Origin of the sequence: Geobacillus sp. PK12 (assembly GCF_004123125.1) — a bacterium.
GTDB lineage: Bacteria > Bacillota > Bacilli > Bacillales > Anoxybacillaceae > Geobacillus > Geobacillus zalihae.
Window position 1 is genome coordinate 1 of sequence record NZ_SDKL01000001.1, and the last position, 57,465, is coordinate 57,465.

The following is a 57,465-nucleotide window of genomic DNA, read 5'->3' on the forward strand; positions in this document are numbered from 1 at the left end:
TATATGTTTTTCCATGAAAAAAATCCTTTCTAACGTGGAGTGTTCGTTAGAAAGGATACCATGTTTTTGTCGATGCACAAATACCAAAATTCTTAACTTGATGGGTATGGGGCGGGAGCCCCGCCTTCTCCCTTTACAGCGTGCCGCAGGCGCCCGGGCCGCCGGCGAACGCCAGCCCGCAGCTGCCTTGTTCCGCGTACAAGTCAGCGACTTCTTCGCGGTGCGATGCTGGAATGACGAACCGGTCTTCGTATTTGGCGATCGCGAGCAGGCGGTACATCTCTTCGATGTCTTCGCGGCTTAGGCCGAGCGATTCGACGAGGCGGATGTCCGGCTGTTTGTTCGTTTGTTTCGCCCGCATGTATGAGCGCATGGCCGCCATTTTTTTCAACGTCGTACGGATGTGCGCCGTATCGCCCGCCGTCAGCAAATTCGCCAAATACTCGATCGGAATGCGCATGTTGTCAATCGCGGGGAAAATGTCATTGGCGCTGGCGCTGCTTCCTTTTCCTTCGATTGTATTGATGATTGGGCTAAGCGGCGGAATGTACCATACCATCGGCAGTGTCCGGTATTCCGGATGGAGCGGCAAGGCGATTTTCCAGTCGACGATCATTTTGTAAATCGGCGAGCGCTGCGCGGCGGTGATCCATTCGTCCGGAATGCCGGCTTCTTTCGCGGCGGCGGCGACGGCTGGATCGTTTGGATCAAGGAAAATATCAAGCTGGGCGTGGTACAGCTGTTTCTCATCTTCGACGCTCGCTGCTTCTTTGACTTTATCCGCATCATACAGTATGACGCCGATGTAGCGAATGCGGCCGACGCACGTTTCCGAACAAATCGTCGGCATGCCGGCTTCGATGCGCGGGAAGCAGAGCGTGCATTTTTCCGCTTTGTTCGTTTGCCAGTTGAAATACACTTTTTTGTACGGGCAGCTTGTGACGCAATACCGCCAAGCGCGGCAGGCGTTTTGGTCGACGAGAACGATGCCGTCCTCGTCGCGTTTGTACATGGCGCCTGACGGGCAGCTTGAGACGCATGACGGATTGAGGCAATGCTCGCAAATGCGCGGCAAGTACATCATAAAGACGTTCTCGAATTCTGCCTGAATGGACTGCTCCATTTTGACGACGTTCGGGTCGCGCAACCCTGTGACGTGGGCGCCGGCCAGGTCGTCTTCCCAGTTCGGCCCCCATGACAGCTCCATCCATTCGCCGGTGATGCTGGATTTCGGCCGCGCCACTGGCTGGTATTGTTTTGACGGGCTGTTCGTCAACGTTTCATAGTCGTAATTCCACGGTTCGTAGTAATCGTCGATCGTAGGCTGGTACGGATTGTAGAACAAGTTGACGAGCCTCATCGCTTTCGAGCCGGATTTGAGCCGCAGTTCGCCGTTTTTCAACTCCCAGCCGCCTCTATACTTCTCTTGGTTTTCCCATTGTTTCGGATAGCCGATTCCGGGTTTCGTTTCAACGTTGTTAAAGTACATGTATTCAGCGCCGGGGCGGTTCGTCCATGTGTTTTTGCACGTGACGCTGCACGTATGGCAGCCGATGCATTTGTCCAAATTCATCACCATGCCGACTTGCGCTTTCATCTTCAAGCCAATCAACCTCCTCGAGTTTGCGGATGACGACGTACAGGTCGCGTTGGTTGCCCGTCGGTCCGTAATAGTTGAATCCGTAGCTTAACTGTGCATATCCGCCGATCATATGCGTCGGCTTTACGTGGATGCGCGTCGGGCTGTTGTGTGTGCCGCCGCGGTTGTTTGTCAGCTTCGTGCCCGGCACGTTAATATGGCGGTCTTGCGCGTGGTGCATAAACGCCATGCCGCGCGGCAGCCGGTGGGAGACGACGGCGCGGGCGACGACGACGCCGTTTTCGTTGAAACATTCGATCCAGTCGTTGTCGTTGATGCCGGCTTCGGCCGCATCATCTTTGTTCATCCACACGGTCGGCCCGCCGCGGAAAAGCGTCAACATCGGCAAGGAGTCGAAATACATGCTGTGGATCGACCATTTGTTATGCGGCGTCAAATAGTTCAAGATGACTTCCTTTCCGTTTTCTTTCGGGCGTTTGTTTGAAAACGGACGGTGCGGCAACACCGGCTTGAACGTCGCCATCGTTTCGCCGAACTCGTGCATCAGTTCATGATCGATGTAAAACGACTGCCGGCCGGTCAACGTCCGCCACGGGATGAGCCGTTCGACGTTCGTCGTAAACGGCGAGTAGCGCCGCCCGCCTTTTTCCGAGCCGCTGAACGCCGGCGAGGTGATGACCGTTTTCGGCTGGGCGGTGATTTGTTCAAACGTAAAGCATTCTTCCTCGCGTTCTTTCGCTAAATCGGCCAATTTCAAATCCGTCTTTTTCTCAAGCGCCTCCCACGCTTTGACCGCCATTTTTCCGTTTGTAGTCGATGACAGCGTCAAAATCGCTTCCGCCGCTTTTTTCGCTTCGCTGATATCCGGGCAGCCATCGGCGACCGAGGCGCGCCGGACAGTGCCAAGCCGGCGTTTCAGCTGTTCGTACTCGTCTTTCGCCGACCAGGCAATCCCTTTTGTGCCGATCGGCTGGCGGGCGACGTTCGGACCCAGGGCGGTCATTTGATCGTAAATGAGCGTATAGTCGCGCTCGATGACATGAATGTTCGGCATCGTTTTGCCCGGAATCGGTTCGGTTTCGCCTTTGCTCCAGTCTTTCACTTCACCGAACGGCTGCGCCAGCTCTTGCGCCGTATCGTGCAACAGCGGAGTGGCGACGACTTCTTTCATTGGCTTCAAGCCGGCTTGTTTCGCGACATCGGATACCGCTTTCGCGAGCGATTTGAAAATGTCCCAGTCCGAGCGCGCTTCCCAGAGCGGGGGCACCGCCGGGTTGAATGGGTGGACGAACGGGTGCATATCGGTGCTGCTTAAGTCATGTTTTTCATACCAGGTCGCCGCCGGCAGGACGACATCGGAGTAAAGAGCCGTTCCCGCCATGCGGAAGTCTAGGTTGACGAGCAAGTCGAGCTTGCCTTCCGGCGCTTCGTCGCGCCAGCGGATTTCTTCCGGGCGCAGGCTGTCTCGGTCATCGTTTAACAAGCCGTTCGTCGTGCCAAGCAAATGTTTTAAGAAATATTCGTGCCCTTTGCCGGAGCTTGAAATTAAGTTGGCGCGCCAGACGATCAAGTTGCGCGGGAAGTTGGCCTCATCGTCCGGGTCTTCAATGGCAAACTGCAGCTTTTTCTCTTTCAGCTGTTTCGCGACATAGGCGCCGATTTCTTCCGGTGTGCGGGCGCCGGCGTGAACGGCTTCGTTGTACAGCTCGATGCCGTTTTTGTTAAATGTCGGGTACGACGGCAGCCAGCCGAGCCGCGCGGCCAAGACGTTGTAATCGCCAGGATGCAAGTAGCGCGCTTTTTTGGCCAGCGGCGAGACGAGTTCGTCGACCGGCCGCTCTTCATAGCGCCATTGATCGGTCGCAAAGTAAAAGAACGACGTGCCGTTTTGCAATTTCGCCGGTCCGACCCAGTCGCGCGCCATGGCGATTGTCTGCCATCCTTCCGCTGGGCGCAGTTTTTCTTGCCCGACGTAATGCGCCCAGCCGCCGCCATTCACCCCTTGGGCGCCGACGAACAAGACAAGGTTCAAGACGGCGCGGTAAATCGTATCGGAGTTGAACCAATGGTTGATCCCGGCGCCGACGATGATCATGGACCGGCCGTTTGTGTCGATCGCGTTGTCGGCAAACTCGCGGGCGATTTTGACGACGAGATCCCGCTTGACACCGGTGATCGCTTCTTGCCATGCTGGCGTGAACGGCACCTCGTCGTCGTACGAGCGGGCGACTGTGCCGCCGATGCCGCGGTCAATGCCGTAGTTGGCCAAAACCAAGTCATAGACGGTCGTGACATACACGTCGCCCGCTTCGGTGTGCACTTTTTTCACCGGCACAGCACGCTCGATTGTTTTTCCACCGTCATCCGTGAAATATGGCAACTGAATCGGGAAGATTCCATCTTCGCTGCCTAAAAACGACAGGCGCGGTTCAATGGGCTGCCCCGTTTCCTCGTCGACGAGGCGCAAGTTCCATTTCCCCTTATCCTCCCAGCGGGCGCCGATCGTTCCATTCGGCACGACAAACGAGTCGGTGTTTTCATCATAGATGACCGGCTTCCATTCGGCATTGTTCGTTTGTTTGCCAAGGTCTTTCGCCAACAAGAAGCGGCCGGCCGTCCATGTGTCTCCCTCTTGTTTTAAAGTGACGACAAATGGAAAATCGGTATACGTTTTCGCATATTGTTCAAAATACGGGACGGTCCGTTTGACATAATATTCGTTTAAAATAACATGTCCCATCGCCATCGCCAAGGCGCCGTCCATTCCTTGTTTCACCGACAGCCAATCGTCGGCGAATTTTGTCGACTCGGCGTAATCCGGGCTGACGGAGACGACTTTCGTGCCGCGGTAGCGCACTTCGGCTAAAAAGTGAGCGTCCGGAGTCCGGGTGAGCGGGACGTTCGAGCCCCAGGTGATGATGTAGCCGGCGTTGTACCAGTCGCTTGACTCCGGCACGTCCGTTTGGTCGCCCCAAATTTGCGGCGAGGCTGGCGGCAAGTCGGCGTACCAGTCGTAAAAGCTTAACATCGGCCCGCCCATCAGCTGCATGAAGCGCGATCCGGCGGCATGGCTGACCATCGACATCGCCGGAATCGGCGAGAAGCCGATGTTGCGGTCCGGTCCGTATTTCACAACCGTATACAATAAGGAAGCGGCGACAAGCGTCAACGCTTCGTCCCAGCTGACGCGGACAAACCCGCCTTTTCCGCGCGCCTGTTTGTAGCGTTTTGCTTTTTCGCGGTCTTCGACGATGCTTTTCCACGCTTCAAGCGGATTGTTCGGATGAGCCGCGAGCGCCTCGCGCCACATGTCAAGCAAAACGCCGCGCACGTACGGGTATTTGACGCGCAACGGGCTGTACATGTACCATGAGAAGCTCGCGCCGCGCGGACAGCCGCGCGGTTCAAAATCCGGCATATCCGGCCCGGTTGACGGGTAGTCAAGCTGCTGCCCTTCCCACGTGACGATGCCGTTTTTGACATAAATGTTCCAGCTGCACGATCCTGTGCAGTTGACGCCGTGAGTCGAGCGGACGACTTTGTCGTGCTGCCAGCGGCGGCGGTAGGCGTCTTCCCAGGCGCGGTCGCCGTAAGTTGTTTCACTGTGGCCGTCGGCTTGGCGCTCAATCGGCCGAATATATTTGAAACGGTTGGCAAGCGGGGATCGTTTTCGTTTCATTTTGTTCAACTCCTTTACGCGTTCTGTACTTTTAACAATAACCATGATGCCAATAACACGATGTTAACTTTGTCACACTTCGCGGCATTGTCACAAATTCGTCAAAGAAACGAACAAATATTCTTTTCTGTGGTATAATGGGGAAAACGATAAAAGTTTGAGGGGATTTCGTTGCGATACTCCAGCCATGTCATTGCCACATTATGCCTCGGCGCGGCGGCGGCCGCGCATACAAAGCTGCCGTTTACCGCCGCCTATACGGCGGGGCTTGTCATCGGCAGCCTTCTTCCTGATATTGACGAGCCGTCGTCATACGTCGGCCGCCGTTCGTTCGGCGTCGCCGGCAAAGTGAAAGAAGCGTTCGGCCATCGCGGCATGACGCATTCGCTCATCGTCTGGGGGGTGCTTGCCGCCCTCGTCTGGCGAGATTCGGCGTCGCCGTTTGCCGCAGGGCTTGTGCTCGGCTACTTGTTTCACATTGTGGAAGATTTTTTTTCCGTCCAGGGAGTGCCGCTGTTTTGGCCATTTTCGTCCAAGCGGTGGAAAGTGCCGCTCTATCGGACGGGAAAAGGGGTGGAAAAAGCATTAGTTGGCGTTGCTTGGATCGGGTTCGTTTATTTTGGATTCAACGGCTTGTTTCACGAATGGTGGCGGTCATGGTTGTCGATGTGGTAACGGCGCCCGATAAAAAAAGATAAAAAAAAGGAAAAAAGAGGCGCGGCGGCGAATATGGTGAAAGAAACGAATTGACTAGATAAGGGGGAGAGGAAGATGAGCGAACAATACCCGGTGCTCCCTGGCGCCGAGCCGTTTTATGCCGAAAACGGGCCGGCCGGGGTGCTGCTCGTGCACGGGTTCACCGGCACGCCCCACAGCATGCGCCCGCTCGCTGAGGCGTATGCGAAAGCCGGCTACACGGTCTGCCTGCCGCGCTTAAAAGGGCACGGAACGCATTATGAAGACATGGAGCGGACGACGTTCCACGACTGGATCGCCTCGGTCGAAGAAGGATATGAATGGCTGAAAAAACGATGCCAAACCATTTTTGTCACCGGTCTGTCCATGGGTGGGACGCTGACGCTTTATATGGCGGAACGTTACCCGTCCATCCGCGGCATCGTCTTGATCAATGCGGCGATTGACATTCCGGCCATTCGCGCTGGGATGGCGGCCGGGGGTGAGCTGCCGAGGTATCTGGATTCGATCGGTTCGGATTTGAAAAATCCGGATGTGAAAGAGCTGGCGTACGAGAAAACGCCGACGGCTTCGCTTCTTCAGCTGGCTAGGCTGATGGAGCAAGTGAAAGGCGAACTGGAACGTGTGACATGCCCGATTTTAATTTTCGTCTCGAACGAAGACCATGTCGTGCCGCCTGAGAACGCGGACATCATTTTTCGCGGCGTCCACTCGTCAGACAAAGAGATCGTTCGGCTGAAAAACAGCTATCATGTTGCGACACTTGATTACGACCAAACGACGATTATCGAACGATCGCTGGAATTTTTCGCTAAGCATGCGGATTGAGTGCGTCTGTTCTGAGCCTTGTCCTGTCAAAACAGGGCAGGGCAATTTTTGTTGTCGTTATTTTTCTAAAAAAATAGGTGGCTGTTTTCGACGGCTTGTTCTAAACTAATGATAGTGAAAATGATAAAGGAGCTTTCAGTTGCATGATGATGGAACAAATTTCGTTGCTTATTCAAGAAAAGAGAATAATAGAGGCTCTAAACAAAGTAAAACCGTATTTGGAAAACGTAGGATTATTCGAGTGGCGGCCGCTCATGGCTTCGTGGGACGAGATCGAACCGTTTCGGACGCTCATCCGCCTGTTCGATTACGCGCTCATGTACCGGCATAGCGGGCTTGTCGCCCGGTACGCCCATCGGAAGTTCAACACGCTGCAGACGCTCGCTTGGGTGTGCGATGAGTGGCTCGAGAACCGCCGGCCGCTCGATGTGGAAGAGGCGCTCACCCCGCGTCTTACAGAAGCGCTCGAAGGCCGGGTGGAGGAGCCGAGGGAAGCGATCGCCCGGGCGGCGTTTGCGTTGGTGCGCGCTTTATTGGATATGCAGCGGATCGATGAGGCGCGGGAATGGATGGATGTGGTTGCCCGCTATGAGACGGTGCCGATGCATGACAAATGGGGCTATTTTTATATCGAAACCGGCGACCGGAAAAACGCGGAACAGGCGATTCGCGCCGGTCTCGACGACTCGGAGCGCGGCGATATGTGCTATTTGCTTCTTGCCGATTTGTACGCGCTTGACGGCCGCCACCACGAGGCGCTTGCCGTTCTGGAGGAAGGAGGGCAACGTTTTCCGCAAGTGCTGGCGTTTTACGCTGAGCGCGTGCGCCGCTTGCGCGATGTGCGTGCCTACCGCGAGGCGCTCGCGGCGATGGATGAACTTGACCGCCTGAATCCGCTTCATATGCATCGCCGTTATTTCGCCCATTTGCGCGCCGAACTGTATTACCAGCTTGACGAATGGGAGAAGCTTGAATCGCTTGTGAAAGCGGAGCCGCAGCTTGAAAAAACGCCGTACGCCCGCGCGCTTGGGCGGCAAGGGGAGCGGGCGGTTGCGCTGCCGCTTGTGCCGGTCGTGCAAAAGCATAACTATTGCGTGCCGGCGAGCCTGGAAATGATGCTTCGTTTGCTTGGCGCTCCGCGGACGCAAGATGAGGTGGCTCGGCATATTTTTGATGTGCGCGGCTCAAAGTTGTCGACGACGGTTCATTATTTGGAAGAGCTTGGCTTTGTTTGCCGCTTTTTCGTCGGCTCGCCGCTTCGTTGGAAGCGGCTGATTGATGAGGGCGTTCCGGTGCTGTTAAGCGTCGATTATGAACAGTCATCGCACGTGCAGGTGTTGTTTGGCTATGACGAGCGGCTTGGGGCGTTGTACGTGCAAGACCCGAATCTGTTTGATCCGTTTGTCGTTTCCGAGGACGAGCTTGCCAAATGGTATGCAGGGACGCATTATTTGTCGATTGTGGCGCTTCCCCGGGAAAAAGCGGCGCTCGCCGCCGAGCTCCCCGAAGAGGAAGACCGCTATTTCCGCGAATTGCATGCGTTGGCCGAAAAGATGGATGAGGACGAGCAGGCGCATTTCGCCGTGTTTGTCGCCTTTTTGCGCAAGCATGAGCACATCCCGTACACATGGCTGTATGTCATGAAGCATTTCGGCAGCGACGAGGCGAAGCCGCTTGTATTGGAGTATACGGAACGAGTCTTGAACGAGTATCCGGAACATAACGACTTGCTGCTGATGGCGGCGAAAGCGTACGTCTACACACAAGAAATGGAGAAGGCCGAAGACGTTCTCAAACGGGTGAAAGGAAAGGCGCAAAGCCCGCTCTACCATTATTTGCGCGGCCGCATTGCCTTTTTTGCCAGCCGCTACGAAGAGGCGGCCCGCTATTTTCGCACCTCGCTCCAGTTGGACCCAGATCAGCCGGAAGTGTGGAGCTATTTCGGGCTCGCCTCGGCGTACGCCGGTCATATCGAAAAAGGGCTCATCTCTTCGCGCGTGGCAGTCAGCCTGTATCCGGGCGATTTGTTTATCGAAACGAATCACGGTGTGCTGTTGTTCCATGCGAAGCGGTTCGCCGAAGCGCGCGACTGGTTTGACCGTCTTGTGCGCCGCGAGCGGCGGGATGCCCAGCTTTGGTATGAGCGGGCCCGCTGCGACATGGAGCTTGGCCGAAGGCGCAAGGCGGAACGCGGCTTTTGCGTCGCGAAAGCGCTCGACCCGCAGGAACCGCACCCGTATTTGATGTTGGCTGACTTGTATGATGACGACGGCGATCGAGAAAAAGCGAAAATGGTGCTGGAAGAGGGATTGGCGGCCGCCTGGCGGTTGGCGCCGCTTTACGTCCGCCTTGGCGATCTCTATATGGAGGAAGGAGAGGCGGAACAAGCGGTTTCGTGCTACAAAGAGGCGGTCCGTCATGACCGCGATGACGTGTTCGCCCATCTCGGCTTGGCGGCCGCCCTTGCAGAACGCGGGGATATGGATGAAGCGCGTCGATATGTGATCGAGCAGCGCGCCCGTTTTGCCAACAACAGCGAATATTGGCTCAATGCAGGCAAATGGCTCATCGCCCACGGTTTCGCTGATGAGGGGGAAGGACGCGAGACGGCGCTGTCGTGGTTGGAAGAAGGGTTGCGTCTGGCTGAGTTTGAGGCGGAAGAAGCGTACGAGTTTTACCTTGATCAGCTGGCAACGCCGTCTTTAGAGGAACGCGGCCGGGCGTTTTTAGAGCAGCTTGTCTCAGCTCGCCCGACACTCGTTTCGGCCCATTCCGCTCTCGGCGCCCTTTATGAACGGCAAGGACGGCCGTCGAAGGCTATGGATTTGTACCGCGAAGCTGCCGCCATGGGCCATGCGCTTTCCCGCTTTCGGCTCGCGGAGCTGTGCGCCTCACTTGGACGCCACGAAGAGGCGAAACAACAGTATGAGACGTGTCTCAAAGCCGATCCATCGTTTGTCCTTTGCCATTTTCGCTTAGCTGCGCTCTATGAGGCAGAAGGAAACGAAGAGCGGCAGCATACGCATTTGCTTCAGGCGGTGCGCTTGGCCCCGAAGCGTGTCGATATGGAGCAGCTTGCCGCGATTGCGGAGCCTTCCGCGCTTCTCCGCGCGCTGGCTGATGCCCGTCCGCATGCAGGGGAGGCGTGGTATTACGACAGTCTTGGATATGTTTATGGAGCGCTCGGACGCCGCGATCAAGAAAAGGCGGCGGTCGAGAAGGCGCTTGCTCTTGACCCGGACCATCCTGAAGTGCTCCGCCATTGGGCGATGGTGCTGATCGCGGAAGGAAGCCAAAAAGAGGCGGCGAAACTGCTCGAACAGTTGATGGTGCGCCATCCGGACGATGAATCGTTGTACCCGTTGTATGTGGCTCTCTTTCCGAAAACGATGCGCGGCTTAGGGAAGCTGCGCCATCGACTCGAGCGGCTGAAGGCAAGCCGCGAGGCGAAAAGCGTGATGTATCGGAACACCGCCTCGGCTCTTTTCCCGTATTTTGGCGAGGAGCAGGGGGAGCATGACGAACCGGTGCGATGGTGGACAAAAGCGAAAGAATGGGTCGGCACCGTTGTCTTGTTTTCGATTGTGACCGATTTCTACGACGAAGCGATTCGCCTCAACCGCAGCGATGCGGAAGCCTACAGGCGGCTCGCCCGCTTATATGCCGCGCTCGAATTGGACAGCGATGCCGTGAAAACGTGGCGCAAAGCGCTCGCCCGCGTTTGGGATCCGTCTTTGGCGCAAGAATTTGTGGAATATTTATTGGCCGCCGATGAGGAAAGAAAACGCGAGGAAGCGAAGCGCTGGCTGGAGCGGCTGCTGGCTGATGACCCGGATGATGTCGACCTGCGCGTGCTGCAGGCGGTCGTTTGGCTTCAAGAAGGACAGCGCGAGAAAGCCAAGCGGCAGCTCGAGGAGATTGTGGCGGAAGAACCGCTCGCCCGTGAGGCGCTCATGTTGCTTGGCGAGCATTATATGGAAACGGGCCGCTATCAAGAAGCGGCGGCGCTTTGGGAGCGCTATGCCGATTGGTATCCTGAGGATGAAGAGTTCCATATGCAGCTTGCGGCTGTTTATGAAGAAGCGGGGCGCATCGATCAAGCGCTCGCGGCCATCGAGCGGTGCGTCCATATGGCCAACGATGCCCGGCTTCGCTACGAACGAGCCCGCTATCTCGCGTTGCTTGGACGCTTCGATGAGGCGAAAGAAGAGCTTCGGGCGGCGCTGGCGGCCGATGAAAGCGGGGAGCTGGCCGTCTTGGCAGCCGACGAGCCGGCATTTCACCGCTTGGAGCGGATGTGATCAATTGTTGCTTTTCTTTCGGTTGAAAGTTTGCTATTGTATGGAAAGAGAACAATCGACAGGCGAAAGGGAGGTGGACGCATGGAAGCGCCTATTGATTTGCTTGTGTATATGTCGCTTGTCGGCGCGCTATGGATCATCATGAAAGGACATACGAGCGCGCGCCGGATGGCAGGTTCGCTGTTTTATGAACCGGCGTTGGCCGCGGTTCGCGAGCATGAAGCAGAGGGAGGCGCCGAACGGGCGGCGCTTCCATGGCGCCCGCTGTTTTTGCCGCAACGGCGGAAAATTCCCGTTCGGGAACGGACAAGCCGAACGGATGAGGATGGAAGGCCCTTTCCTTTATGTTGAAACGGCATGATTTTGCAACATGATATTGAAGGAGGGCTTTTCATGAAAAAATGGGTATTGGTGCTGCTTGGCGCCGTTTTGCTTCTTGCCGGCTGCAACCGCAACGAACCGATCGACGAACATAGCCAAGGCATTTGGAACCATTATTTTGTCTATCCAATGTCGAAGCTTCTTTTGACGCTTGGGCACTGGTTTGGCGACAATTACGGCATCGCCATTATCGTGCTGACGCTCATCGTCCGCTTTTGCTTGCTGCCGCTCATTTTGAAGCAGTTCCGCGCATCGATCGCCATGCAAAAACTGCGCCCGGAGCTTATGAAGCTGCAAGAAAAATATAAAAGCAAAGACCCGGAAACGCAGCGCAAGCTCCAGCAAGAAATGATGCAGCTGTATCAAAAGCACGGCGTCAACCCGGCGAGCGGCTGCCTGCCGGTGCTCATTCAAATGCCGATTTTTATGGCGCTTTATTACGCGATTTCGCGGACGCAAGAAATTAAAACGCATTCGTTCTTATGGGTCGAGCTCGGCCATCGCGATCCGTATTTCATTTTGCCCGTTTTAGCGGCGTTGACGACGTTCATCTCGCTCCGCCTGTCGCCGTCGATGGCTGAAGAACAAATGCCGCAAATGGCGATGATGTCGTACATCATGACGGTCATGATTTTTATCGGCGCCAGCTCCGTTCCATCGGCGCTGTCGCTCTATTGGGTCGTCGGCGGCTGCTTCTCGATCATCCAGTCGCTCATTTTGCGCAGTCAGCTGAAAGCGGCGAAAACGGCGGAAAACAGCTGAAACCACATCGACAATCCCCTGTCCGCTTCGAGCAGGCAGGGGATTTGTTGTCTTGTCTGCTGTCCATATTGCTATGGTATAATGGTAGAAAAGCCCAACAAGATGTAGGCGGGATGAAAAAACAGCAACCCGACCATGCAGGAAGAGGAAAAGGAGTGAACGGGAATGAACAAGGCGCTCATTAACATCGACTACACCGTCGATTTCATCGCCGATCATGGCGCGCTTACATGCGGGAAACCGGGGCAGGCGATTGAAAAAGAGCTCGTGCGGGTGACGAAACAGTTTATTGACAACGGTGATTTTGTCGTCTTTGCCATTGACAAGCATGTGGCGGGAGACGACTATCATCCGGAAACGAAGCTGTTTCCGCCGCATAACATTGAAGGGACGGAGGGGCGAAAGCTGTACGGGGAGCTCGAGGCGGTGTATCAGGGGAACAAGCATAAAAACAATGTGTATTGGATGGACAAAACGCGCTACAGCGCGTTCGCCGGGACCGATTTGGAGCTGAAATTGCGGGAAAGAGGCATCACGGAAGTGCATTTGGTCGGCTGCTGCACCGATATTTGCGTTCTTCATACGGCGGTCGATGCGTACAACAAAGGATTTCGCATCGTCGTCCACCGGCGGGCGGTGGCGAGCTTCGACGCGGCGGGACACGAATGGGCGCTCCGCCATTTTCGCCATACGCTAGGCGCGGAAATAGTGGAATAATGGAGAAAACGTGATAGAATAGACGATGAACATTGTTTTATTCGGCGGCGCCGTCATTCGTGTGTTGGAGGTAGCAATTCATGAAGACATATGCTGATGACAGTTTGATGCTTCATACGGACTTATATCAAATCAATATGGTCGAGACGTATTGGGAAGATCGTATGCATGAGCGCCGCGCTGTGTTTGAAGTGTTTTTCCGCAAGCTGCCGTTTGGCAACGGCTATGCGGTGTTCGCTGGGTTGGAGCGCGTCATTCAGTTTTTGCAGCAGTTCCGATTTTCTGACAGCGACATCGACTATTTGCGCCAAGAGCTTGGTTACCGCGACGATTTTTTAGACTATTTGCGGACGCTTCGCTTCACCGGCACGGTCCGTTCGATGCGCGAAGGGGAAGTGGTGTTTGCCAACGAGCCGATTATGCGCATTGAGGCGCCGCTTGCGGAGGCGCAGCTCATTGAAACCGCCATTTTAAACATCATCAATTTTCAGACGCTCATCGCCACGAAAGCGTCGCGCATTAAGCATATTCTCGGGGATGAGCCGGCCTTGGAGTTCGGCAGCCGGCGGGCGCAGGAGATGGATGCGGCGCTTTGGGGCGCGCGCGCAGCGTATATCGGCGGGATTGAGGCGACATCAAACGTGCGTGCCGGGAAGCTGTTTGGCATTCCGGTCGCCGGAACGCACGCCCATTCAATGATTCAAGCGTATCAGGATGAATACACGGCCTTTTTGAAGTATGCACGCCGCCATAAAGACTGTGTCTTTCTTGTCGATACGTACGATACGTTAAAGTCCGGGGTGCCAAACGCCATTCGCGTCGCGAAGGAGCTGGGCGACCAAATCAACTTTATCGGCATCCGCATCGACAGCGGCGATTTGGCCTATTTGTCGAAAGAAGCGCGGAAAATGCTCGATGAAGCCGGATTTCCGAACGCGAAAATTTTCGCCTCAAACGATTTGGACGAAGATACGATTTTAAACTTGAAGTCGCAAGGGGCGAAAATCGATGTGTGGGGGATCGGCACCAAACTCATTACGGCGTACGATCAGCCGGCGCTCGGCGCCGTGTACAAAATGGTGGCGATCGAAAACGAACGCGGTGAGATGGTCGATACGATCAAAATCAGCGGCAATCCGGAAAAAGTGACGACGCCGGGGCTGAAGCGGGTGTACCGCATCGTCAACAAAATCAACCATAAAGCGGAAGGCGACTACATCGCCTTAGAGAGCGAAAACCCGCAGCAAGAAGAGCGGCTGAAAATGTTCCATCCGGTGTACACGTTCATCAGCAAATTCGTCACCAATTTCGAAGCGCGTGATTTGCATGTGACGATCTTCGACAACGGCCGGCTGGTGTATACGTCGCCCCCGCTTCCGGACATTCAAGCGTACGCAAAAGAAAGCTTGCGCTTGTTTTGGGAGGAGTACAAACGGACGCTCAATCCCGAGCAATATCCCGTCGATTTGAGTCAAGCGTGTTGGGACAATAAGATGGAAAACATCCGCAAGGTGAAAGAAAAAATTGCCGGCGCATCTTTAAGTGAATAACCGTCTTGGCTGCGGGGCAAGCGCATGGTGTCGCTTTGTGCGCGATCGACCGCCTTAACCGGTCCCGCGCGTTGCAGCGCAAAGCGATATTCTTTTTTCCGCCGCAATAACAAAGGTGTCCCGAACGGCGCGGGACACCTCTTTCATGTAGACCGCTGACGGTTTTGGCTTGGCAGCTGTCGATCGAGTTCGTCAACGAGTTCGGCGAAATGACCTAAGACCCGCTCGATCGGTTCGGGGCTTGTCATATCCACTCCGGCTCGCTTGAGCAGACGGATCGGGTCATCGGATGCGCCGGAGCGCAAAAATTGTTTGTACCGCTTCACCGCCTTGCCGCTTGCATCGGTTTGAATGCCGCTCACAATGGCGTACGATGCGGCGAGCGAAGTGGCATATTTGTATACATAAAAGGCGTCATAAAAATGCGGAATGCGCAGCCAGCCGCGCGCGGCGCCGGGATCGGCGGCGTACGCCGGGCCGTAATACGTTTTGAGCAAGCCAAGCCAAAGCTGGTTCAGTTCGTCCGCTGTCAGGCTGCCGCCTTGGCGCACTTTGTCATGAATGATCCGCTCAAATTCGGAATACATCACTTGCGTGTACAACGTGCCGCGGATTTGCTCGATTTGTTCGACGAGCAGGCGGAGTTTTTCTTCTTTTGTTTTTGCCTGTTTGTATAAATAATCGAGCATGAGCCATTCGTTTGCGGTCGAGGCGACTTCGGCGGTGAAAATCGAATGGCCGGCATAATGGTACGGCTGCGCGCGGTTCGTGTAGACGGAATGCATGGCGTGCCCAAGCTCGTGGGCCATCGTCAATACGCCATCAAGCGAACCGTTGTAATTGAGCAAGATGAACGGATGGGTGTCATACGCTCCCGTGTTGTAGCCGCCGGTATATTTTTTCGGGCGCGGGAAGACATCAAGCCATCGCTCTTGAAACGCTCGGTGCACCTGTTTGATATAGTCGGCGCCGAGCGGCTTGAGCCCTTCGACAATGAACGTTTTCGCTGTTTCAACTGGGATCGATTTCGCCGTTTCGCCGACAAGCGGCACGTACAAATCATAGCTGTGAACGCGGTCAAGCCCGAGCGCGCGCCGCCGCAATTCGATATAGCGGTGCAGCGCCGGCAAATGGCGGCGGGTGGCGGCGATTAAGTTGTCGAACACTTCCTTCGGGACATCGTCGGCGGCCAGCGCGGCGGCCAGGCCGGATGGATAGCGGCGCACGTTCGCATACAATTCATCCGCTTTGACCGAGGCGTACAGCGTCGCCGCGGCGGTCTGCTCGAGCGCCTCATAGCTTTTCGCTTTCGCTTCAAACGCCGCCTTTCGATAGCGGCGGTCCGGGTGCTCGAGCATGGCGGCGTATTGGTCGTCGGTCAATGTCACTGTTTTTCCATTCGGCATCGTGACAGACGGCGGCTCGTAATCGCCGCGGGCGGCGTGGTCATAAATGTTCTCCGCCTCGCCGAGCGCCGGCGATAGTTTCGCGAGCAGTCGTTCTTCGCGTTTCGTAAGCGTATGCGGCTTTTGCTCGCGCAACTCATGGAAGTAATAGCGGTACGCTTTCAGTTCTTTGCTCGTTTGGAGCTTCTTGAGCGTCCGCTCGGGTAGGGCGAGCAGTTCTGGCTCGATGAACGCTGTTTTCGCCGCATATTGGGCGGCGAGCGCTTCCACTTTTGCCCCGAGCCGGGCCGCTGCCTCGTCTTCAATGTTCAGATCGCGTTTTAAATGGGTGTAAAGCGACAGTTTTTCGAGCTTGCGGGCCGTTTGTTCGTTGAGGGCGAACAGTTTGGCGATCGTCTTCGCATCGTCAAGCTTCCCTTCAAACGCCGCCAGTTTCGGCAAGGCGTTTTTCACCGCCTTGTAGTCGCGCATCCATTCGTGTTCGGATGGGTAAATGTCGGCCACATTCCATTCGTATGCAGTTTCGGCGGCTGATGTCGGCCATGGGGAGGCCAAAAGAAGCACGGCGGCGAGCCCAAGAAGCCAGCGCTTCATATCATCACGTCCTTTCCGTTTTTTCCTCTTGTTGGTAGTATGCGCAAGCGGAACGATTTTAGCCAAAACCAAAAAAAGAAAGGGAGACGATCAATGGAACGAATCCGTTTAGCGGACGATTTGACTTTTTCCCGCCTCATTCACGGCTGTTGGCGGCTTGCGGACTGGGGCTATTCGCCCGAGCAGCTGCTGTCGCTCATTGAATTTTGTCTTGAGCGCGGCATTACGACGTTTGACCATGCTGATATTTACGGCGACTACACGTGTGAATCGCGCTTTGGCGAAGCGCTGGCGTTAAAGCCAAGCTTGCGCGGTCAGATCGAGATTGTGACGAAATGCGGCATCAAGCGGCCGCCAAAATACGGGATGAAATTATATGATACAAGCAAAACCCATATCATCGCCTCGGTCGAGCAGTCGCTCGCCAATTTCCGCACGGATTATATCGATGTCTTGCTCATTCACCGTCCGGATCCGTTCATGAATCCAGAAGAGGTGGCCGAGGCGTTTTGCCAGCTGAAACAGGACGGAAAAGTGCGCTATTTCGGCGTCTCGAACTTTAAACGTTCGCAGTGGGAAATGCTTCAGTCGTATTTGCCGTTTCCGCTCGTGACCAACCAAATCGAAGTATCGGCGTATCGGTTGGAAAATCTTGAAGACGGCACAGTTGACCTTTGCCTTGAGAAGCGCGTTCCGCCAATGGTATGGTCGCCGCTCGCCGGTGGAGCGATTTTTTCCGCTGACGATGACCGGGCGGTGCGGCTGCGCGGGACGCTTGAACAAGTGCGAGGCGAAGTGGGCGCTGAGACGATCGACGAAGTGCTGTACGCGTGGCTCCTCGTTCATCCAGCGCGGATGATGCCGATTGTCGGCTCGGGGAAACAAGAACGCATCGAGCGGGCGGTGCGGGCGCTGTCTTTGTCGCTTTCCCGCGAGCAATGGTTCGCCATTTTGCAAAGCTCCATGGGGCATGATGTGCCGTAAGGGGAAAGGACGATGAAAGTCATTATCGCGGAAAAGCCGGACCAAGGGGCGACGCTCGCCTCGATTTTTCGGACGAAAAAACGGCAAGGCTATATCGAAATTTTGCCGAATGACTTGTTTCCCAACGGGGCGTATATGACATGGGCGATCGGGCATTTGTTCCAGCTCGCAGCTCCTGAGCGGTACCGCCCCGAGTGGAAACGGTGGACGCTCAACACGTTGCCGATCATCCCGGAACGGTTCGAGTATGAGATCGAAAAAGCGAAGGCGAAACAGTTTCAAGTGGTCAAGGAACTGTTGCGAAAGCCGGAAGTGACGGAAATCATCCATGCCGGCGACGCGGGGCGCGAAGGGGAGCTCATTGTGCGCAACATCATCCGCATGAGCGGCGTCAACAAGCCGATCAAGCGGCTTTGGCTGTCATCATTGACCCCGAAGGCGATTGAGGAAGGGTTCCGCCGTTTGCTTGATGAGCAGACGACGCGCCCGCTCTATGAGGAAGCGTACGCCCGCGCCTGCGCGGATTGGCTCGTCGGCATGAACGCCTCGCGCGTGTACAGCCTCTTGCTGAAGGAGCGCGGGATGAACGATGTGTTTTCCGTCGGGCGCGTGCAGACGCCGACATTGGCGCTGATCGTCCGGCGTGAGCGGGAAATTGAGCAGTTCCGCCCTGAACCGTTTTGGGAAGTCGTTGCCTCGTTTGTCATTGGCGACAAGCGTTATGAAGGAAAATGGACGGATAAAAACGGCCAAACGCGTCTTGGGGACGAGGAGATGGCGAAAAAGATCGCTGCCTTTTGCCAAGGAAAACGGGCGGAAGTCGCCGACGTCCACACGGAGCGGAAAACGTATCAGCCGCCGCTGTTGTTCAACTTATCGACGCTGCAAGCGACAGCGAACAAGTTGTATCGCTTCTCGCCGAAAAAGACGCTTGATGTGCTGCAGTCACTCTACCAAAAAGGGATCGTTTCGTATCCTCGTTCCGATTCGATGCATGTGACGAAAGGGGAAGCGGAAACGTTTCCCGCCATTTTGCAAAAGCTGTCCTCGTTTCCGGCGTACGCTTCGTATTTTCCGTTGCCGCAGCCATCGATTTTACAGAATAAACGTTATGTAAACGAGAAAAAGGTGACGGACCATTACGCCATTATCCCGACCGAGCAAGTGGTGGATCCCGAGAAGCTGTCAGCCGACGAACGGAAGGTGTACGATTTGGTCGTCCGCCGCCTAATTGCCGCCCACCATCAGGTGGCGGTCATCGATTATACGACCGTCACGACGCTCGTTGACGGCCGGGCCCGCTTTGTTTCGAAAGGAAGACAAGTCGTCGAGGAAGGATGGCGCGCGGTCATCCGCCCGCATGAGGAGGAGAAAGATGCTGCGCTGCCTCCCCTTGAGCGAGGGGAGGCGGGGAAAGCGGCCGCTGTAAAGGTGAAAGAAGGGAAGACCGAGCCGCCGAAACGGTATACAGAAGGCGAACTCATCACCTTGATGAAAACGGCGGGAAAATTTTTGGACGATGAGGAACTGGAAAAAGTGCTCGCCAAAACGGAAGGGCTTGGCACGGAAGCAACAAGGGCGGCGATCATTACCATGCTGAAAGAGCGGAAGTATATTGAAGTGAAAAAGAACCTCGTGTACGCGACCGACAAGGCGAAAGTGTTGATCGAGGCGCTTGGCGGCACGATCCTCGCCTCGCCGGAAATGACGGCGAAATGGGAGCAGCGCTTAAGCGAAATCGGCGAAGGGAGCGCCTCGCCCGCCGCCTTTATGGAACAGGTGAAAAAGTTGGCGCAAAAAGTGGTCACTGACGCCATCGCCGCCGCGCCGAATTGGAATTTCAGAGGGGTTGACGCCGCCTCGATCCAGCGGACAAGGAAGAAAAAAACGATGGGCGAGAAGCTTGGGCCGTGCCCGCTTTGCTGCGGGACCGTCATCGACAAAGGAACGTTGTACGGCTGCGACCAGTACGCGAAAACAAAATGCCCGTTTACGATCTCCAAACGCATTCTCGGCAAATCGATTTCGGCGGCCAATGTGAAAAAACTGCTTTCTCAAGGAAAAACGAATGTCATCAAAGGATTCAAAAAAGGCGAGAAAACGTTTGACGCCATACTCGTTTGGGATGAAAACGAGAAGAAATTATCGTTTCAGTTTCCGAAGCGATGACGAAAGCAACACGAGTGGGGGACGGGAGGTTTGGCGAAAAAGCGGACCGATGGCGGACCGCCGATCTGACCTCCTTTTTCTCAAATGATGAACCGAATCGGATCAAATGGGAACGATTTTCGTTTTTATTAACCGTAATAACATTATGTAAAGAATGAGTTCCCCCTGGCTCCCTGAAGGCGGGTCAATGACGGGGCAAACGACGGCAGGCGGCAATGCGGCCAGGGCGGTCTGGATAATCGGTGAACACACCGTCCACGCCCATGGCGCATAGGCGAGCGAGATCGTGTGGTTCATTGACGGTATAGACGTGAACCATGAGCCCGCGGCCATGGGCGGCGCGCACCCACTCTTCGGTGACGGCTGAGAGCGGCAAGCCGATGCCATCGGCATAGACGGCGATTTGTTGCAACAGCTCGTCGCGGCCACTTCGCGCTTCCTTTTCGCCGACCAATTGAATGAGCGGGACGCCGCGCGGGATGAGCGGGCGGAGCGCCTGCAAACTTTCTGGATGGAACGATTGAAACATGACGCTTCCGCGCTGGAGAACGCCGTGTTTTTGCAATAGGCGGGCGACCGCCCGTTCGATGCCGGGCTGTTTCGTTTCGACGTACAATGGAACGTTTACACGTTCCGCTTTCAGCATCCGAACCACCTCATCAAGCGTCGGAACGCATTCGCCGGCAAAGCGTGGATCGAACCACGATCCGGCATCCAATTTTTTGAGCTCACGCAATGAAAAATCGCTGACCCGCCATGGCGACCGGTGCGGGTAAACCGTTTCGACATTTGTCGTCCGGGCGAGCGTCGCATCATGCAGGACAACGAGCTTCCCGTCTTTCGTTGCGCGCACATCGACTTCGATATAATCGGCATTCATGAGGGCGGCGAGGCGGTAGGATGAGAGCGTATGCTCCGGCGCGTGTCCGGACGCGCCGCGGTGGGCGATGACGGCGGTTTTCGGCTGGCTGGGTGGCTGCCAGGCAGCCGCGGCCGCTAAGACGATCGGCAGCGATAACAAAAACAATGCGCAAAGATAGATGCGAAAAACCGTGATCCGGCGCATAGACATCTCTCCCCTTCCAGTATCATATCAGGAAAACAAGTGTTAGGGGAATAACGGGGTGATATAGTGGGGAAAGGGTGCTTGTACCGATAGTGTCGCACATCAAGCAAAAGAATATTCAGGTTGATGCATAACGTGCACCATCATGCCGCATACTGTAAACGACAACAAAACGTTGGGCTATAGCCAAGCGGTAAGGCAACGGACTTTGACTCCGTGATGCGCTGGTTCGAATCCAGCTAGCCCAGCTGAATCGCCGGACGGGGCTCGTTCGTCCCGGCGGCCAAAACGGCTTCCGCCATGTTGTGCGGGGCCGTTTTTTCGTTCGCCGGAAAGCGGGGACGAGAACATCTTTTTATCGTTTTCAGCGGCCCCGCAAGGACACGCATCCGATGCCCGAGCAGAAGCAGCGCCGCAAAAAAATGTGGTGTCGGCAGGATTTTGACGAATGGTGGCGAATGAAAAAAAACGAAAGGGGAGAGGATCATGAAAACAGCTGATTTATGCGATCAATGTTTAGATGAGTTGCAAGTGTGCGAACTTTCGTTTCAATCGTACGGCGGAAAACGGATGTTTTCCGGGCCGATCGCGACGGTCGACGTGTTTGAGGACAACGTCCTTGTCCGTGAAGCGCTCGAGACGGTGCCGCCGGGGACGGTGCTCGTGGTCGATGGAAAAGGCTCGCGCCGCGTGGCGCTATTAGGCGACCGGTTGGCGCAAATCGCCTGCGACCGGGGGCTTGCCGGCATCATCATCCACGGCTGCATTCGCGATTCGGCGGAAATCGGCCGCATGCCGCTTGGGGTCATGGCGATCGGCACGTGCCCAGTGAAAAGCAAAAAAGAAGGAAAAGGCGCCCGCGACGTTGTGCTCGAGTTCGGCGGCGTCCGCTGGGAGCCGGGCGCATACGTGTACGCCGATGCCGACGGCGTTGTCGTCGCCAACAAAGATTTGTTGGCGAAAAATGGTTGACGGCTGCGGTCGAGTCTCGTTCAATACAACGAACAGGTTGAGGCGATGGAGATGGAATGGCAGGAAGTGCGTTCATTGTATCCAAATCAATTTGTGAAATTACAAGTATTAAAGTCCCATTTAGAGGGAGATCAAGAAATCATTGAAGAGGTGGCTGTTATCGGAACGGTTTCGGACAAGGATGCAACTCGTGAGTTGCTGCAATCGAAAGGGAATCAGCTTGTTTATCATACTAGCCACAAGGAGATTGTTTTAAAAGTTCGGGGAGCGATTGGCCTGAGAGGGAAATTTCATCCTATTTCGCGCAGGAGACTCCCACTTCAACGACCAAANNGCAAGCCCCCACTTCAAGCGTTCGCGAAGTGGGGGTAGTTGACTATGCAGATTGAATATCGTGAAGGCTTGCTGTTTGCATCGATCGAAATCGTTTATCAAGGAAGGTCTAAGTTGATTCATAATATGGTGATTGATACTGGTGCGGCGAAAACAGTGATTTCTCAAAATGCAGTAGAAGATATTCATTTGCGGGTAGAGCCGGGCGATCGTATTGTGGCTTATTACGGAATCGGTGGGAAAGAGTACGCGTTTACAAAAAAATTAGACTGTATTCAGCTAGATTCTTTCCAGCTAAGAGAGTATGAAATTGATTTTAGCGGGATGGACTATGAGGGGATTAACGGTTTGTTAGGATTGGATATATTGCTGGGCGCTGGATTTGTCTTAGACCTGGACAAGTTGGAGATGTATCGTTCTGGTTGAAATGGAACGCCCGCTCGAAATGCCAAAAAGAAGGAAAAGGCGCCCGCGACGTTGCGCTCGAGTTTGGCGGCGTCCGCTGGGAGCCAGGGGCGTACGTGTACGCTGATGCGGACGGCGTTGTCGTCGCCAACAAAGATTTGTCGGCAAAAAACGGTTGACGGCAACGCATTGGTTGTACTACGATGAAAACGGATGCTTGTTCCATGACAGCGCATATATGGCGGTAAGACAAACAAGGTGCCTAAGCCTGCTTTAGGGTTTGGGTGAAAAGGGAAGCCCGGTGAAAATCCGGCACGGTGCCCGCCACTGTGATGGGGAGCTTTGCGGCAGCAAGTCACTGAAGGATGCTTCGGGAAGACGCCGTCAAGCGATGATCCTAAGTCAGGAGACCTGCCTTGTTTGGATCGGACGGATGCCTACGGGACTATAGGCAGACGTGCGGGAGAATGATGGCTACATTGGGCCTGTTTGGGCCGTTTACGGCTTTCGTATACATTTTTCTGCACCTCTGCTGTAGAGGTGCTTTTTCTTTTGCCGAAAACCTGCCCGTCTGTCTGCGTCTAAATTCTATCATTCTAGCCAAAAAGGGGGGGATTCGGTGGCGACATGGGATTTGCGGGGAATGAAGCATCATGTGCTCATTTGCAACGGAGGGACGTGCCTCCGCCATGGCGGGGATGATGTGACAACGGCGGTGCGCGAGGAGATCGCCCGTCTCGGGCTTGACGACGCTGTCCATACAACAAGGACGCGCTGCAACGGACGATGCCAAGACGCGTGCGTGATGATCGTCTATCCGCAAGGCATCTGGTATCGACAGATGACGCCGGAGCGGGCGAAGGAGGTTGTGCGCGCCCATTTGGGTGAGGGGGTTCCGATGCGGGAGTGGGCGACGTATGAATACGAAGGCGAATTGGTGTTGACGCCAGCCGGCGAACGGGAGGCGCCAAGCGGAAAACGGAAAACGGAACATGCTGCGAAAGGAGTGAAGGGATAAATGAAGAGAGCGGTTCGATGGAGCGGAATGGCGGCTTTGTTCGTTTCTTATTTTTTGTTGACGAATGAAAATGAAGCGTATGCCATGCACATTATGGAAGGATTTTTGCCTGTCAAATGGGCGCTGTTTTGGTGGCTGTTGTTTTTGCCGTTCTTTGTGTTCGGATTGCGGCGGCTTGTGCATACGCTGAAGCAGCACCCCGAACATAAGCTTCTGATGGCGTTAGCTGGCGCGTTTACATTTGTATTGTCGGCGTTGAAAATTCCATCCGTCACCGGCAGCAGCTCGCATCCGACCGGGATCGGCTTCGGCTCGGTTTTGTTTGGACCATGGGTGATGGTGGTGATCGGCACAGTCGTTCTTCTCTTTCAAGCGCTGCTTCTTGCCCACGGAGGAGTGACGACGCTTGGGGCCAATGCGATGTCGATGGCGATCGTCGGCCCGTTCGTCGCGTACGGAGTGTATCAACTGTGCCGAAAAGGGGCGGTATCCAATCGAGCGGCTTTGTTTCTTGCCGCTTGTTTGTCTGATTTGGCTACATATGTCATGACGTCCCTGCAGCTTGCCCTGGCGTTTCCGTCTCCTGATGGGGGAGTCACCGCCTCGTTTTTGAAATTCGCCGGCATTTTTGCCATTACTCAAGTGCCGTTGGCGGTGACGGAAGGCATCATAACGGTAATCGTCTGGAACTGGCTTTCCTCCTATCAAGCTTCTCCGCTGTTCCAAAAGGAAAAGGGGGCGTAATGCGATGAAGAAAAATGGCTTGCTCGTGTTGCTGGCTGCTTTGCTTGTCATCATTCCTCTTTGGTGGGCGCGCGGATCGGAATTCGGTGGAACGGACGATCAGGCGGAAAAAGCCATTCAAACGCTCAACCCGCATTACCGGCCGTGGTTTGAGTCGATCTTCACCCCTCCAGGCGGCGAAGTCGAAACGCTTCTGTTCTCGCTGCAAGCCGCGCTTGGCGCCGGCGTGATCGGCTACGTCGTCGGGTTGTACAAAGGGCGTTCGGAGCGGAAAAACAGCCATGATTCGCGAGTTTGACCGTTGGGCGTATGACAACCGGCTGCGGGCATGGCGGGCGGAGTGGAAGCTGATCGTGGCGTTTGTTATGCTTGCCGTTGTCATGATGGGCGGCTGGCGCGAACAATGGCTTGTGCTCATCGGAATGGCGTATTGGATTGTCGCTCGTGCACGAGTGCCGTTTTCCGTGTATGGAAAAGCGATGCTCGCCGCCTCCGTTTTTTTAGGGCTCAGCCTGCTGACGCTCGTTGTGTCCGTGTCGGTTCCTTTTCAAATAACTTTCATCGACAGCCAGCTGCAGCCGGCTGCAAAGCTCGCCGTCCGCTCCCTTGCCGCCTGGTCGTGCTTGTTTTTCCTTCTCATTACGACGCCGGCGCCGGACTTGATTGCGGTGCTGAGGCGAATGCGGCTGCCGGCGGCGCTCGTGGAACTTTGCTTTCTTATGTATCGCTTTATCTTTTTGCTCGAGCAGGCGGCCGCAGAGCTGATGCTAGCGTTGCGGGCCCGCAGCGGGGGAACGCATTGGCGGCATGGCGGGATGCTGATGTACCAACTATGGATGAAAACGTGGCAGTCGTATGAAGCGTTCAGCCGTTCGCTTGCGGCGCGTGGAGGCGTCGCGTCGGCTGGGCATACGCATCAGCGGGAAAAAGCGCATGTGCCTCTTGTCGATGTTGCGGCCGGCATCATCATGGCCTTGCTGCTTGGGTGGGCATGGCGGAAAGGGTGAAAACGTTGCTGCTGCGAATGGAACGAGTGAAATACGCTTATCAAGCAGAACGGTACGTGCTGAATGGGATTGATTGGGAAATTCCAGAGCGAAAAAAATGCGCCTTGATCGGGCCAAACGGCTGCGGCAAAACGACGTTGTTTCTTCATTTGAACGGGCTGCTGCGGGCGCAGGAAGGAGCGGTGTATTGGAAAGGGCGCAACATGTATGAACGCGGCGCTGATTGGACGCAATGGCGGCGTGAAGTCGGCATCGTCTTTCAAAACCCGGAGCATCAAATCCTCGCCCCGCTCGTGCGTGATGAATTGGCGATCAGCTTAGTCCATGCCGGAATCGATCGAGAAAAAATGGGGGAGGCGCTTGCCGCGATTACGGCGGAATACCACCTTCAATCTTGGCTGGACCGCCCGACCCATCAATTCAGTCTCGGACAGAAAAAATGGCTGACGCTCTGCTGTACGATGGCGGCCAAGCCGGACTTGCTCGTATTGGACGAACCGACCGCCTATTTGGATCAGCATCAGACAAAGCAGTTTCTCAAACAAATTGACGCCATTCACCAGGCGGGGACGACTGTGTTGATCGCCACCCATGACATGGATTTCGTCTGGCAGTGGGCGGATGTCGTCGCGGTCATGCACGAAGGACGGATCGTGATGCAAGGGGCACCCGAAGACGTATTCGCCGACCGCCAGCGGCTGTTGGACATTCGCTTGGATGTTCCGCTGTTCGTGCGGCTTTGGCAAGCATGGCGGCCAGAGGAAAAGATCGTCCCCCGATGTGTTGCGCCGTGAAAGGGACATGAGCGGCGAATGGAGTGTGAAAAATGGGTGCTAGTCGGCAAAAGGAGGGATCATGATGAGCGGCAAATTGCTCATTGTCGGCTTCGGCCCGGGAAGCGTCGACCATATGACGAAACGGGCTCGGGAAGCGATTGAAGAAAGCGACGTCATCATCGGCTACAAAACGTACATCGAACTTGTGCGCGATCTCATTGCTGGAAAAGAGATCATTAGCACGGGCATGACCGAAGAAGTGAGCCGCGCCCAAGCGGCGGTGAAGTGGGCCGAGCGCGGCAAAACGGTTGCCGTCATCTCCAGCGGCGACGCCGGGTTGTACGGCATGGCGGGGCTCGTGTATGAAGTGTTGATCGAAAAAGGGTGGACGAAAGCGAGTCCGATTGAAGTCGAAGTCATCCCCGGCATTTCCGCGATTCATTCGTGCGCGGCGCTGCTTGGCGCCCCGATTATGCACGATGCCTGTACGATCAGTTTGAGCGATCATTTGACGCCGTGGGAGCTGATTGAAAAGCGGATTGACGCCGCGGCGGCGGCCGATTTTGTCATTGCGTTGTACAATCCGAAAAGCGGGCGGCGCACTCGGCAGATTGTGGAGGCGCAGAGCATCCTGCTTCGCCACCGGTCTCCGGAGACCCCGGTCGGTCTGGTAAAAAGCGCGTATCGCGAGCGTCAGCATATCGTTCTCACCGACTTGGCGCATATGCTGGACCATGAGATCGGCATGTTGACGACGGTCATTATCGGCAACTCGACGACTTTTGTTTACGATGGGCTCATGATCACGCCGCGCGGCTACCAGCGCAAGTATCAACTAGCAGCCGCCGTCCAGCCGCTCAAACCGCATGAACGGCTGCGCAAAGAGGCAGAGCCATGGGCGCTCGACCAGACGAAGCCGCTGAGAGAGCCGGACGAAGAAAACGGAGAAGCGTTTCGGCCGTTTGTCGCGGCTGCCTCCGCTTTCGGGGACGAGAAAGACCGCGGTTTTGCCGCCGTAGCGGTTTTGCCGCCAGCTGTGGACGCGGCGGCGAAGGAAGCTGGATTGGCACCGGCAGCTTCCGCTTTTCCGCTGCCGGAGGAGCCATTCGCCCAAATGGAAAACCGGCCGTCATCCACTCTGTTGCATCGGGTGAGAGAAACAGCGGAGGACGCGCTTGCAGCATTGGAAAGAAGAACGACAAAGAAGGCGTCCGCCGTGCTGTTCGAAGCGGCAGTGAGCCCAGGGGTGGCCAATAAACAGTTCACCCCGGAACAGCTCATCGCGCTCGCCGAAGCGGTCGGACCGGACGGGAAAATGACGTACACGCCGGATCATTATATCAAAATCGAGCGGGTGACAGAGGATCCAAAAGGGCTTGTCGATCGGCTCGCTGCTGTCGGACTGATGGTGATGCCGGTTGGTGATGTGCTGACGGTGAAGGCATGTGATTTTTGCGATGGAGAGAAAAAAGACGCCATTCCATATGCCGAGGAATTGGCGCGGCGATTTGGGGGCATGGCGCTGCCGAAAGAGTTGAAGCTTGGCATCAACGGCTGCGGCATGGCATGCTACGGCGCGGTGCGCGAAGACATCGGGCTTGTGTACCGGAAAGGGAAATTTGACTTGTTTTTAGGCGGGAAAACGGTCGGCCGCAACGCCCATCCTGGCCAGCTCGTTGCGGAAGGCATCCCGCCGGAAGAGATGGTGGCCATTGTGGCGGACATCATTGAACAGTACAAAGAACATGCTCATCCGAACGAACGATTTCATAAGTTTTTTGCCCGCGTGAAACAAATCGGCCGCTTTTCGTATGAGGAGGCCAAGACAGCGGCGAAGATCGAAACGCCGGCATGCGGTGAGTAACCTCGGATGGAGCGATATAAGAGAGGAGAACGAACATGAGAGCCATTTTGTTTGTCGGCCATGGAAGCCGCGACCCGGAAGGAAATGAGCAAGTACAGCAGTTTGTCGACCGCCTGCGGCCGCGTCTTTCTGCTTCTTTCCATGTTGAAACGAGTTTTCTAGAGTTTGGCCGTCCGTCGATCAGCGAAGGAATCGCGCGGTGCGTTGAGGCCGGAGCGGCGGAAGTGGCGGTCATTCCGCTCATTTTATTGCCGGCTGGGCATTCGAAGCTGCACATCCCGGCGGAAATCGATGAGGCGAAAGCGCGCTATCCGCACATCATGTTTCGATATGGACGGCCGATCGGCGTTCATGAGCAGACGTTCGCGATTTTGCGCGAGCGTCTGCAAGAAATCGGCGAGCGGCCGGAGCAGCCTGATGACGGAACAGCGGTCATTTTGCTTGGCCGCGGCGGGAGCGATCCGGATGCGAACAGCGACTTGTATAAAATCGCCCGCCTCTTTTGGGAACAGACCGGCTATGCGCTCATCGAGCCGGCGTTTATGGGGGTGACGACGCCGTCGCTTGATGACGCCGTCCGCCGCTGTCTCATGCTCGGAGCTAGGCGGATCATTGTTCTTCCGTATTTTTTATTCACCGGCATCCTGATTAAGCGGCTTGAGCAGCAAGTGGCGCAATACCAAGCTGAGCACTCGCATATCTCGTTTGCGCTTGCCGGCTATTTTGGATTTCATCCGAAGCTTGAGGAGATCGTGCTTGACCGCCTCAACGAGGTGCTCGGCCAAACGGTGGCGATGAATTGCGATGTCTGTCAATACCGGCTGCACGTTTCTCACCATCATCATCACCATCATCACTAAAAAACAAAAAGGAGGAGCGCTGATGATTTTGATGTTGGCAGGGACGAGCGATGCCCGCGAATTGGCGGTGATGATCCAACAAGCTGGCTATTCGGTCACGGCGACGGTCGTCACCGATCACGCGGCCGAACAGCTTCGGTCATCCGGCATTCGCGCCTACGTCGGCCGCTTGGATGCGTCCCAGCTTGCCGAGCTGGCCAAAGCCGAGGGAGCCAAAGCGATTGTCGATGCGAGCCATCCATTTGCGGAGGAGGCGTCAAAAAACGCCATGCAAGCGGCAGCAGACGCCGGGTTGCCCTACATTCGCTACGAGCGGCAGGCGTCTTCGTTTTCATCCGAGAAGGTGACATTTGTCGACAGCTATGAAGAAGCGGCTGACTTGGCAGCGGAAAAAGGCGGCGTCGTGATGCTGACGACCGGCAGCAAAACGCTTGACATTTTCGCCTCCAAACTGCTCAATCGCCCAAACGTGAAGGTGATCGCCCGGATGCTCCCGAGAAAAGACAATTTGGACAAATGCGAGCGTCTTGGGTTTTCGCAAGAGCAGATCGTCATGATGCAAGGGCCGTTTACGAAAGAGCTCGATCGGGCGCTGTACCGCCATTTCGGCGTCACGGTCGTCGTCACGAAAGAAAGCGGCAAAGTCGGGTTTGTCGATGAGAAAATCGCTGCCGCCGAGGAGCTCGGCATCGAGGTCATCGTCATCCGCCGCCCACGGTTGTCATACGGCATCGTGCATCACGATTTTGCCGGCGTGCTCGATGCGTTGAAGCAACATGCGCCGCTTCCAACCGTGTAAAACGTGTTTTCAGAAAAAACAGCAAAACGTTTTTCGCGCCAATGGCGTCCCATGCGTCTGAGCTTGTTGCCTTCATGCGGGAAGCGAAGCGCACGGATGGAAGGAATGGGCTTCTAGCGGCCGCTCATGCAAGCGATCATGAAGAAAGGAGAGAATTGTCATGGACTTCCATACAACATTTCGTCCGGCGACGGTGCAGCCGGAACAAATTGAAGCGCGCAGCTTTCAAATCATTGATGAAGAGATCGGCGAGCATTCATTTACAGAAGAACAATACCGAATCGTTCAGCGCGTCATCCATGCATCGGCTGATTTTGAGCTGGGCAAAAGCCTCATTTTCCACCCGGATGCGATTCGCTCAGGCATTGATGCCATTCGCAGCGGCAAGCTTGTCGTCGCCGATGTGCAAATGGTGCAAGCCGGCGTCAATCAAGCGCGGTTGGCGAAGTTCGGCAGCGCGGTGCGCGTCTATATTTCTGATGAAGACGTGATCGCGGAAGCGAAACGGTTGAATACGACGAGGGCGATCGTGGCGATGCGCAAAGCGGTGAAAGAAGCGGAAGGCGGCATTTTCGCCATTGGCAACGCTCCGACAGCGTTATTGGAGCTCATTCGTCTCATCAAAGAAGGAGAAGCGCGGCCGGGATTGGTGATCGGCTTGCCGGTCGGATTCGTCTCGGCGGCGGAATCGAAAGAAGAATTGGCGAAGCTCGATGTGCCGTTCATCACCAACCGCGGCCGCAAAGGAGGAAGCACCGTGACGGTCGCCGCTTTGAATGCGTTATCGCTGCTTGCCGAGCGAGCGTGACGAACGATGGAAACGAAAAAAACGCTGCGTGAAGGGTATACGACCGGATCGTGCGCGACAGCGGCAACGAAAGCCGCGCTCACGGCGCTCATCACTGGCCAAGTGCAGGCGGAGGCGACGATTCGGATTCCGATCGGGCGGGTGGTGACCTTTTCGCTCGCCTCTTGTTCGTTCGATGGCGAAACGGCGACGGCCTCGGTCGTGAAGGATGGCGGCGATGACCCAGATGCGACGCACGGCGCGCTCATCGTTTCCACTGTCTCGTGGGCCTCGTCGCCGGGCGTTCATATCGACGGCGGTGAAGGGGTCGGACGCGTCACCAAACCCGGCTTGCCGGTGCCGGTCGGGGAAGCGGCGATCAATCCAGTGCCGCGGCAAATGATCCGCGAAGCCGTCAATGAAGTGCTGGCGCAATACGGTCTACATCGCGGGGTGAAGGTCGTCATTTCTGTGCCCGGCGGCGAGGAAATCGCCAAAAAAACGTTGAACCCGAGACTAGGCATCATTGGCGGCATTTCGATTTTGGGGACGCGCGGCATCGTCGTTCCGTTCTCCACCGCCGCCTACCGGGCGAGCATCGTGCAGGCGCTTCAAGTGGCGAAAGCGAACGGCTGCCGCCATGTTGTCATCACAACCGGGGGGCGGAGCGAGAAATACGCCATGCAAGAATATCCGCATTTGCCGGAAGAAGCGTTTATCGAAATGGGCGATTTTGTCGGCTTTACGCTGAAACAATGCAAACGGCTTGGCATCAAGATGGTGTCGATGGTCGGGATGATGGGGAAATTTTCGAAAGTCGCTCAAGGAGTGATGATGGTGCACTCGAAAAGCGCCCCGGTCGACTTTGGCTTTTTGGCTGCCATCGCCGAGCAGGCAGGTGCTGGCCCAGAACTGGTGGCTGCGGTGCGCGGCGCGAATACGGCGGCGCAAGTCGGCGACATGATGCAAGAGGCCGGTTGCATGAAGTTTTTCGAGCTTTTGTGCGAAGCGTGCTGCCAGGCGGCGCTTCACGAAGTGGGAGGCGGTCTGACGGTGGCGACGTCCATTTACACAATGAACGGACAACAATTAGGAAAGGCGGTGCAGACCGATGGGGACGATGAAGTTGATCGGTGTGGGTGCTGATGGGCAAGCAAGTCTTCCTGAGCTGTATCGACGCTGGATTGATGAAAGCGAGCTGCTTGTCGGCGGCGAACGGCAGCTGGCGATGTTTCCTGAATACAAAGGAGAAACGATCATCATCCGCCGCGGACTGGCGGAGCTGGTGGAGCGGCTCCGCCATGAGACGCGCAACACGGTCGTGCTTGCTTCCGGCGATCCGCTCTTTTACGGCATCGGCAGCTATTTGGCCGGCAAATTGCCGATCGACGTGTATCCGGCCGTCAGCTCAGTGCAATGGGCGTTTGCGAAAATGGGCGAGTCTTGGCAAGACGCGGCGTTTGTCAGCGTCCATGGCCGGCCGCTCACCGGTTTGGCTCAGCGGGTCGACGGGCGGCGCAAAGTCGCCATCTTAACCGATGAGACGAACTCGCCGGCCGCCATCGCCCGCTATTTGCTCGAGTACGGCATGACGGAATATGAGGCGTTTGTCGGCGAGGAGCTCGGCGGGCCGAATGAGCGATGCCGGTTTTTCAAGCTAGAAGAAATGGCAGAAACCGAGTTTCTTCCATTAAACATAGTCATTTTGCGGCAAACCGCTCCTGGTCCGATTTGGCCGCTCGGCATTGACGATGATGAATTTTTCCAACGCAAGCCGGACAAAGGGCTGATTACAAAGAAAGAAATTCGCGTCTTAAGCGTAAGCGCCTTGCGCTTGCGCCCGGACAGCGTCGTCTGGGACATTGGGACGTGCACCGGTTCGGTCGCGATTGAAGCGGCGAAAATCGCCCGCGACGGGGCGGTGTTTGCGATTGAAAAAAATGAATACGACCTCGAGATTTGCCGGCAAAACTTGCGCAAATTCCGCGTTGACATCACGCTTGTGCACGGCAGGGCGCCCGATCGGCTCGATGAGTTTGCCGACCCGGATGCCATCTTTATCGGCGGCACGTCAGGCGCGATGTCGCCGTTGTTGGACGTCTGTGCGAAACGGCTGAAGAAAAATGGACGCATCGTGATCAACGCGGCAACGGTTGAGACGCTTGCTGAAGCGGGCCGCGAGCTGCGCAGCCGTGGATTTCATGTTGACATCACGCTCGCGCAAGTGTCGCGAAGCAAGCCCATTTTAGAGTTGACGCGCTTTGAGGCGCTCAATCCGGTGTATATCATGACAGCCAAGCGGGAGGGAGACGAATGACCGGCACGTTGTACGGCATCGGTGTTGGCCCGGGCGATCCAGAGCTCATGACGGTGAAAGCATACCGCCGCCTAAAAGAAGCGGATGTCATCGCCTATCCAAAAAAAGGGCGGCAAAGCAAAAGCTATGCCGAACAAATTATCGACGCGTATTTTGCGCCGGAGGAAAAACGCCGGCTTGGGCTTCATTTTCCGATGACAAAAGACGTGGCCGTGCTTGAACCAAAATGGAACGAAGCAGCCGACGCCATTTGGGCGGAACTGTCGGCTGGGCGCGATGTGGCGTTTGTCACCGAAGGCGATCCGCTGTTGTACAGCACGTTCATCCATTTGATGCATGTGATGGAGCGACGCTATCCAGACGCGCCGATCGAAGTCGTCCCCGGCGTCAGCTCGGCGAACGCCGCCGCCGCCCGGCTTCGCCTGCCGCTTGCGGACGGCGATGAGCAAGTGGCGATCGTGCCGGCGCGTGACGACTATGAAGCGATGAAAGCCGCGATTCTTGCACATGATTGTGTCATCTTTTTTAAAGTAGCAAAAGTGATCGACTTGATGATCCGCCTCCTGCGCGAGCTCGATTTGCTTCATCGCGCCGCTGTTGTGACGAAAGTGACGTCCGGCGAGGAAGTCGTGTGGAAGGTCGAGGAGCTCGACGGAGCGGAGCTCGAATATTTGACATTGATGGTGGTGAGAAAGTGAAGCTGTATATCGTAGGAGCGGGGCCGGGAGCGCCGGATTTGATCACGGTTCGCGGCGCCGAGCTTCTTGCTGCTGCCGACGCCATTTTTTACACAGACTCGCTAGTGAGCGCGGAATTGATCGAGCGCTACCGGAAGCCGGAAGCGGAGGTGTTTCATACGGCCGGCATGCATTTGGAGCAAATGGTGGCGATGATGGCCGACAAGGTGAGACAAGGCCGGCTCGTCGTGCGCGTCCATACCGGTGATCCATCGATTTACGGGGCGACGCTCGAGCAAATCGCCTTGTTGAAAGAAGAAGGAATTGAAGTGGAAATCGTCCCCGGCGTCAGTTCGGCGTTTGCCGCCGCGGCCGCCGTGCAGGCGGAGCTCACCGTTCCGGAATTGACGCAGACGGTCATTTTCACCCGCGCCGAGGGGCGGACGCCGATGCCGCCGCGTGAGAAATTGCAGGAGCTGGCGCAGCATCATTGCACGCTCGTTCTTTTTTTAAGCGCGACGCTTGCCAAAAAAGTAAGCGCGGCGCTCCTTGAAGCGGGCTGGAGCGGTGATACGCCTGTCGCGATCGTCTATAAGGCGACATGGCCGGATGAAGTTGTGATTCGTTCCACCGTTGCCACAATGGCTGACGATATGCGGCGCCATGGTGTGACGAAACACGCGATCATGTTGGCCGGTTGGGCGCTCGATCCCCATATTCATGAGCGCGGCTACCGTTCGAAGCTGTACGACCGCACGTTTACGCACGGATATCGAAAGGGGGAGAAGTAAGGTGGGGGCTGCTGCCGCGAACAACGAAAGACACGGCGCCTATGCTGTCGTGGCCATTACGAAACACGGGGTCGAGATCGCCCGACGCCTTGGAGGCGCTCTTGCGGGAGCGGACGTTTATTATACGGATAAATTCGCCCGCGGCGATGAAGCCAAGCACGGGATCCGCTTGTTTTCCGGCAACGTCAGGGCCTTGTTGCCGGAGTTGTTCGCCCGCTATGACGGACTCATTTGCATCATTTCGCTCGGCGCTGTCGTGCGGATGATCGCTCCGCTGTTAAAAGACAAAAAGACCGATCCTGCGGTCGTGGTGATCGATGATAAGGCTGAACATGTGATCAGTGTTCTTTCCGGCCATTTGGGCGGAGCGAACGAACTGACGCGGCGTGTGGCCGCCATATTGGGCGCCCGCCCGGTCATTACGACCGCTTCCGACGTGCAGCAGACAATCGCCGTCGATCTGTTCGGTCGCCAGTTCGGCTGGGAATGGGAATCGGCCGACAAGCTGACACCGGTGAGCGCCGCGGTCGTGAATGAAGAGCCGGTGGCGATCGTGCAAGAGTCGGGGGAACCCGATTGGTGGCCGGAGGGCCGGACGCTGCCGAAAAACATCACCGTGTACGGCTCAATCGCGGAAGCGCTCGCTGCCCGCCCGGCGGCCGCGCTTGTGGTCACTCATCGCCTGCTTGCACCGGAAGAAGAGGCCATTTTGCAAAACGGCGTTTTGTATCGCCCGAAAGTAATCGCGCTTGGCATCGGCTGCAACCGCGGCACATCGGCTGACGAAATCGAAGCGGTCATCCATGAGACGCTCAATGAGCTGCGCTTTTCGATGAAAAGCGTCAAAGCGGTGTGCACCATTGATTTGAAAAAGGATGAACAAGGACTTTTGGAGGTAGTCAACAAATATAGATGGGAATTGGTTGCGTATACGCCAGAAGAGCTGAACACGGTGCCGATCGAAGCGCCGTCGGAAACGGTGTACCGCTACACCGGCGCGTATGGGGTGAGCGAGCCGGCGGCGAAATTGTACAGCGGGGCCGATCGGCTGGCGCTGGTGAAAAAGAAGTCCGGCAATGTGACGATTTCCGTAGCGCTCATCGATCATCAAAAGAAAGCGACCATGCAGGGAAAGGGGAAAGAGGCATGCGACGGCTTGTCATCGCCGCACCGGGAAGCGGCGCCGGCAAAACGACCGTGACGCTTGGATTGATGGCGGCCATGAGGCAGCAAGGATATACGGTGCAAGGGTTTAAATGCGGCCCGGACTACATCGACCCGACTTACCATACGGCTGTGACCGGCCGGCCGGCGCGCAACTTGGACAGTTGGATGATGGGAAGCGAAGCGGTCAAAACGGTGCTCGCCAACGGTTGTCAAGGGGCTGATATCGCCATCATCGAGGGGGTGATGGGGCTGTTTGACGGGAAACAGCCGCTTTCTGACGAGGGGGCGACGGCTGAAATCGCCGTATTGACCGAAAGCCCGGTGCTGCTTGTCGTCGATTGTTCCGGCATGGCCCGCAGCGCCGCCGCCATCGTCCATGGGTTTCAAACGTTTCGCCCCGATGTGCGCCTCGCCGGCGTATTTGCCAACCGCGTCGGCAGCGAAGGGCATTTTCGGCTCGTCAAAGCGGCCATCGAGCAAACGTGCGGGGTGCCGGTCGTCGGGTTTCTCACGCAAGACGAAGCGTTGGCGCTGCCAGAGCGCCATTTAGGGCTCGTGCCGTCGGTGGAGCGCGGCGAACTGGATTCGTTTTTTGCCGAACTGGGGAGAAAGGTGGCGCGCACGATCGATTGGGAGACGCTTCTTTCGATTGCAGAAGCGCCAGCCCTTTGTTCTCCGGCGCCGCTCATTCGCCCTTCGCGGCCGTATCGCGTGCGCGTGGCGGTTGCCAAAGATGCCGCCTTTCATTTTTACTATCCGGAGAATCTGGAGATGCTTTCTGCCTGCGGCGCGGAGCTTGTCTACTTTTCTCCGCTCGCCGGCGAGCCGCTTCCGGATGGGGTGAACGGATTGTATATCGGCGGCGGCTTCCCGGAGGAATTTGCCGCTGAGCTGGCGCGGCAGACGGCGGCGAAACAGTCGATCCGGGCGGCGATTGAATCCGGTTTGCCGACGCTGGCTGAGTGCGGCGGATTTATGTTTCTCACCGAACAGCTTGTGACGACGAGCGGGGAGGCGTACGACATGGTCGGCGTCATTCCGGGGAAGGTCGTGATGAAGACGAAGCTCGCGGCGCTTGGCTATCGCGAAGTGCGCGGGCGGAAAGGGAATTTTCTATTGCCGGAAGGAGAAACAGCGCGCGGACATGAATTCCATTATTCGGTGTACGAACCGCGGAGCGAGACGCCGTTTGCTTATGACACGAGCGGCCGGAAAGGAACAAAGCCGGACGGTTGTCTAGTGCACCGGCTTGTCGCTGGCTACGTTCATTTCCATTTCACGTCCGCCCCGGCGATGGCCGAACGGTGGCTTGCCGAATGCGAGCGGGTGAAACGCGATGGCTAGAGCGCTGCCGATCATGTTTCAAGGCACCCATTCCGATGCCGGCAAAAGCGTCATCGCAACCGCCTTTTGCCGCATGTTCGCCCAAGACGGCTGGAAGACGGCGCCGTTTAAGTCGCAAAACATGTCGTTAAACTCATATGTAACGCCGGACGGGAAAGAAATCGGCCGGGCGCAAGGCATTCAGGCCGAAGCAGCCGGAGTGGCGGCGCGCGCCGAGATGAATCCGATTTTGATTAAGCCAAGCCGCGAGCATGAATCGCAAATCGTTGTGCTTGGCAAACCGTACGGCAATATGCAGGCGTTCGCTTACCGGAACGAGTTTTTCCACCAAGGGTTGGCTGTCATCCGTCAGTCGCTCGAAACGTTGATGAATGAGTATGACCGGATTGTCATTGAAGGAGCGGGAAGCCCGGCGGAAGTAAACTTAAACGACCGCGAGCTCGTCAACATGCGCATCGCCCGCCTCGCCAACGCTCCGGTCGTGTTGATCGGCGATATTGAGCGGGGCGGGGTGTTCGCGAGCCTCGTTGGAACGCTGTGGCTGCTTGAGCCTGAGGACCGAAAGCGGGTCATTGGGGTCATCATTAACAAGTTTCGCGGCGATGTGGCGCTGCTTAAGCCGGGGCTTGATTGGTTTGAGCAGCACACCGGCGTGCCGGTGCTTGGCGTCGTTCCCTATTTGCCTGATTTGGCGATCGATGCTGAAGATTCGCTGTCGCTTGAGCGGTTTGCTTCATCTGTCGGGGGAGAGGAAGCGATTGATGTCGTGGTCATCCGCTGTCCGAAAATCGCCAATTTCACCGACATCGACCCGTTTTTGGCAGAACCGGACTGCCGCGTCCGGTTGGTCACGCACGCCGATGAGCTTGGCGCGCCGGATGTAATCGTGCTTCCCGGCAGCAAAAACACGATCGAAGACTTGATTTATATGAAGAAAAGAGGACTCGCTTCCCGCATTGTGTCGCTTGTCAATGAAGGAAAAGCGAGAGTCGTCGGCTTATGCGGCGGCTATCAAATGCTTGGCGCCGTCATCCGCGATCCGTATGGAGTCGAGACGCCGCTCCCGGAAGTAAAAGGGCTTGGTTTGCTGCCGATTGAAACGACGCTTGAGCGGACGAAAATCACGATCCGTACGGAAGGGATGCTTACGTGGGCGGGCGAGCGGTTTTCGGTGCAAGGATACGAGATTCATATGGGCCGCTCGGCGCCGCTTCCTGGCTATGCGCCGCTTATTGAGGCGGACGGCCGCCATGAAGGGGCGAAGCACAGTGATGAGCGGGTGCTGGGCACGTACATGCACGATTTGTTTCATAACGATGCGTTCCGCACCGCGTTTTTCAACAGCATTCGCCGCCAAAAAGGAATCGCCCCTTCTGGCGTCCGACCCTTTCGCTCGCTCAAAGAAAAGGCGTTCGACCGGCTTGCCGCTCATGTCCGCCAGCACGTGGCGGTCGAGCGGATCGAACAGATGATGCGTCAATTTGGCTGTCGCGATCACAGTTGAAGTCCAACAACGGGAAGACACCAAGGCAATGGGCGTTGATTTGGGACTTCGTTATATCGCCGTTGTCAGCATTGGAACGAAATCGTTGTTTTTCAAGGGTAGCCAATGCGCTTTCATTCGCCGACGATATGCGGCTTTGCGGCGAACGTTGGGCAAAGCGAAGAAGTTCCATATGATTCGCAAAATCGGCCGTAAAGAGTCCCGCTGGATGAAGGATCGAAACCATAAAATCAGCCGTCAACTCGTCCGTTTTGCCCTCGCCAACGGTGTTGGCGTGATTCGGATGGAAGCGTTGACAGGGATTCGGAAGCGGGCAACATCGTCCAAAGAAGCAGGACGAAGCCTTCATTCTTGGTCGTTTCATCAACTGCAAACGATGATTGCCTATAAAGCGGAAATGGCGGGCATTCGGGTGGAGTGGGTGAAGCCGACCTATACAAGCCAAACATGCCGATGCGGGCATCGGGAGAAAGCGAACCGAAACGGCACCCGCTTCCGATGCCAAAAGTGCGGATATGCGATTCATGCCGATCTGAATGGCGCGATCAACATCGCCAAAGCGATTTCGGGCTTCGCCGCCGAACCTAGCGCACTGGTCACAGGTGCGCCGCCCATTGGGGTACATCCTAACCCGATGGGACGGGGTGATGACACACCCCTAAGCTTGGGCGTTGTCCGAACCAGAAATGGATGAGGGCGCAAACGACCCAAGAATCCCACGCCCTTTAGGCGTGTGGAGTGTCAACGAATGATTGGCTCGGTTGTTGGGTTGTGAATCCCAAAGTGTAAAGCAGGTGGTGTTCGGCCTTCCTCTGCGCTAAAGCGTGACGGGGAAAGCTGCTTTTTCGCCCCTCAATCATAGACGAGAAAGGAGGAAGCGCCTATTCCCGCTTGATGGGGATATGGTGCGCCCATGATGAATGTTTCCATCCCACCGATCCACCGTGAAATGGTTGAACAAGCGCGTGCCTATATCGATCAATTGACCAAACCGCCCGGCAGCCTCGGCCGTCTTGAAGAAGTGGCGGCAACGCTTGCCGGCATGACCGGGGAGCTGCTTCCACGCGTCACTCCGCCCGGAGTGCTCGTGTTTGCGGCCGACCATGGCGTCACGGAAGAAGGGGTGTCTGCTTATCCGGCCGAAGTGACGGCGCAAATGGTGTACAACTTTGCCAACGGCGGAGCGGCGATCAACGCCTTCAGCCGGCAAATCGGCGCGTTGCTTCAGGTGATTGATGTCGGTGTCGCCGTGCCGATTGCTGATGAGCGCGTCATTCAGAAAAAGGTGCGCCCGGGAACGAACAATTTCGCCCAAACGGAAGCGATGACGCCGTCCGAGGCTGAACAGGCGCTTCATGTCGGTTACGAACAGGCGGCGTCCATCATTGAACAAGGCGTCCGCACGCTCATTGTCGGCGAAATGGGCATCGGCAATACGACCGCCGCGAGCGCCTTATTGGCCACGTTGACCGATGAGCCGCTTGAGCGCATCGTTGGCAAAGGAAGCGGCATTAAGGAGGAAATGCTTGCCCATAAACAGGACGTGATCCGACGGGCGCTCTTGCTTCATCGACCGGATCCGGCGAAGCCGCTTGAATGGCTTTCGCAAATCGGCGGGTTGGAGATCGCTGCTATGGCCGGGGCGATGCTGGCAGCCGCCGAACGGCGCATCCCGATTTTGCTTGACGGTTTTATTTGCACGGTGGCTGCCCTTGTGGCCCGCCAGTTTGCCGTGAACGTCACAGACTATATGATTGCCGGCCATCGTTCGCAAGAGCCGGGGCACAGTATAGCCCTTCGTTTGCTAGAGAAGGAGCCGCTTTTGGATCTCGGCATGCGCCTTGGCGAAGGAAGCGGCGCGGCGGTAGCGTTTCCGCTCTTGATTTCAGCAACGGCGATGGTGAACGAAATGGCGACGTTCGCCTCGGCGGGCATTTCCACAGCCAATGCAAAAGGGGAGAAGGGGCGATGACTGTCGGCAAAGTGTATTTAGTCGGCGCTGGGCCGGGGGATGAAAAGCTCATCACGGTTTACGGCCGCGAATGCCTAGAACGGGCGGATGTCATTATTTACGACCGGCTCATCAACCGTAAGCTGCTGCGCTACGCGAAGCCGGACGCTGAGCTTCTTTACTGCGGCAAAGAGCCGGGAAAACATGACACGGTTCAAGAACAAATTCATGAGCTGCTCGTTTGGCATGCGCAACAAGGAAAAACGGTCGTCCGCTTAAAAGGCGGCGATCCGTGCATTTTTGGCCGCGTTGGTGAAGAGGCGGAAGTGTTGGCGAAAGCCGGAATTCCGTTTGAAATCGTTCCAGGGGTGACATCCGGCATTGCTGTGCCGGCGTACGCCGGCATTCCGGTCACCCACCGTGATTACGCCGCCTCGGTGGCGATGGTCAGCGGGCATCGGAGTGAGCGGATCGATTGGGAGGCGCTGACTCGAGGATGCGATACGATCATTGTCTACATGGGAGCGGCCAATTTGCCGGATATTTGCGGCCGGTTGATGGCGGCCGGAAAGCCGTCGGATACGCCGGCGGCCATCATTGAATGGGGGACGACCGAGCGGCAGCGCACGGTGGCGGCGACGCTTTCGACGCTGTCAGACGAGGCGGAACAGGCGGGCATTTCCCATCCTGCCATCATCATCATCGGCGATGTCGTTCGTCTGCGTGAGACGCTCCAATGGTTTCCGGAGCGGCAAGGGGGCGTGGTCGATGCCGACGCCTCGTCATAGCGGGCGTGTCATCGTTTATACGGGCGACGGAAAAGGAAAAACGACGGCCGCATTGGGGCTTGCCCTGCGTGCCGTCGGCCGGGGAATGAACGTCGCGATTTTGCAGTTTGTGAAATCGCCGGAACGGACATACGGCGAGCAGTTGGCCCTAGAGCGTCTTGGCGTCGACGTCCGTCAGCTCGGCGCCGGCTTCACATGGACGAAAACGCCGGACATCCACCGCGAAGCATTGAAGCGTGCCTGGGCGGTGGCCAAAGAATATGTGTATTCCGGACGGTATGACATGATTGTGCTCGATGAACTGAACAATGTGTTGGCCATTGACCGCTTTCCCGTTGAAGATATCGTATCAGTCGGCGAGGTGCTCGAGCTGATCCGCACGCGCCCGCCGTCGCTCCATCTTGTCATCACGGGGCGCGCGGCGCGCCCGGAGCTGATGGCGGCTGCCGATATCGTGACGGAAATGAAGCTCATCAAGCATGACTATGAACAAGGAAGAACCGCGATGAAAGGGATTGAATTTTAGAAGCAAAAAGAGGCTGTCTCAAAAGGTTGGTTTTCTTTCGATAAAGTACAATATATGGTTTTCGGACAGCATTTTGCGCGTATATATACAGTAATAAGCAAAGGGGCTGACCCAAAAGGGTAATTTTCTTTAACAAAACACAACATATTGTTTCTTAATGATTGTTTTATACCTATATACGGTAATGAGAAAGGGTGTCTCGATCCTTTTGGGACACCCTCTTCTTTTTGTGGGTTAGGCATTTTCATCGGTTTTGTCATTTTGGATTTTGTTTTGCCGCCGTCCTTTGCTGTTATCGCCGGAAACCGGGCCGCGAAGCAAGGCCATCGGATCTTGCGTTGGCGCGTTTTGATTGCGGCTGCCGTTGTTTGGGCGTTTCGTCATGAGCTCCACCTCCTTTGGCTGCTGTTGTCATACGTTTAGCATGGACGATGCCTTCATTCCTATGCATGGTTGTCTACAGCCCAGCATAAAAAAGCGGGAAGCGTTCGTGTTCCCGCTTTCCCGCTGCAAGCCGGCCGGATGCTGGCAAACACGGCGGCCGGATGAAGGCAATCAGTGATTTCGGTTAGTAGGCATATCCGCCCAAGCAGGCACATCCAACAATAATCAACAAAATAAACAGAACGACAATCAACGCAAAGCTGTTTCCATGCCAAGCGCCCATCATGTTCACCTCCTGGTGGAATCTATCGTATTGTATGTCAAAAAAACGAAAAGAACAGGGCGATTGTCGAAACACGAAAACAATCGGCCAAAATGAGAAAAACGCCTTGCATATGTTTCAGCAAGGCGTTTTTTCGGGATGGTTCAACATGATTGCATATATTGATTTCATTCCCATTCATAAGGCGTTTCTTGATACACGTAATAGTTCAGCCAGTTGACAAACAGCAAGTTGGCATGCGAGCGCCATGTGTTCAGCGGTGGCTGGCTTGGGTCATCATTGGGAAAGTATGATTCCGGGATGTGAATCGGCAGCCCTTTCGCCAAGTCGCGTTCATATTCTTCTTTGAGCGTTGTCGCATCATATTCTGGATGGCCCGTTAAGAAAATGCGGCGCCCGTCGTTCGATGCGACGAGGCAAACGCCGGCTTTGTCAGACATGGACAAAATGGTGAGATCCGGCACTTTTTCGATGTCTTCGCGCTTGACGTCTGTATGGCGGGAGTGCGGCATGCGGAACACATCGTCAAAACCGCGCAATAGTTTTACGTTTTTCACTTCCACCGTATGGTTGAACACACCGAAGCATTTTTCCGGCAATGGGTATTTCGGAATGCCGTAGTGATAGTATAAGCCAGCTTGTGCCCCCCAACAAATGTGCAACGTTGACGTGACGTTCGTTTTCGTCCATTCCATAATTTCCGTCAATTCTCCCCAATAGTTGACCTCTTCAAACGGCATTTGCTCGACCGGCGCTCCGGTGATGATCATCCCGTCGAACTTGCGATGGCGAATGTGCGGGAAAATCGTGTAAAATTGTTCTAAATGATGTTTGCTTGTCGTTTTCGGCTCATGGGTCGCCGGGCGCAAAAAGGTGACGTTCACTTGCAGCGGCGAGTTGCCAAGCAGCCGCAGCAACTGTGTCTCTGCTTTTTCTTTTTCGGGCATCAAGTTTAAAATGATGATGTTGAGCGGACGGATGTCTTGCGAATACGCCCGTTCTTCGTCCATCACGAAAATGTTTTCTTGTTCGAGTATTTCTTTCGCCGGCAAGTCTTTTGGAATGTTGATTGGCAATGGTGTCCCCTCCGTTTCTGTCTCGTTACTAAATACCTTAATTATAAAAACTTTGTCAACATTCTTCAATTGATTTTTTGAACCTTAAAACAGCTTGTGAACAAAAAGGGGGAATCCCGATTGGATCCGACCGCCTTTGACAATTTAAAAACGGTGTTGGAAGGAGCGATATATGACGCGGACTTGCAAGGGCGCATTGCCGTGGTCGATCGCCGCGACCTTGTCGATTTGGCTCGTTTGTTCCGGGAGTACGCCATTTCATTTCGGCTGAATGATGCGCCCGATCCGCTCGTCGTCTGCACCGCGCGGCTTTCGCTTGATTTTGCTGAGCTGGTCAATGAGCGGCTCTATCACGGCCGGGCCGGCTGCCGGCTCGCTCTTCTGTTTACCCTTCCGGTTCGCCGCTCGTCCGTTTGTGCGCTCATTGAAGGAACGCTGCGGACGATTTGGGGCAAGGAGCGAATCATCCGGCAAACGCTCCGCTTTCCGTTTCCGCATGAACACGGCCCGTATGAAAATGAAGCCGTGGTCGAATTTGCACGCCTCATTTATGAGGAAAACGCCGCCGATTTGCCGGAGATGGTGCCGTATATGGTTTCATCACTTGAACAATTGCAGCTGTTCGCCGGGCAGTAGTGGCGCAAAAAGTGGAAACAAACGGTGAAATCCGCTATGATAGGGATGAGGTGAAAAATCATGAGTGTATATGAATTCAGCGCCAAAACCATTCGCGGAGAGGAACAACCGCTTTCCGTCTATCGAGGCAACGTGCTGTTGATTGTCAACACGGCGAGCCGATGCGGATTTACCCCGCAGTATAAAGAACTGCAGGAGCTGTATGACGAATATCGCGATCGCGGGTTTGTTGTGCTCGGCTTTCCGTGCAACCAGTTCGGCGGCCAAGAGCCGGGGACGGAAGAGGAAATTGAGCAATTTTGCCAGTTGAATTACGGTGTGACGTTCCCGCTGTTTGCGAAAGTGGATGTGAATGGCGATAACGCCCATCCGCTGTTTCAATATTTGAAAGAAGAGGCGCCGGGGGCATTGGGAACAAAGGCGATCAAATGGAATTTCACGAAGTTTTTAGTCGACCGCAACGGCAAGGTTGTTGCTCGTTTCGCACCGCAAACAAAGCCAAGCGAGCTGAGAAAGGAAATTGAAAAGCTGCTGTAAGGCAAGGAGGGGTAACGCTTGCGCATTCAAGCGATTGAGCCGACGCCAAGCCCGAACACGATGAAAATATTGCTTGATGAAGAATTGCCTTCCGGCACGCGCCATAACTACAAACCGGACAACATTGGCGAAGCGCCGCCGCTTATTCAAGCATTGATGCGCATTGACGGAGTGAAAGGCATTTACCATGTCGCTGATTTTTTGGCTATTGAACGCCATCCGAAATACGACTGGCGCGACATTTTGGCGAAAGTGCGCGAAGTGTTCGGCGAGAAAGTGGATGACGGCGCCGAGACAAAGCCGAAAGGAAACGAACATTTCGGCGAAGTGAAAGTGTTCGTGCAAATGCTGTACGGTCTGCCGATGCAAGTGAAGCTTGTCGATGGGGAGCGCGAACACCGCGTCGGGTTGCCGAAACCGTTTATGGACGCGGTCATTGAGGCGCAAAAATACGCAGGAAATGTTGTGCTTGAGCGCAAATGGGTCGAAAAAGGAGTGCGCTACGGCACGTTTGAGGAAATCGGCCGCGAAATAGTCGATGAGCTGTCGGCAGCCTATCCGCCCGAGCGGCTGGAGCGGATCGTCAACATGTTCCGCCGCGGCGAGCAGGAAAAAACGGTGCAAAAGCGTCCAAGCCTCAAAGTGACGAGCGAGATGCTCGATGACCCGGATTGGCGCAAACGGTATGCCGCGCTCGAACAGATGGCCGAGCCGACCGAGGACGATATCCCGGTGTTGGCCAAGGCGCTCAAGGATGAAAAAATGGCGATTCGCCGCCTGGCGACGGCGTATCTCGGCATGATCGGCGGCAAAAAGGTGCTTCCGTATTTGTATGAAGCGTTAAAAGATCCTGCTGTCGCTGTCCGCCGCACCGCCGGCGACTGTTTGTCCGACATCGGCGATCCGGAGGCCATTCCGGCCATGATCGAAGCGCTAAAGGACGAAAGCAAGCTCGTCCGTTGGCGCGCGGCCATGTTTTTGTACGAAGTCGGCGACGAATCGGCGCTGCCGGCGTTGAAAGCGGCGGAAAACGATCCGGAGTTTGAAGTGAGCTTGCAAGTGAAAATGGCCATTGAACGGATCGAAGGCGGCGAAGAAGCGAAAGGGTCTGTGTGGAAGCAAATGACGGAGAGCCGGAAGAAAGAAAACGAAACAGAACAGTAAACCAGGCGCGCCCATCGGTGCGCCTGTTTTTATGATCGAAAAGAGTACGGCTGTTACGTCGTCACAGTAGTGTTGGAGCTTGGAGCGAATTGGACAATTTCGAGCACAACCGGGGTGTTAGCTGGAATCGAGCCGCTTCCGGTCGGGACGGTAATGGACAGTGACCCGACGCCGGTAGCTCCTGGGGTGTACGTCGATATCCCTTCCATTTGCAAAACGCCGTTAATGTACACGTTAAAGTAGCTATTGTTAGTTGCCAATGCTGGCAGCTGTGTCGCTTGGCTGCCGTCGTCTTGCAAAAAGCTGGCTGCGTCGATCGTTAAGGTTGCTCCTTCTGCTGTTTCAGCTGTTGTGATGTAAAAAAATCTTGCGACGTCTGGTGCAACCTCTGTCGTGGTAGTAGCGGCGACAAACAATTTAATTAATTGCAAAGCCATACAATCTCCCCTTCTCCATTTTGTGTTTAACATGCTGTGGCCCCGAAGCTGAGCCAATTATCATCCGTTCTTTTTAGTATCTGGAACTCTGTTGGCAATCAGCCGGTGCCATAGGTTCATTTTATTGTATGGATTAATTACAGAGGATGGCTCGGCGATTGCCGTAATGGGAGAAAAATGATGTTTTTGCCCTGCTATACCAGCCTGTTTTACCAGTGAATTTGAATTATGAAACAAACATTTTAAACGAATTTGGTCGTTTTATGATCCTGTTATAATAGACGGAATTAAGTGGAATATAGTGATTTTTTACTACCGTTCATTAACCTGCCATTTTGTTTGCTATTCACTTTGAAGATGGGAGGTGAATATACTAATGCAAAATATCTTGCGGAGTGAAATGATCACGAAACAATATGGTGTGTTTGGGTGAGCAAACGAATGAAACGGACATCTTCAACAGCAAAACATGTGATTGCTGCTTCCAAAGTATACGATTGGACCCATGCTGTACTGACCATTCCCCTCCGTGTGGCGCTCCACTTCCCTCCGCGTGTCTTGCAGGCGGAAACGTACCAGTATAACACCATATCAGACGGAGTGAAAACCGTCTATACAGACGGCGATGAACTGAGAGAGTACGGCGACCGCGGTATTTTAGATCCGAAACATGTATCATGGATCAACTTGTTTATTAATGGGGTGCTGCAACCGGAAAAACTGTATGAGGTGGAAAAGGGGAAACTGACGTTGAAAACAGCCGAGCCGCCGCCAAAAGGTGCGCCGATTATTCTTCAATTTATTACCATTAAAATGGGCTTCTAAATTTTTTGCCCCTCCAGCTGCGGATTTGGTTCTTAGAAAAGAGTGTTTTCAACAATGGTGAAGCCTTGGAGAGAGCTCCAAGGCTTGGCTCGTCATCCCCTGAAATATTGTTCGATAAAATCTTTAACAAGAGGAGAGAGTTCGTTTGGCAATTCATGAAAAGGGAAGAATTTCACTTCCAGCGATTCTTCCCCGTCTTCTTTCAGTTCTCCACCGCGGATATCACGGGTGAGATAAACAACAGTGACTGGGTAATATTGATCTCCATTAGGCAGCCGAACAAAATATTTTTTTCCAGAAAACACATCGACTAGTTCCAGTTTGCCGATTTCCAGCCCTGTTTCTTCCCACACTTCCCGCCGGGCTGCTTCTTCTGCGGACTCCCCCAACTCCAACAAACCGCCGGGCAGTCCCCATAAGCCGTCGCGGCGTTTCTGCAATAAAATCCGCCCGCATTCATCGGTGACAGCGACCCCGGCTCCCGCCAAGATGATCGGCCGGGTTCCAATGATTTTTCGCAGTTCTTCAATGTATCCCATGTGCACGCTCCTTTCATGGCCATCGATGGCATAGTATATGTTTGGTCGCTGACAATGGCCGCGGCGGTTGATAGAAAGCGAAACGAAATCGCTCGTTTGATGGCGGCCAAACGGGTGCGTTTAGCCCCGTTTGTTCTGAATGATGCCGTTTAGAGACATGCGGCCGTGGACGGTTCTCTTCATTGATTTTTCAAACGAAAATATAGTATGCTGATAGCGCAGCGATGATGAATGTGGAGGGATGAGGGCAATGTCAATGGCTTACGAAGACTATATGCGCCAACTCGTGCAGCCGATGCGGGATGAACTCGTCCGCGCCGGCTTTCGCGAATTGCGCACGAGCGAAGAAGTCGAGCAGTTTATGGAACAAGTGGAAGGAACGACGTTTGTCTTTGTCAACTCAGTGTGCGGCTGCGCCGCTGGATTGGCGCGCCCCGCGGCGACGCAGGCGGTGCTTAGGAGCGAGAAAAAGCCGGATCATCTCGTGACGGTATTCGCCGGCCAAGACAAAGAAGCGACGGCGAAAATGCGCGAGTACTTTGTCGGCTATGCGCCGTCCTCGCCGTCGATGGCGCTTTTAAAAGGAAAAGAAGTTGTTCATTTTATCCCGCGCGAAGACATCGAGTTTCACTCGATGGAGGACGTGATGGAAAATATTTTGGCTGCGTTTGACAAATATTGCGGTTGATGCCCAACGCCTTCCCCGGCCTTGCATACCGCTGCCGGCGCCGGGGAACGATAAGGGCGGAGGTGATCGGCGTGCCGAAGCGGAAAAAAGACCGTTCGAAAACGGGCGTCAGCGCCCCAGATGTTCGAGGGCAAGGCACGACGGAGACGGAGACAGGCGCCTTCGAGCTTGACTCTGCCCGCAAAAAAACAAAAATCGATTAAAAAGGAGCTCCCGATGCGGGGCTCCTTTTGTCGTTTTCATGCGCAAACTCCCTTCGCATCCAACAGAATGCCAAGGGAGCTGGATGGATCGCCAAGAGCGTTTAGGCGTTGGCGATACAACTATAAATAAAGTAAAGCAATGTAATGAGGCTGGCCGCAAAAAAGATCGTGTTCATGTTTCATTTTTCCCGCCTTTCTGTCTATATTTTCACTGAGAATCTATGATACACTATTCATGTGAACTACCCCCACTTCGCTTTGCTTGAAGTGGGAGCTTCTCAGTTCCACGACGAAAGCATTCTTTCGTCTCCCTGAGCGTGACTTCGGGTCGTCCCAACCCTAGGCATCCGACGATTCGGAGTTCTTTCGCGCCTTGGATATTTTACGCATGGAAGGCTTTGCTTGGTTTTCGCATTGGATATTCTCCATGCAACCCCCTATATCCAGTTCACAAAGAACATGATATACCTTGATTTTATCATGTGTTTTGGCTGACGCCAACCGACATCCATTTGCCGCTGATCGCTGGGCTGCGACCTTCACGCGGTTGAAGCGGGTGTCTTCTTTCGGAACTATGATAAAAGTATATACCAACAAAAGCAAAAAGAAAATGCAGTTTTGGTCTTGTCAAGGGAGAGGAAGACGAAATGAAAAAAGCGAAACGAATGAACGCGTTTTCGGCATCGATTTTCGCCGAGTTGACGGCGTATCGTCAAAAGCAGCGCCACCTTCATGACGAGTGGATCGACTTGAGCGTTGGCAGCCCGGATTTGCCCCCGGCGCCGTTTGTGCGTGAGGCGATCGCCCGCTACGCCAACGAGCCGAATGCGTACGGCTACACATTAAAGGGCATTCGCGAGTTTCATGAAGCGGTCGCCGATTATTATCGGACGGCGCATGGCGTCGTGCTCGATCCAGAGACGGAAGTGACGTACGTCATCGGGTCACAAGACGGGCTCGTTCATTTGCCGATGGTGTTCGCTGACCGGGGGGATGTCATTTTATTGCCGGATCCCGGGTACCCGGCGTATGCGGCGGGGGTGGCGATGGCGGAAGCGATGCCGTATTTTCTGCCGCTGAGGGAGGAAAACCGCTTTTTGCCGGATTTGCGTGCGATCCCGGAGGACATCGCCAAACGGACGACGATCATGTTTATCAACTTCCCTGGAAATCCGGTTCCAGCTGTAGCGACAGAATCATTTTATCGCGAAGTGGTCGAGTTTGCGAAGCGGTACGATATCCTCGTTGTTTCCGATTTTGCTTACGGCGAGCTGTATTATGACGGAAACAAACCGGTGAGTTTTCTTTCTGTTCCAGGCGCAAAGGACGTTGGCGTGGAGATCAATTCGTTGTCAAAAAGCTACAACATGGCCGGCTGCCGGGTCGGCTACTTGTGCGGAAATGCCGAGGTGATTCGTGCGTTTGCCGAGTTCAAGTCCAATTTGGATTACGGAATTTTTTGGCCGCTGCAAAAAGCGGCCGCGGAAGTGCTCCGCCATGGCGCCGGCTTTTGCGCCCAGAGCCGCATGATGTATCAGGCGCGCCGCGATGTGCTCGTGGATGGACTCGCTGACATCGGTTGGACGGTTGACCGTCCGCAAGCCGGCATGTTCGTGTGGGCGAAAATTCCGGACGGATGGACGTCGCTTTCGTTTGCGAAGGCGCTCATCGACCAAGCCGGCGTCGTTGTGACGCCTGGGCACGCGTTTGGGCCGAGCGGCGAAGGGTATGTGCGCATCGCCCTTGTCCAGCCGGAAGAAGTGTTGCGCCGGGCGGTCGCCAAATTAAAAGCGACCGGCTTGTTCGCGTCTTTGGCCGCTGACGGCGGTAGCGGGAGGTGAAGGCGATGAAGCTGCCGTCTTGGCTTCGAAAAACGCTTGTTGCCGCCATTACCGTCTGCACGTTTGGACTCGTCACACCGCCCGCTTCGCTGCTCGCGGCCAAAGAGCCGCCGTCAGATGATGCATCGTCTTCCGACTGGCAGCACAGTCCAACAAGTCGTGCCGAGGAAGCGGTTTCGTTGACGCGAGCTCAATTCATTGAGCGGACGATGGAAAAGGCCGTTGCCCAGTCCCATGAAAAATTCGGCCGCAAAATCGCTCCGGTCATTGAAGATGAGTTTCGCGCCGTCATTTTGCCGCGCATGGAAGAAGTGATCGCCGAGCTTGCCGATCGTTATCCGGAAGAGGAGCTCCGCTATTTGGCTGTTTCGGAAAATCCGTCCGGCGGGCAAGGGGAGCGCATTTTTCATTTGTATCGGGCGGATACGGGAGAGGATTTGATCCGCTTTCACGTCCGCCGCGAGCATCCGCCGCAAGACGGATATTGGTTTCAGTTTCACTATCATACATGCGATGATGGGTTTCAAGCCCATCATGAACTCGGGAAAATCTACTGGTCAAAAAATACGCCGCCGAACTGGCGTACATAATCGCCTGCGGTTCTTTCCTGATTTTGCGCGTTTTTTCCCGCTTCGTTCTATGATATGATTTTCATAGATTGAAAGAAGCGGGGGAACCACGATGAAACGGCTGTTCACTAGTTTGTTGGCGGCGCTGTTCGCCATTCCGCTTCTGTCGTTCTCGCCGTATCCGGCTGCCCATGGCGTGCTGCTTGAAGAAAGCAGCCTTGGCCTTAGGGGTGTTCCGTCTCATGATGTGCTTGGCCGCATCATCATCGTGCCGGAGACGGAGTTTTCCGCCTCTGAAGCGAATGAAATGATCCGGACGCTCGCCCACATTGATCGCACGATTTTAGAGCAGGCGGCGGACCACCATATTTACATCCAACTGTTGACCGGCCCGATCACCGATGAGCCGACGGCCCGCCATTTGCGCGGAAAAACGCCGCGCGGTTATATGCCGGGTTCGAAAACATGGGATGACGTGCCGGGCATCGGCGGGGCGCATTTAGTGCTTGTCCGCCTCGGCCATAGCGAAAAAGGAAAAGGGCATGGCTCGGTCAATTTGGAGCTGCATGAGTTTGCTCATTCGCTCGATTACATCGTATTTGACCGCATTCATGAAACGGACGAATTTCAAGCGATTTGGCGGGAGGAGGCGCCGCGGCTCTTTCCTGGCGAATATTATTTTTTGACTTATCCGGAAGAGTATTTTGCCGAGTCGTTTGCCTATTATTATGCAAGCGACAAGACGCGGCAAACGTTGCGGGCGGCAGCGCCGAGAACATATGCGTTGATCCGTGGATTGGCGGAACGGGCCTCGTAAAAGGCTCGTTTTTTTATGGACAAGTGGTTCACCATGCGTTGCTTTATGGTATGATAGAGCGTGAGGTGAGAACATTGCGGCAATATTTGCAGCTTTTGGAGGATATTTTGGAAAACGGCGTCGAAAAAGAAGACCGCACGGGCGTCGGCACGCTGTCGGTGTTCGGCCGCCAGCTCCGCTTCAACTTGCAAGATGGATTTCCGCTCGTGACAACGAAAAAATTGCATATCCGCTCCATCATTTATGAACTGCTTTGGTTTTTAAAAGGCGATACGAACGTCCGCTATTTGCAGGAGAATGGCGTGACGATTTGGGACGAGTGGGCGGACGAAAACGGCGATCTCGGCCCGATTTACGGCGCGCAATGGCGCTCATGGAAAGGGGCGGACGGGAAAACAATCGACCAGATCGCGTGGGTCGTCGAGGAGATCAAACGAAATCCGAATTCACGCCGGCTGCTTGTGAGCGCTTGGAACGTAGCGGAATTGGACGAGATGAAGCTGCCGCCGTGCCATTATGCCTTTCAGTTTTATGTTGCGAACGGTCGGTTGTCGTGCATGTGGCAGCAGCGCTCCGTTGATACGTTTTTAGGGCTGCCGTTTAACATTGCCAGCTACGCGTTGTTGACGCATATGATCGCCCAGCAGTGCGACCTCGATGTCGGCGAACTCATTTTCACCGGCGGCGACGTCCATTTGTACAAAAACCATCTCGAACAGGCGAAACTGCAGCTGACGCGCGAGCCGCGCCCGCTGCCGAAGCTCGTGATCAAACGGAAGCCGCCGTCCATTTTCGATTACGAATACGACGATTTTGAAATTGTCGGCTACAACCCGCATCCGACGATTAAAGCACCGGTGGCTGTGTAAAGGAGAGGACGCGATGATTTCGCACATTGTGGCAATGGATGAAAACCGGGTGATCGGCAAAGACAACCGCTTGCCTTGGCATTTGCCGGCCGATTTGGTGTATTTTAAACGGGTGACAATGGGCCATGCCATCGTGATGGGGCGCAAAACGTTTGAAGCGATCGGCCGGCCGCTTCCCGGCCGCGATAACGTCGTTGTCACGCGCAACCGCTCGTTTCGCCCGGAAGGCTGCCTTGTGCTTCATTCGCTCGAGGAAGTCAAGCAATGGATCGCATCGCGCGCTGATGAAGTGTTTATCATCGGCGGGGCCGAACTGTTTCGGGCGACGATGCCGATTGTCGACCGGCTGTATGTGACAAAAATTTTTGCTTCCTTCCCCGGCGATACGTTTTATCCGCCCATTTCTGACGATGAATGGGAAATCGTTTCCTATACGCCAGGAGGAAAAGATGAAAAGAATCCGTATGAACACGCCTTTATCATTTATGAGCGGAAAAAGGCGAAATAGATGGGACACGGGCATGGATATGCGTTTGTCGTTGGCGTACGAAACATTTGCGAAGACGCCCCCAAAAACGGGGCGTCTTTTTGTTTGAGATCGGAACATTTTGAAAACGTGTTTCTGCATAGAAGCGGGGCGAAAAAGGAACGATAATCAATAGAACCACAATGGAAATGGAGGAAGACGATGAAACATATCGTTCCGTTTGTCGTCAAGCTCGCTGCTTGGAGCGTCGTCTTGTTTTCGATGTTTACGATCTTCGATGCCCCGCTTTCCTTGATTTCACTCATGACGATCGTGACGGCGCTTGTTTCTTATATGATCGGCGATCTGTTCGTGTTGCCGCGCGTCGGCCATTTTGTCGCTGCCGCTCTTGACGTGCCGCTTTCCTTTTTGCTTATTTGGCCGGTCAGCTTTGCCCTCATTGCCCCGTCCGTCAACATGGCATACGGCGCGTTTTTCAGCTCCTTGGCGATCGGGGCGGTTGAAGCGTTTTTCCATTTGTATATGGAAAACCATGTGCACGAAGAAGCAAGAAGAGAAGAAGCGCACCGCTGGTATGATGAAGGAAGATGGGCGACGGAATTTGCCGAGGAAGAAGAGTTCAAAAAAGAGGACGACCGGGCATAGCGCCGGTCGTTTTTTCTGTCCGCTTGCGCATGAAGAAGTAGTTCGCCGTACATATGCTGCACAATTCGCCGTGTTGCCGTCTGGCAGGACGGCTAGGGAGAGGTTTCGAGCAGGAAGGATGACGCTCATCGGATGGCGTCAGGCCAAAAGCGTGAATCCGGCCGGCGGAAGCGTCCAGTATCCGGTAAAGCGGGGCCATCGCGATGTTCACGAGCCCGCTTCCCTTCATCCTCATAAAACTTTTCGAAAATTCCCTTTTCTTTTTGCGAATTTGTGATATAATCTACAAATCAAAGACAACTTAGAAAAGAAAGGGAACGAGAACATGGAACAACAGCTGAAACGGAAGCAAGGGGCAGTATACGTCGAGGACATTTTGATCGCGTATCATACGCTGAAGGATGTTGTTTTCCATACGCCGCTGCAAAAAAATCCGCTGTTATCCGAACGCTACGAGTGCAATGTCTACTTAAAGCGCGAGGATTTGCAAGTCGTGCGTTCGTTTAAGCTGCGCGGGGCGTACAACCGGATGAAGCATTTAACCGATGAGGAGCGGAGAAACGGGGTGGTATGCGCCAGCGCCGGCAACCATGCCCAAGGGGTGGCCTATTCATGCCGGGCGCTTGGCGTGCATGGGAAAATTTATATGCCGGCGACGACGCCTCGGCAAAAAGTGTCGCAAGTGCAGCTGTTTGGCAAAGACATGGTCGAGATCGTGCTTGTCGGCGACACGTTTGACGATTCCTACAACGAAGCGGTGAAGTGCGCCGAGGCGGAAGGGCGGACGTTCATCCATCCGTTTGATGATGAATACGTCATCGCCGGACAGGGGACGATTGGCGTCGAGGTGCTCAACGACTGCGATGAACCGATCGACTTTTTGTTCGCCAGCATCGGCGGCGGAGGATTGATGGCCGGACTAGGGACGTATGTGAAAAGCATTTCTCCGTCCACCAAAGTCATCGGGGTTGAGCCGGCCGGCGCCCCATCGATGAAAGCGGCGCTCGAGCACGGACATGTGGTGACGCTCGATGAAATCGACAAGTTCGTTGACGGCGCTGCCGTCAAGACGGTCGGGGAAAAGACATTCGCCTTATGCCGCGGGGTGCTTGATGACATCGTCGTCGTTCCAGAAGGAAAAGTATGCACGACGATTTTGGAGCTGTACAACGAAAACGCCATTGTCGCTGAACCGGCAGGGGCGCTGCCGATCGCTGCGCTTGATTTTTACAAGGAACAAATCCGCGGCAAGACGGTCGTTTGCGTGGTGAGCGGCGGCAACAACGACATTGACCGGATGCAGGAAATCAAGGAGCGCTCGATGATTTACGAAGGACTGCAGCACTATTTCATCGTCAACTTCCCGCAGCGGGCTGGGGCGTTGCGTGAGTTTTTGGATGAAGTGCTTGGGCCGACGGATGACATCACCCGGTTTGAATACACGAAGAAAAACAACAAAGAAAGCGGACCGGCGCTTGTGGGCATCGAGCTGAAACGGCGCGAAGACTACGCGCCGCTCATCGAGCGGATGAAGAAAAAAGGCTTCCCGTTCCAAGAGGTCAACAAAGACCCGAACTTGTTCCATCTATTGATTTGACGAAAAAAGTCGGAACAAATTCGCCGCATTCCGACATACTTTTTCACCGGATTGGTGTATAATAAAAGTAAATCGGTGAAAAAGAGGATTGATATTTTGCTATTCAAAAGCCTCGAGTTCAAAAACGCATATGGACAGAAGGTCAAGATTATCGAAATTCCTGTATTGGAGGAAGAGAACACATACCGATTCATGATCCAACTGCGCTTGGAGGCGTTTATTGCAAAGGTGTACCGATCGAGAACGAGCCGTTCTGTGTATTCGTTCCGCGAACATTTGAAGAAAGTGCTGAAATGGCCTGTATATGAACAGATCTTTAAAGAAACGGCGTTAAAGCATAATGCATGACTGTTGTTGTTTTGCCCTTGGCGGCAAAACAACTTTTTTTTGGTGGGATTTTCGCCGGTTTCATTATATAATGGAAACGAGATCATCAGTATTAGGAGTGAACGAATGAAATCAATCAAAATTGTAACCGACTCAACGGTCGATGTGCCGGCGGCGGTGCTTGCCGAGCACGGCGTTGAAGTCGTTCCGCTTCATTTGACAGTGGATGGGGAGGCGTTTATCGACCGGGTGACGATCACCCCGGAACAATTTATGGCGAAAATGAAAGCGGCGCGCGAACTGCCGAAAAGTTCGCAGTCATCGGTGGGAGAATTTCTCGCCGTTTACGACCGGCTCGGAGCGGACGGCAGCGAGATTGTGTCGATCCATATGGCTGGCGAGCTGAGCGGTACGGTCCGTGCGGCTGAACATGCGGCCGCTTTGACAGAGGCAGCGGTCACCGTCGTGGATTCACAATTTATTTCCTGTGCGTTGGGGTTTCAAGTGCTCGAAGCAGCACGTTTGGCCAAGGCGGGCAGAAGCGTCGCCGATATCATCCGGCGGCTTGACGAAATACGCCGTTGCACGCGGCTGTATGTTGTGCTTGATACGCTTGAGCATTTGGTGAAAGGCGGCCGCATCGGCCGCGGCAAAGCGCTCATCGGTTCGCTTTTGCGTATTAAGCCGATCGCCGCTCTGGTTGACGGGCTGTATACGCCGGTTGCCCAGGTTCGCAGCTTTTCGCAAGCGGTGTCCCATTTGGCGGGCCGTCTTGTCGAGGAACAAGGGGCCAAACGGGTAGAGAAAATCGCCATCGCCCATGCCGATGCTCCTCGGTGGGCGGAGCGGCTCAAGGAAGCGGTGACAGACATCATCGGCTATTCGCCGATTGACATCGTTGAAACAACGCCGGTCATTTCCATTCACACCGGTCCCGGGGCGCTGGCGCTCATGTACTACGCCGAGGAAGCGCCGCTTGATGAATAAACGCCGTTATTGGCGGCATCAACATATTTTGGTCGAAAAGGAAGGACCTATCGATGTGGAAACGAATCGCACTTTTTCTCGTTGTTCTTTTGCTGGCGGCGTGCGGAAAAACGATTCCGGACGCCAAAAACTGGCCGGTTGAGGACTTTACGTTTGTCGATCAGTCTGGTCAGCCGTTTGGACTTCGCGACTTGAAAGGAAAAGTGTGGGTCGCCGATTTTATTTTTACAAATTGCGAAACGGTTTGTCCGCCGATGACGGCCCATATGGCCAAGCTAAAGCAAATGGCAAAGAAAGAAGGACTGGATGTCGAGTTTGTCTCCTTCAGCGTCGACCCGGAAGTCGACACGCCGGAAAAACTGGCGGCGTATGCGAAGCAATTTACAGATGATCTAGCAAACTGGCATTTGCTGACTGGATACAGCCCGGCCGAGATCAGCGAGTTGGCGCAAAAAAGCTTTAAAACGATCGTGCAAAAGCCGGCCAATGACGACCAAGTCGTGCATGGCACCAGTTTTTATTTGGTCGGGCCAGACGGAAAAGTGGTTCAGACGTACAGCGGCGTGCAAGATGTGCCATACGAAACAATTTTAGAGCATATCAAAATCGTGCAGTCGTCGCAATGAGGCAAAAACGGCTACCGCCTTTTTGCCTTCTTTTCGTCTTTCCCCTTGTTGCGGCAAAAGGCAGGTGTCAAACAATGAGACGGTGGGGATGGTTGTTGTGCTGCTGGCTGCTCGCCGGATGCGTGTCGCTTTCGGCGGGCGGAAAGCCGGAGCGCCCGCATGAAGCCGCCGTCAAGCAGACGGAAGCAAAGCCGCTTCCGAAAGATATACATTTGGTCGCTTTAGGCGATTCGTTGACGGAAGGAGTGGGGGACGGCGAAAGGAAAGGCGGGTATGTCGGCCGCCTTGTCCCGCTCCTTTCGGCAGAAGACGGGGTGCGGACAGTCACCGTAGCGAATTTCGGGAAACGCGGCCGGCGCATCGCTGAATTGGAACCAGTCATTCACGCCCATCAAGCGGAGCTCGGGCGGGCTGATATGATCTTGATCACCATTGGCGGCAACGATGTGATGAATGTCGTCCGCTCGCACTTTTTAGACTTGTCGCGCCAGCGGTTTCAGCAAGCCACGGAAATATTTGCCGACCGACTGGATCATCTATTGATCTCGCTTCGCACGATCAATCC

At 55.1% G+C, this 57,465-nt stretch carries 55 protein-coding genes, 1 tRNA gene, 4 pseudogenes and 1 riboswitch (1 of these 61 only partly in view); of the genes and pseudogenes, 51 read left to right on the forward strand and 9 right to left on the reverse strand.

Going from position 1 to position 57,465, the window contains the following annotated elements; translation table 11 throughout:
* Positions 1–133 precede the first annotated feature (133 nt).
* Together narH and ETR37_RS00010 are read right to left on the reverse strand one after the other, a co-directional pair.
* Positions 134–1,603 (reverse strand): nitrate reductase subunit beta, encoded by a 1,470-nt coding sequence (narH, locus tag ETR37_RS00005; RefSeq protein WP_060788102.1) that lies wholly within the window; start codon positions 1,601–1,603, stop codon positions 134–136.
* Positions 1,596–5,279, reverse strand: a pseudogene (locus ETR37_RS00010) (nitrate reductase subunit alpha); the annotation flags it as partial. The gene narH and the pseudogene ETR37_RS00010, both read right to left, overlap by 8 nt.
* A gap of 171 nt (positions 5,280–5,450) precedes the next feature.
* On the opposite strand from ETR37_RS00010, the gene ETR37_RS00015 reads away from it, so the two are divergent.
* The 7 genes from ETR37_RS00015 to ETR37_RS00045 all read left to right on the forward strand — a co-directional run bounded on the left by ETR37_RS00015 (position 5,451) and on the right by ETR37_RS00045 (position 14,514).
* Positions 5,451–5,954, forward strand: coding sequence for a metal-dependent hydrolase (locus tag ETR37_RS00015; RefSeq protein WP_015374917.1), 504 nt, complete (start codon positions 5,451–5,453; stop codon positions 5,952–5,954).
* A gap of 96 nt (positions 5,955–6,050) precedes the next feature.
* Entirely contained in the window at positions 6,051–6,803 is a 753-nt protein-coding gene (locus ETR37_RS00020) for an alpha/beta hydrolase (protein ID WP_015374916.1), read from the forward strand.
* A 143-nt stretch (positions 6,804–6,946) separates the two neighbouring features.
* Positions 6,947–11,104: a bacteriocin-processing peptidase family protein gene (locus ETR37_RS00025; RefSeq protein ID WP_129446757.1), complete on the forward strand. Its 4,158-nt coding sequence runs from the start codon at positions 6,947–6,949 to the stop codon at positions 11,102–11,104.
* 81 nt (positions 11,105–11,185) lie between these two features.
* Complete coding sequence (locus ETR37_RS00030; protein WP_015374914.1) at positions 11,186–11,455, forward strand: hypothetical protein; 270 nt, start codon at positions 11,186–11,188, stop codon at positions 11,453–11,455.
* A gap of 42 nt (positions 11,456–11,497) precedes the next feature.
* A complete protein-coding gene (yidC, locus tag ETR37_RS00035; RefSeq protein ID WP_129446758.1) occupies positions 11,498–12,247 on the forward strand; it encodes a membrane protein insertase YidC in 750 nt (249 codons plus the stop codon).
* A gap of 165 nt (positions 12,248–12,412) precedes the next feature.
* Positions 12,413–12,964 carry a cysteine hydrolase family protein gene (locus ETR37_RS00040; protein WP_015374912.1) on the forward strand — a complete coding sequence of 184 codons (552 nt, stop codon included), beginning with the start codon at positions 12,413–12,415 and terminating at the stop codon, positions 12,962–12,964.
* 80 nt (positions 12,965–13,044) lie between these two features.
* Positions 13,045–14,514 (forward strand): nicotinate phosphoribosyltransferase, encoded by a 1,470-nt coding sequence (locus ETR37_RS00045; RefSeq protein WP_015374911.1) that lies wholly within the window; start codon positions 13,045–13,047, stop codon positions 14,512–14,514.
* Between the two features lie 143 nt (positions 14,515–14,657).
* On the opposite strand, the gene pepF is transcribed toward ETR37_RS00045, so the two are convergent.
* Complete coding sequence (gene pepF, locus ETR37_RS00050) at positions 14,658–16,514, reverse strand: oligoendopeptidase F (RefSeq protein ID WP_129446759.1); 1,857 nt, start codon at positions 16,512–16,514, stop codon at positions 14,658–14,660.
* A 93-nt stretch (positions 16,515–16,607) separates the two neighbouring features.
* Here pepF and ETR37_RS00055 point away from each other — a divergent pair, with 93 nt between their 5' ends.
* Together ETR37_RS00055 and ETR37_RS00060 are read left to right on the forward strand one after the other, a co-directional pair.
* Positions 16,608–17,498 carry an aldo/keto reductase gene (locus tag ETR37_RS00055; RefSeq protein ID WP_129446760.1) on the forward strand — a complete coding sequence of 297 codons (891 nt, stop codon included), beginning with the start codon at positions 16,608–16,610 and terminating at the stop codon, positions 17,496–17,498.
* A 12-nt stretch (positions 17,499–17,510) separates the two neighbouring features.
* Positions 17,511–19,667: a DNA topoisomerase III gene (locus ETR37_RS00060; RefSeq protein WP_129446761.1), complete on the forward strand. Its 2,157-nt coding sequence runs from the start codon at positions 17,511–17,513 to the stop codon at positions 19,665–19,667.
* A gap of 184 nt (positions 19,668–19,851) precedes the next feature.
* Here the strand turns inward: ETR37_RS00060 and ETR37_RS00065 are convergent, their stop codons facing one another.
* The gene (locus ETR37_RS00065; protein WP_190300123.1) at positions 19,852–20,733 is read right to left on the reverse strand and encodes a glycerophosphodiester phosphodiesterase family protein; all 882 of its coding nucleotides are present in this window, start codon (positions 20,731–20,733) and stop codon (positions 19,852–19,854) included.
* Positions 20,734–20,909: 176 nt separating this feature from the next.
* Between ETR37_RS00065 and ETR37_RS00070 the strand changes: the two genes are divergently transcribed.
* From ETR37_RS00070 to cobO, 25 genes and pseudogenes are all read left to right on the forward strand, one after another.
* Positions 20,910–20,981: transfer RNA gene (locus ETR37_RS00070), tRNA-Gln, on the forward strand.
* A 238-nt stretch (positions 20,982–21,219) separates the two neighbouring features.
* The gene (gene rraA / locus ETR37_RS00075) at positions 21,220–21,705 is read left to right on the forward strand and encodes a ribonuclease E activity regulator RraA (protein ID WP_081212809.1); all 486 of its coding nucleotides are present in this window, start codon (positions 21,220–21,222) and stop codon (positions 21,703–21,705) included.
* A 51-nt stretch (positions 21,706–21,756) separates the two neighbouring features.
* A pseudogene (locus ETR37_RS00080) lies at positions 21,757–21,999 on the forward strand (hypothetical protein); the annotation flags it as partial.
* Between the two features lie 84 nt (positions 22,000–22,083).
* Positions 22,084–22,464 carry a retropepsin-like aspartic protease gene (locus ETR37_RS00085; RefSeq protein ID WP_008880146.1) on the forward strand — a complete coding sequence of 127 codons (381 nt, stop codon included), beginning with the start codon at positions 22,084–22,086 and terminating at the stop codon, positions 22,462–22,464.
* A 17-nt stretch (positions 22,465–22,481) separates the two neighbouring features.
* Positions 22,482–22,622, forward strand: a pseudogene (locus ETR37_RS20755) (RraA family protein); the annotation flags it as partial.
* 60 nt (positions 22,623–22,682) lie between these two features.
* Positions 22,683–22,876: riboswitch (cobalamin riboswitch) on the forward strand.
* A gap of 186 nt (positions 22,877–23,062) precedes the next feature.
* Entirely contained in the window at positions 23,063–23,461 is a 399-nt protein-coding gene (locus ETR37_RS00095; protein WP_011231300.1) for a (2Fe-2S) ferredoxin domain-containing protein, read from the forward strand.
* Positions 23,462–24,205 carry an energy-coupling factor ABC transporter permease gene (locus ETR37_RS00100; RefSeq protein WP_020754781.1) on the forward strand — a complete coding sequence of 248 codons (744 nt, stop codon included), beginning with the start codon at positions 23,462–23,464 and terminating at the stop codon, positions 24,203–24,205.
* A gap of 4 nt (positions 24,206–24,209) precedes the next feature.
* On the forward strand, positions 24,210–24,503 hold the full coding sequence (locus tag ETR37_RS00105) for an energy-coupling factor ABC transporter substrate-binding protein (protein ID WP_011231298.1): 294 nt from the start codon (positions 24,210–24,212) through the stop codon (positions 24,501–24,503).
* On the forward strand, positions 24,487–25,212 hold the full coding sequence (locus ETR37_RS00110; RefSeq protein WP_011231297.1) for an energy-coupling factor transporter transmembrane component T family protein: 726 nt from the start codon (positions 24,487–24,489) through the stop codon (positions 25,210–25,212). The genes ETR37_RS00105 and ETR37_RS00110 overlap by 17 nt, the downstream gene beginning before the upstream one ends.
* Positions 25,209–26,006: an energy-coupling factor ABC transporter ATP-binding protein gene (locus ETR37_RS00115; RefSeq protein WP_033005386.1), complete on the forward strand. Its 798-nt coding sequence runs from the start codon at positions 25,209–25,211 to the stop codon at positions 26,004–26,006. Before ETR37_RS00110 ends, ETR37_RS00115 begins: the two co-directional genes overlap by 4 nt.
* A 64-nt stretch (positions 26,007–26,070) precedes the next feature.
* A complete protein-coding gene (cobJ, locus tag ETR37_RS00120; protein ID WP_129446762.1) occupies positions 26,071–27,852 on the forward strand; it encodes a precorrin-3B C(17)-methyltransferase in 1,782 nt (593 codons plus the stop codon).
* A gap of 35 nt (positions 27,853–27,887) precedes the next feature.
* Positions 27,888–28,712: a sirohydrochlorin chelatase gene (locus tag ETR37_RS00125; protein ID WP_129446763.1), complete on the forward strand. Its 825-nt coding sequence runs from the start codon at positions 27,888–27,890 to the stop codon at positions 28,710–28,712.
* A 22-nt stretch (positions 28,713–28,734) separates the two neighbouring features.
* Positions 28,735–29,511 (forward strand): precorrin-6A reductase, encoded by a 777-nt coding sequence (gene cobK / locus ETR37_RS00130; protein ID WP_129446764.1) that lies wholly within the window; start codon positions 28,735–28,737, stop codon positions 29,509–29,511.
* A gap of 160 nt (positions 29,512–29,671) precedes the next feature.
* Entirely contained in the window at positions 29,672–30,319 is a 648-nt protein-coding gene (locus tag ETR37_RS00135; RefSeq protein WP_014195898.1) for a precorrin-8X methylmutase, read from the forward strand.
* Between the two features lie 6 nt (positions 30,320–30,325).
* A complete protein-coding gene (locus ETR37_RS00140) occupies positions 30,326–31,444 on the forward strand; it encodes a cobalt-precorrin-5B (C(1))-methyltransferase (RefSeq protein WP_014195897.1) in 1,119 nt (372 codons plus the stop codon).
* On the forward strand, positions 31,410–32,615 hold the full coding sequence (locus ETR37_RS00145; RefSeq protein ID WP_020754788.1) for a bifunctional cobalt-precorrin-7 (C(5))-methyltransferase/cobalt-precorrin-6B (C(15))-methyltransferase: 1,206 nt from the start codon (positions 31,410–31,412) through the stop codon (positions 32,613–32,615). Before ETR37_RS00140 ends, ETR37_RS00145 begins: the two co-directional genes overlap by 35 nt.
* A complete protein-coding gene (cobI, locus tag ETR37_RS00150) occupies positions 32,612–33,313 on the forward strand; it encodes a precorrin-2 C(20)-methyltransferase (protein ID WP_020754789.1) in 702 nt (233 codons plus the stop codon). The genes ETR37_RS00145 and cobI overlap by 4 nt, the downstream gene beginning before the upstream one ends.
* On the forward strand, positions 33,310–34,083 hold the full coding sequence (gene cobM / locus ETR37_RS00155; RefSeq protein WP_033025425.1) for a precorrin-4 C(11)-methyltransferase: 774 nt from the start codon (positions 33,310–33,312) through the stop codon (positions 34,081–34,083). Before cobI ends, cobM begins: the two co-directional genes overlap by 4 nt.
* A 1-nt stretch (position 34,084) precedes the next feature.
* Positions 34,085–35,284, forward strand: coding sequence for a cobalt-precorrin 5A hydrolase (locus ETR37_RS00160; RefSeq protein WP_020754792.1), 1,200 nt, complete (start codon positions 34,085–34,087; stop codon positions 35,282–35,284).
* Positions 35,230–36,594 carry a cobyrinic acid a,c-diamide synthase CobB gene (locus tag ETR37_RS00165; RefSeq protein WP_020754793.1) on the forward strand — a complete coding sequence of 455 codons (1,365 nt, stop codon included), beginning with the start codon at positions 35,230–35,232 and terminating at the stop codon, positions 36,592–36,594. Before ETR37_RS00160 ends, ETR37_RS00165 begins: the two co-directional genes overlap by 55 nt.
* Positions 36,587–38,098: a cobyric acid synthase gene (locus tag ETR37_RS00170; RefSeq protein ID WP_020754794.1), complete on the forward strand. Its 1,512-nt coding sequence runs from the start codon at positions 36,587–36,589 to the stop codon at positions 38,096–38,098. Before ETR37_RS00165 ends, ETR37_RS00170 begins: the two co-directional genes overlap by 8 nt.
* Positions 38,076–38,792, forward strand: a pseudogene (locus tag ETR37_RS00175) (RNA-guided endonuclease TnpB family protein); the annotation flags it as partial. The gene ETR37_RS00170 and the pseudogene ETR37_RS00175, both read left to right, overlap by 23 nt.
* A 219-nt stretch (positions 38,793–39,011) precedes the next feature.
* Positions 39,012–40,070, forward strand: coding sequence for a nicotinate-nucleotide--dimethylbenzimidazole phosphoribosyltransferase (gene cobT, locus ETR37_RS00180; protein ID WP_020755870.1), 1,059 nt, complete (start codon positions 39,012–39,014; stop codon positions 40,068–40,070).
* The gene (cobA, locus tag ETR37_RS00185; protein ID WP_081132594.1) at positions 40,067–40,837 is read left to right on the forward strand and encodes a uroporphyrinogen-III C-methyltransferase; all 771 of its coding nucleotides are present in this window, start codon (positions 40,067–40,069) and stop codon (positions 40,835–40,837) included. Before cobT ends, cobA begins: the two co-directional genes overlap by 4 nt.
* Entirely contained in the window at positions 40,818–41,363 is a 546-nt protein-coding gene (gene cobO, locus ETR37_RS00190) for a cob(I)yrinic acid a,c-diamide adenosyltransferase (protein ID WP_013145285.1), read from the forward strand. The genes cobA and cobO overlap by 20 nt, the downstream gene beginning before the upstream one ends.
* Before the next feature lie 234 nt (positions 41,364–41,597).
* Here the strand turns inward: cobO and ETR37_RS19000 are convergent, their stop codons facing one another.
* The 3 genes from ETR37_RS19000 to metA form a co-directional block, all read right to left on the reverse strand.
* Complete coding sequence (locus ETR37_RS19000; RefSeq protein WP_011231282.1) at positions 41,598–41,747, reverse strand: hypothetical protein; 150 nt, start codon at positions 41,745–41,747, stop codon at positions 41,598–41,600.
* Positions 41,748–41,931: 184 nt separating this feature from the next.
* Complete coding sequence (locus tag ETR37_RS00195) at positions 41,932–42,030, reverse strand: YjcZ family sporulation protein (RefSeq protein ID WP_011231280.1); 99 nt, start codon at positions 42,028–42,030, stop codon at positions 41,932–41,934.
* 167 nt (positions 42,031–42,197) lie between these two features.
* Positions 42,198–43,106, reverse strand: a complete 909-nt coding sequence (gene metA / locus ETR37_RS00200; RefSeq protein ID WP_011231279.1) for a homoserine O-acetyltransferase MetA — start codon at positions 43,104–43,106, stop codon at positions 42,198–42,200.
* A 120-nt stretch (positions 43,107–43,226) separates the two neighbouring features.
* On the opposite strand from metA, the gene ETR37_RS00205 reads away from it, so the two are divergent.
* Genes ETR37_RS00205 through ETR37_RS00215 form a run of 3 tightly spaced genes read left to right on the forward strand, consistent with a single transcriptional unit; the run spans position 43,227 to position 45,443 of the window.
* Positions 43,227–43,742 carry a hypothetical protein gene (locus tag ETR37_RS00205; protein ID WP_033006157.1) on the forward strand — a complete coding sequence of 172 codons (516 nt, stop codon included), beginning with the start codon at positions 43,227–43,229 and terminating at the stop codon, positions 43,740–43,742.
* Between the two features lie 60 nt (positions 43,743–43,802).
* Entirely contained in the window at positions 43,803–44,279 is a 477-nt protein-coding gene (locus ETR37_RS00210) for a glutathione peroxidase (RefSeq protein ID WP_013145288.1), read from the forward strand.
* Between the two features lie 18 nt (positions 44,280–44,297).
* Positions 44,298–45,443 carry a conserved virulence factor C family protein gene (locus ETR37_RS00215; protein WP_020755877.1) on the forward strand — a complete coding sequence of 382 codons (1,146 nt, stop codon included), beginning with the start codon at positions 44,298–44,300 and terminating at the stop codon, positions 45,441–45,443.
* A 53-nt stretch (positions 45,444–45,496) separates the two neighbouring features.
* Here the strand turns inward: ETR37_RS00215 and ETR37_RS00220 are convergent, their stop codons facing one another.
* Entirely contained in the window at positions 45,497–45,880 is a 384-nt protein-coding gene (locus tag ETR37_RS00220) for a DUF4183 domain-containing protein (RefSeq protein WP_011231275.1), read from the reverse strand.
* Positions 45,881–46,321: 441 nt separating this feature from the next.
* Between ETR37_RS00220 and ETR37_RS00225 the strand changes: the two genes are divergently transcribed.
* Positions 46,322–46,705 carry a DUF4183 domain-containing protein gene (locus tag ETR37_RS00225; RefSeq protein WP_015374894.1) on the forward strand — a complete coding sequence of 128 codons (384 nt, stop codon included), beginning with the start codon at positions 46,322–46,324 and terminating at the stop codon, positions 46,703–46,705.
* 92 nt (positions 46,706–46,797) lie between these two features.
* Here the strand turns inward: ETR37_RS00225 and ETR37_RS00230 are convergent, their stop codons facing one another.
* Complete coding sequence (locus ETR37_RS00230) at positions 46,798–47,244, reverse strand: NUDIX hydrolase (RefSeq protein WP_011231274.1); 447 nt, start codon at positions 47,242–47,244, stop codon at positions 46,798–46,800.
* Between the two features lie 250 nt (positions 47,245–47,494).
* Between ETR37_RS00230 and ETR37_RS00235 the strand changes: the two genes are divergently transcribed.
* From ETR37_RS00235 to ETR37_RS00295, 13 genes are all read left to right on the forward strand, one after another.
* Positions 47,495–47,932: a BrxA/BrxB family bacilliredoxin gene (locus tag ETR37_RS00235; RefSeq protein WP_060788085.1), complete on the forward strand. Its 438-nt coding sequence runs from the start codon at positions 47,495–47,497 to the stop codon at positions 47,930–47,932.
* A 71-nt stretch (positions 47,933–48,003) separates the two neighbouring features.
* Complete coding sequence (locus ETR37_RS00240) at positions 48,004–48,135, forward strand: YuzL family protein (protein ID WP_011231272.1); 132 nt, start codon at positions 48,004–48,006, stop codon at positions 48,133–48,135.
* A 647-nt stretch (positions 48,136–48,782) separates the two neighbouring features.
* Positions 48,783–49,976: an LL-diaminopimelate aminotransferase gene (locus ETR37_RS00245; RefSeq protein ID WP_060788084.1), complete on the forward strand. Its 1,194-nt coding sequence runs from the start codon at positions 48,783–48,785 to the stop codon at positions 49,974–49,976.
* Between the two features lie 11 nt (positions 49,977–49,987).
* Complete coding sequence (locus ETR37_RS00250; RefSeq protein WP_173346448.1) at positions 49,988–50,566, forward strand: YpjP family protein; 579 nt, start codon at positions 49,988–49,990, stop codon at positions 50,564–50,566.
* 91 nt (positions 50,567–50,657) lie between these two features.
* On the forward strand, positions 50,658–51,362 hold the full coding sequence (locus ETR37_RS00255) for an anthrax toxin lethal factor-related metalloendopeptidase (protein WP_129446765.1): 705 nt from the start codon (positions 50,658–50,660) through the stop codon (positions 51,360–51,362).
* A gap of 74 nt (positions 51,363–51,436) precedes the next feature.
* A complete protein-coding gene (gene thyA, locus ETR37_RS00260) occupies positions 51,437–52,231 on the forward strand; it encodes a thymidylate synthase (RefSeq protein WP_011231268.1) in 795 nt (264 codons plus the stop codon).
* Between the two features lie 13 nt (positions 52,232–52,244).
* Positions 52,245–52,739 carry a dihydrofolate reductase gene (locus ETR37_RS00265; RefSeq protein WP_060788082.1) on the forward strand — a complete coding sequence of 165 codons (495 nt, stop codon included), beginning with the start codon at positions 52,245–52,247 and terminating at the stop codon, positions 52,737–52,739.
* Positions 52,740–52,919: 180 nt separating this feature from the next.
* Positions 52,920–53,363, forward strand: a complete 444-nt coding sequence (locus ETR37_RS00270; protein WP_020755891.1) for a YndM family protein — start codon at positions 52,920–52,922, stop codon at positions 53,361–53,363.
* A gap of 325 nt (positions 53,364–53,688) precedes the next feature.
* Positions 53,689–54,960, forward strand: a complete 1,272-nt coding sequence (ilvA, locus tag ETR37_RS00275; RefSeq protein WP_015374892.1) for a threonine ammonia-lyase IlvA — start codon at positions 53,689–53,691, stop codon at positions 54,958–54,960.
* A gap of 96 nt (positions 54,961–55,056) precedes the next feature.
* Positions 55,057–55,308 carry a YpmP family protein gene (locus ETR37_RS00280; protein WP_015374891.1) on the forward strand — a complete coding sequence of 84 codons (252 nt, stop codon included), beginning with the start codon at positions 55,057–55,059 and terminating at the stop codon, positions 55,306–55,308.
* Positions 55,309–55,413: 105 nt separating this feature from the next.
* Entirely contained in the window at positions 55,414–56,274 is an 861-nt protein-coding gene (locus ETR37_RS00285) for a DegV family protein (protein WP_020755896.1), read from the forward strand.
* A 53-nt stretch (positions 56,275–56,327) separates the two neighbouring features.
* The gene (locus ETR37_RS00290; RefSeq protein ID WP_011231262.1) at positions 56,328–56,900 is read left to right on the forward strand and encodes an SCO family protein; all 573 of its coding nucleotides are present in this window, start codon (positions 56,328–56,330) and stop codon (positions 56,898–56,900) included.
* A 74-nt stretch (positions 56,901–56,974) separates the two neighbouring features.
* Positions 56,975–57,465: the 5' portion of an SGNH/GDSL hydrolase family protein gene (locus tag ETR37_RS00295; RefSeq protein WP_011231261.1), read on the forward strand. Its footprint extends 292 nt past the window's final position; only the first 491 of its 783 coding nucleotides appear in the window; it begins with the start codon at positions 56,975–56,977; its stop codon lies beyond the right edge, outside the window.

Coding starts and splice junctions, on each gene's coding strand:
- ETR37_RS00170 (WP_020754794.1), top strand. CDS start 36,587: ATGGCTAGAGCGCTGCCGATCATGTTTCAAGGCACCCATTCCGATGCC.
- ETR37_RS00230 (WP_011231274.1), bottom strand. CDS start 47,244: ATGGGATACATTGAAGAACTGCGAAAAATCATTGGAACCCGGCCGATC.
- ETR37_RS00265 (WP_060788082.1), top strand. CDS start 52,245: ATGATTTCGCACATTGTGGCAATGGATGAAAACCGGGTGATCGGCAAA.
- ETR37_RS00270 (WP_020755891.1), top strand. CDS start 52,920: ATGAAACATATCGTTCCGTTTGTCGTCAAGCTCGCTGCTTGGAGCGTC.
- ETR37_RS00040 (WP_015374912.1), top strand. CDS start 12,413: ATGAACAAGGCGCTCATTAACATCGACTACACCGTCGATTTCATCGCC.
- ETR37_RS00060 (WP_129446761.1), top strand. CDS start 17,511: ATGAAAGTCATTATCGCGGAAAAGCCGGACCAAGGGGCGACGCTCGCC.
- ETR37_RS00105 (WP_011231298.1), top strand. CDS start 24,210: ATGAAGAAAAATGGCTTGCTCGTGTTGCTGGCTGCTTTGCTTGTCATC.
- ETR37_RS00255 (WP_129446765.1), top strand. CDS start 50,658: ATGAAACGGCTGTTCACTAGTTTGTTGGCGGCGCTGTTCGCCATTCCG.
- cobA (WP_081132594.1), top strand. CDS start 40,067: ATGACTGTCGGCAAAGTGTATTTAGTCGGCGCTGGGCCGGGGGATGAA.
- ETR37_RS00125 (WP_129446763.1), top strand. CDS start 27,888: ATGAGAGCCATTTTGTTTGTCGGCCATGGAAGCCGCGACCCGGAAGGA.
- ETR37_RS00220 (WP_011231275.1), bottom strand. CDS start 45,880: ATGGCTTTGCAATTAATTAAATTGTTTGTCGCCGCTACTACCACGACA.
- ETR37_RS00225 (WP_015374894.1), top strand. CDS start 46,322: ATGAAACGGACATCTTCAACAGCAAAACATGTGATTGCTGCTTCCAAA.
- yidC (WP_129446758.1), top strand. CDS start 11,498: ATGAAAAAATGGGTATTGGTGCTGCTTGGCGCCGTTTTGCTTCTTGCC.
- ETR37_RS00285 (WP_020755896.1), top strand. CDS start 55,414: ATGAAATCAATCAAAATTGTAACCGACTCAACGGTCGATGTGCCGGCG.
- ETR37_RS00165 (WP_020754793.1), top strand. CDS start 35,230: ATGCGACGGCTTGTCATCGCCGCACCGGGAAGCGGCGCCGGCAAAACG.
- ETR37_RS00290 (WP_011231262.1), top strand. CDS start 56,328: ATGTGGAAACGAATCGCACTTTTTCTCGTTGTTCTTTTGCTGGCGGCG.
- ilvA (WP_015374892.1), top strand. CDS start 53,689: ATGGAACAACAGCTGAAACGGAAGCAAGGGGCAGTATACGTCGAGGAC.
- ETR37_RS19000 (WP_011231282.1), bottom strand. CDS start 41,747: ATGACGAAACGCCCAAACAACGGCAGCCGCAATCAAAACGCGCCAACG.
- pepF (WP_129446759.1), bottom strand. CDS start 16,514: ATGAAGCGCTGGCTTCTTGGGCTCGCCGCCGTGCTTCTTTTGGCCTCC.
- ETR37_RS00065 (WP_190300123.1), bottom strand. CDS start 20,733: ATGCGCCGGATCACGGTTTTTCGCATCTATCTTTGCGCATTGTTTTTG.
- cobO (WP_013145285.1), top strand. CDS start 40,818: ATGCCGACGCCTCGTCATAGCGGGCGTGTCATCGTTTATACGGGCGAC.
- ETR37_RS00020 (WP_015374916.1), top strand. CDS start 6,051: ATGAGCGAACAATACCCGGTGCTCCCTGGCGCCGAGCCGTTTTATGCC.
- cobT (WP_020755870.1), top strand. CDS start 39,012: ATGATGAATGTTTCCATCCCACCGATCCACCGTGAAATGGTTGAACAA.
- ETR37_RS00145 (WP_020754788.1), top strand. CDS start 31,410: ATGGGGACGATGAAGTTGATCGGTGTGGGTGCTGATGGGCAAGCAAGT.
- rraA (WP_081212809.1), top strand. CDS start 21,220: ATGAAAACAGCTGATTTATGCGATCAATGTTTAGATGAGTTGCAAGTG.
- ETR37_RS00110 (WP_011231297.1), top strand. CDS start 24,487: ATGATTCGCGAGTTTGACCGTTGGGCGTATGACAACCGGCTGCGGGCA.
- ETR37_RS00245 (WP_060788084.1), top strand. CDS start 48,783: ATGAAAAAAGCGAAACGAATGAACGCGTTTTCGGCATCGATTTTCGCC.
- cobK (WP_129446764.1), top strand. CDS start 28,735: ATGATTTTGATGTTGGCAGGGACGAGCGATGCCCGCGAATTGGCGGTG.
- ETR37_RS00030 (WP_015374914.1), top strand. CDS start 11,186: ATGGAAGCGCCTATTGATTTGCTTGTGTATATGTCGCTTGTCGGCGCG.
- ETR37_RS00140 (WP_014195897.1), top strand. CDS start 30,326: ATGGAAACGAAAAAAACGCTGCGTGAAGGGTATACGACCGGATCGTGC.
- ETR37_RS00085 (WP_008880146.1), top strand. CDS start 22,084: ATGCAGATTGAATATCGTGAAGGCTTGCTGTTTGCATCGATCGAAATC.
- ETR37_RS00045 (WP_015374911.1), top strand. CDS start 13,045: ATGAAGACATATGCTGATGACAGTTTGATGCTTCATACGGACTTATAT.
- ETR37_RS00210 (WP_013145288.1), top strand. CDS start 43,803: ATGAGTGTATATGAATTCAGCGCCAAAACCATTCGCGGAGAGGAACAA.
- ETR37_RS00055 (WP_129446760.1), top strand. CDS start 16,608: ATGGAACGAATCCGTTTAGCGGACGATTTGACTTTTTCCCGCCTCATT.
- cobJ (WP_129446762.1), top strand. CDS start 26,071: ATGAGCGGCAAATTGCTCATTGTCGGCTTCGGCCCGGGAAGCGTCGAC.
- cobI (WP_020754789.1), top strand. CDS start 32,612: ATGACCGGCACGTTGTACGGCATCGGTGTTGGCCCGGGCGATCCAGAG.
- ETR37_RS00135 (WP_014195898.1), top strand. CDS start 29,672: ATGGACTTCCATACAACATTTCGTCCGGCGACGGTGCAGCCGGAACAA.
- ETR37_RS00235 (WP_060788085.1), top strand. CDS start 47,495: ATGTCAATGGCTTACGAAGACTATATGCGCCAACTCGTGCAGCCGATG.
- ETR37_RS00100 (WP_020754781.1), top strand. CDS start 23,462: ATGAAGAGAGCGGTTCGATGGAGCGGAATGGCGGCTTTGTTCGTTTCT.
- ETR37_RS00025 (WP_129446757.1), top strand. CDS start 6,947: ATGATGATGGAACAAATTTCGTTGCTTATTCAAGAAAAGAGAATAATA.
- ETR37_RS00195 (WP_011231280.1), bottom strand. CDS start 42,030: ATGGGCGCTTGGCATGGAAACAGCTTTGCGTTGATTGTCGTTCTGTTT.